Annotated in this window: 47 protein-coding genes, 1 tRNA gene and 6 pseudogenes (1 of these 54 running past the window's edge); 23 read left to right on the top strand and 31 right to left on the bottom strand. The window is 63.7% G+C overall.

The window, feature by feature from the left end; genetic code table 11:
* Both EJ069_RS00265 and gltB read right to left on the bottom strand, forming a co-directional pair.
* Window positions 1-242, bottom strand: partial view of a glutamate synthase subunit beta gene (locus EJ069_RS00265; protein ID WP_126059557.1) — the beginning only. It extends 1,213 nt beyond the left edge of the window; 242 of the gene's 1,455 nt are visible here — the first part of the coding sequence; its start codon is at window positions 240-242; its stop codon lies beyond the left edge, outside the window.
* 191 nt (window positions 243-433) lie between these two features.
* Window positions 434-5,170: a glutamate synthase large subunit gene (gene gltB, locus EJ069_RS00260; protein WP_126059556.1), complete on the bottom strand. Its 4,737-nt coding sequence runs from the start codon at window positions 5,168-5,170 to the stop codon at window positions 434-436.
* A gap of 490 nt (window positions 5,171-5,660) precedes the next feature.
* On the opposite strand from gltB, the gene EJ069_RS00255 reads away from it, so the two are divergent.
* Window positions 5,661-6,710: a low specificity L-threonine aldolase gene (locus tag EJ069_RS00255; protein WP_126059555.1), complete on the top strand. Its 1,050-nt coding sequence runs from the start codon at window positions 5,661-5,663 to the stop codon at window positions 6,708-6,710.
* Window positions 6,711-6,893: 183 nt separating this feature from the next.
* On the opposite strand, the gene EJ069_RS00250 is transcribed toward EJ069_RS00255, so the two are convergent.
* The gene (locus EJ069_RS00250) at window positions 6,894-7,361 is read right to left on the bottom strand and encodes an Hsp20 family protein (protein WP_126059554.1); all 468 of its coding nucleotides are present in this window, start codon (window positions 7,359-7,361) and stop codon (window positions 6,894-6,896) included.
* 515 nt (window positions 7,362-7,876) lie between these two features.
* Here EJ069_RS00250 and EJ069_RS00245 point away from each other — a divergent pair.
* The gene (locus tag EJ069_RS00245; RefSeq protein WP_126059553.1) at window positions 7,877-8,833 is read left to right on the top strand and encodes an alpha/beta hydrolase; all 957 of its coding nucleotides are present in this window, start codon (window positions 7,877-7,879) and stop codon (window positions 8,831-8,833) included.
* A gap of 33 nt (window positions 8,834-8,866) precedes the next feature.
* Here the strand turns inward: EJ069_RS00245 and hisN are convergent, their stop codons facing one another.
* Window positions 8,867-9,640 carry a histidinol-phosphatase gene (gene hisN, locus EJ069_RS00240; RefSeq protein WP_126059552.1) on the bottom strand — a complete coding sequence of 258 codons (774 nt, stop codon included), beginning with the start codon at window positions 9,638-9,640 and terminating at the stop codon, window positions 8,867-8,869.
* A 349-nt stretch (window positions 9,641-9,989) separates the two neighbouring features.
* The gene (locus EJ069_RS00235; RefSeq protein WP_189341577.1) at window positions 9,990-10,883 is read right to left on the bottom strand and encodes an N-formylglutamate amidohydrolase; all 894 of its coding nucleotides are present in this window, start codon (window positions 10,881-10,883) and stop codon (window positions 9,990-9,992) included.
* Between the two features lie 213 nt (window positions 10,884-11,096).
* On the opposite strand from EJ069_RS00235, the gene EJ069_RS00230 reads away from it, so the two are divergent.
* Window positions 11,097-11,459, top strand: coding sequence for a response regulator (locus EJ069_RS00230; RefSeq protein WP_006199474.1), 363 nt, complete (start codon window positions 11,097-11,099; stop codon window positions 11,457-11,459).
* 118 nt (window positions 11,460-11,577) lie between these two features.
* Window positions 11,578-11,652 (top strand) — tRNA-Val (locus tag EJ069_RS00225).
* Window positions 11,653-12,310: 658 nt separating this feature from the next.
* On the opposite strand, the gene EJ069_RS00220 is transcribed toward EJ069_RS00225, so the two are convergent.
* On the bottom strand, window positions 12,311-12,487 hold the full coding sequence (locus EJ069_RS00220) for a Flp family type IVb pilin (RefSeq protein ID WP_126059551.1): 177 nt from the start codon (window positions 12,485-12,487) through the stop codon (window positions 12,311-12,313).
* A 450-nt stretch (window positions 12,488-12,937) separates the two neighbouring features.
* Between EJ069_RS00220 and EJ069_RS00215 the strand changes: the two genes are divergently transcribed.
* Window positions 12,938-13,153 (top strand): hypothetical protein, encoded by a 216-nt coding sequence (locus EJ069_RS00215; protein WP_126059550.1) that lies wholly within the window; start codon window positions 12,938-12,940, stop codon window positions 13,151-13,153.
* 619 nt (window positions 13,154-13,772) lie between these two features.
* On the opposite strand, the gene EJ069_RS00210 is transcribed toward EJ069_RS00215, so the two are convergent.
* The 3 genes from EJ069_RS00210 to EJ069_RS00200 all read right to left on the bottom strand — a co-directional run bounded on the left by EJ069_RS00210 (window position 13,773) and on the right by EJ069_RS00200 (window position 16,107).
* Window positions 13,773-14,066, bottom strand: a complete 294-nt coding sequence (locus EJ069_RS00210) for a DUF1330 domain-containing protein (RefSeq protein ID WP_126059549.1) — start codon at window positions 14,064-14,066, stop codon at window positions 13,773-13,775.
* Window positions 14,067-14,095: 29 nt separating this feature from the next.
* Entirely contained in the window at window positions 14,096-14,872 is a 777-nt protein-coding gene (locus tag EJ069_RS00205; protein WP_189476118.1) for an SDR family NAD(P)-dependent oxidoreductase, read from the bottom strand.
* 80 nt (window positions 14,873-14,952) lie between these two features.
* The gene (locus EJ069_RS00200; protein ID WP_126059547.1) at window positions 14,953-16,107 is read right to left on the bottom strand and encodes a dihydrodipicolinate synthase family protein; all 1,155 of its coding nucleotides are present in this window, start codon (window positions 16,105-16,107) and stop codon (window positions 14,953-14,955) included.
* A 241-nt stretch (window positions 16,108-16,348) separates the two neighbouring features.
* Between EJ069_RS00200 and EJ069_RS00195 the strand changes: the two genes are divergently transcribed.
* From EJ069_RS00195 to EJ069_RS00125, 14 genes are all read left to right on the top strand, one after another.
* A complete protein-coding gene (locus EJ069_RS00195) occupies window positions 16,349-17,392 on the top strand; it encodes a LacI family DNA-binding transcriptional regulator (protein WP_126059546.1) in 1,044 nt (347 codons plus the stop codon).
* Window positions 17,389-18,405, top strand: a complete 1,017-nt coding sequence (locus tag EJ069_RS00190) for a Gfo/Idh/MocA family oxidoreductase (protein WP_126059545.1) — start codon at window positions 17,389-17,391, stop codon at window positions 18,403-18,405. Before EJ069_RS00195 ends, EJ069_RS00190 begins: the two co-directional genes overlap by 4 nt.
* Window positions 18,402-20,003, top strand: coding sequence for an acyl CoA:acetate/3-ketoacid CoA transferase (locus tag EJ069_RS00185; RefSeq protein ID WP_126059544.1), 1,602 nt, complete (start codon window positions 18,402-18,404; stop codon window positions 20,001-20,003). Before EJ069_RS00190 ends, EJ069_RS00185 begins: the two co-directional genes overlap by 4 nt.
* On the top strand, window positions 19,996-20,769 hold the full coding sequence (locus tag EJ069_RS00180) for an enoyl-CoA hydratase/isomerase family protein (protein WP_126059543.1): 774 nt from the start codon (window positions 19,996-19,998) through the stop codon (window positions 20,767-20,769). Before EJ069_RS00185 ends, EJ069_RS00180 begins: the two co-directional genes overlap by 8 nt.
* A gap of 10 nt (window positions 20,770-20,779) precedes the next feature.
* The gene (locus EJ069_RS00175; protein ID WP_126064590.1) at window positions 20,780-22,291 is read left to right on the top strand and encodes an aldehyde dehydrogenase family protein; all 1,512 of its coding nucleotides are present in this window, start codon (window positions 20,780-20,782) and stop codon (window positions 22,289-22,291) included.
* Between the two features lie 58 nt (window positions 22,292-22,349).
* Complete coding sequence (locus EJ069_RS00170) at window positions 22,350-23,603, top strand: ABC transporter substrate-binding protein (protein ID WP_126059542.1); 1,254 nt, start codon at window positions 22,350-22,352, stop codon at window positions 23,601-23,603.
* 126 nt (window positions 23,604-23,729) lie between these two features.
* The gene (locus tag EJ069_RS00165; RefSeq protein ID WP_126059541.1) at window positions 23,730-24,689 is read left to right on the top strand and encodes a sugar ABC transporter permease; all 960 of its coding nucleotides are present in this window, start codon (window positions 23,730-23,732) and stop codon (window positions 24,687-24,689) included.
* A complete protein-coding gene (locus tag EJ069_RS00160) occupies window positions 24,686-25,630 on the top strand; it encodes a carbohydrate ABC transporter permease (RefSeq protein ID WP_126059540.1) in 945 nt (314 codons plus the stop codon). The genes EJ069_RS00165 and EJ069_RS00160 overlap by 4 nt, the downstream gene beginning before the upstream one ends.
* 21 nt (window positions 25,631-25,651) lie before the next feature.
* Window positions 25,652-26,767, top strand: coding sequence for an ABC transporter ATP-binding protein (locus EJ069_RS00155; RefSeq protein ID WP_126059539.1), 1,116 nt, complete (start codon window positions 25,652-25,654; stop codon window positions 26,765-26,767).
* Between the two features lie 61 nt (window positions 26,768-26,828).
* Window positions 26,829-28,331: a GMC family oxidoreductase gene (locus EJ069_RS00150; protein WP_126059538.1), complete on the top strand. Its 1,503-nt coding sequence runs from the start codon at window positions 26,829-26,831 to the stop codon at window positions 28,329-28,331.
* Between the two features lie 208 nt (window positions 28,332-28,539).
* The gene (locus EJ069_RS00140) at window positions 28,540-29,301 is read left to right on the top strand and encodes a 3-ketoacyl-ACP reductase (RefSeq protein ID WP_126059537.1); all 762 of its coding nucleotides are present in this window, start codon (window positions 28,540-28,542) and stop codon (window positions 29,299-29,301) included.
* Between the two features lie 6 nt (window positions 29,302-29,307).
* On the top strand, window positions 29,308-30,936 hold the full coding sequence (locus EJ069_RS00135) for a GMC family oxidoreductase N-terminal domain-containing protein (RefSeq protein WP_126059536.1): 1,629 nt from the start codon (window positions 29,308-29,310) through the stop codon (window positions 30,934-30,936).
* Between the two features lie 10 nt (window positions 30,937-30,946).
* Window positions 30,947-31,264, top strand: a complete 318-nt coding sequence (locus EJ069_RS00130) for a Dabb family protein (protein ID WP_126059535.1) — start codon at window positions 30,947-30,949, stop codon at window positions 31,262-31,264.
* Between the two features lie 93 nt (window positions 31,265-31,357).
* Complete coding sequence (locus tag EJ069_RS00125; RefSeq protein ID WP_126059534.1) at window positions 31,358-32,575, top strand: MFS transporter; 1,218 nt, start codon at window positions 31,358-31,360, stop codon at window positions 32,573-32,575.
* Window positions 32,576-32,582: 7 nt separating this feature from the next.
* On the opposite strand, the gene EJ069_RS00120 is transcribed toward EJ069_RS00125, so the two are convergent.
* The 14 genes and pseudogenes from EJ069_RS00120 to EJ069_RS00060 all read right to left on the bottom strand — a co-directional run bounded on the left by EJ069_RS00120 (window position 32,583) and on the right by EJ069_RS00060 (window position 47,768).
* Window positions 32,583-33,428, bottom strand: a complete 846-nt coding sequence (locus EJ069_RS00120) for an EamA family transporter (protein ID WP_126059533.1) — start codon at window positions 33,426-33,428, stop codon at window positions 32,583-32,585.
* A gap of 7 nt (window positions 33,429-33,435) precedes the next feature.
* Window positions 33,436-34,352 (bottom strand): annotated as a pseudogene (locus tag EJ069_RS00115) (endonuclease/exonuclease/phosphatase family protein).
* 105 nt (window positions 34,353-34,457) lie between these two features.
* Window positions 34,458-36,008, bottom strand: a complete 1,551-nt coding sequence (locus EJ069_RS00110; protein WP_126059532.1) for a sodium:proton antiporter — start codon at window positions 36,006-36,008, stop codon at window positions 34,458-34,460.
* Between the two features lie 145 nt (window positions 36,009-36,153).
* Window positions 36,154-37,217: pseudogene (locus EJ069_RS00105) on the bottom strand (ABC transporter ATP-binding protein).
* Window positions 37,218-37,232: 15 nt separating this feature from the next.
* Window positions 37,233-38,024 (bottom strand): ABC transporter permease, encoded by a 792-nt coding sequence (locus tag EJ069_RS00100; protein WP_126059531.1) that lies wholly within the window; start codon window positions 38,022-38,024, stop codon window positions 37,233-37,235.
* Window positions 38,021-38,938: an ABC transporter permease subunit gene (locus tag EJ069_RS00095; RefSeq protein WP_126059530.1), complete on the bottom strand. Its 918-nt coding sequence runs from the start codon at window positions 38,936-38,938 to the stop codon at window positions 38,021-38,023. The genes EJ069_RS00100 and EJ069_RS00095 overlap by 4 nt, the downstream gene beginning before the upstream one ends.
* Before the next feature lie 64 nt (window positions 38,939-39,002).
* The gene (locus EJ069_RS00090) at window positions 39,003-40,109 is read right to left on the bottom strand and encodes an ABC transporter substrate-binding protein (protein WP_126059529.1); all 1,107 of its coding nucleotides are present in this window, start codon (window positions 40,107-40,109) and stop codon (window positions 39,003-39,005) included.
* 243 nt (window positions 40,110-40,352) lie between these two features.
* Window positions 40,353-41,525, bottom strand: a complete 1,173-nt coding sequence (locus EJ069_RS00085) for an iron-containing alcohol dehydrogenase (protein ID WP_126059528.1) — start codon at window positions 41,523-41,525, stop codon at window positions 40,353-40,355.
* An 18-nt stretch (window positions 41,526-41,543) separates the two neighbouring features.
* Complete coding sequence (locus EJ069_RS00080) at window positions 41,544-42,983, bottom strand: aldehyde dehydrogenase family protein (protein ID WP_126059527.1); 1,440 nt, start codon at window positions 42,981-42,983, stop codon at window positions 41,544-41,546.
* A complete protein-coding gene (locus tag EJ069_RS00075) occupies window positions 42,961-43,377 on the bottom strand; it encodes a type II toxin-antitoxin system VapC family toxin (RefSeq protein WP_095817064.1) in 417 nt (138 codons plus the stop codon). The genes EJ069_RS00080 and EJ069_RS00075 overlap by 23 nt, the downstream gene beginning before the upstream one ends.
* Window positions 43,271-43,849, bottom strand: a complete 579-nt coding sequence (locus EJ069_RS32620; protein ID WP_189476587.1) for a hypothetical protein — start codon at window positions 43,847-43,849, stop codon at window positions 43,271-43,273. Before EJ069_RS32620 ends, EJ069_RS00075 begins: the two co-directional genes overlap by 107 nt.
* A 60-nt stretch (window positions 43,850-43,909) precedes the next feature.
* Entirely contained in the window at window positions 43,910-45,280 is a 1,371-nt protein-coding gene (locus tag EJ069_RS00070; RefSeq protein ID WP_126059526.1) for a glutamine synthetase family protein, read from the bottom strand.
* An 87-nt stretch (window positions 45,281-45,367) separates the two neighbouring features.
* Window positions 45,368-46,930 (bottom strand): amino acid permease, encoded by a 1,563-nt coding sequence (locus EJ069_RS00065; RefSeq protein ID WP_126059525.1) that lies wholly within the window; start codon window positions 46,928-46,930, stop codon window positions 45,368-45,370.
* Between the two features lie 19 nt (window positions 46,931-46,949).
* Entirely contained in the window at window positions 46,950-47,768 is an 819-nt protein-coding gene (locus EJ069_RS00060) for an N-formylglutamate amidohydrolase (RefSeq protein ID WP_126059524.1), read from the bottom strand.
* A gap of 146 nt (window positions 47,769-47,914) precedes the next feature.
* Between EJ069_RS00060 and EJ069_RS00055 the strand changes: the two genes are divergently transcribed.
* Window positions 47,915-48,739, top strand: a complete 825-nt coding sequence (locus tag EJ069_RS00055; protein WP_126059523.1) for a MurR/RpiR family transcriptional regulator — start codon at window positions 47,915-47,917, stop codon at window positions 48,737-48,739.
* A 208-nt stretch (window positions 48,740-48,947) separates the two neighbouring features.
* Here the strand turns inward: EJ069_RS00055 and EJ069_RS00050 are convergent, their stop codons facing one another.
* The 7 genes and pseudogenes from EJ069_RS00050 to EJ069_RS00025 form a co-directional block, all read right to left on the bottom strand.
* Complete coding sequence (locus EJ069_RS00050) at window positions 48,948-49,358, bottom strand: GtrA family protein (RefSeq protein WP_126059522.1); 411 nt, start codon at window positions 49,356-49,358, stop codon at window positions 48,948-48,950.
* Window positions 49,355-50,158: a ChbG/HpnK family deacetylase gene (locus tag EJ069_RS00045; protein ID WP_348639353.1), complete on the bottom strand. Its 804-nt coding sequence runs from the start codon at window positions 50,156-50,158 to the stop codon at window positions 49,355-49,357. The genes EJ069_RS00050 and EJ069_RS00045 overlap by 4 nt, the downstream gene beginning before the upstream one ends.
* A gap of 14 nt (window positions 50,159-50,172) precedes the next feature.
* On the bottom strand, window positions 50,173-51,141 hold the full coding sequence (locus EJ069_RS00040) for a glycosyltransferase family 2 protein (RefSeq protein ID WP_126059520.1): 969 nt from the start codon (window positions 51,139-51,141) through the stop codon (window positions 50,173-50,175).
* On the bottom strand, window positions 51,134-51,829 hold the full coding sequence (locus EJ069_RS33090; RefSeq protein ID WP_245456404.1) for a hypothetical protein: 696 nt from the start codon (window positions 51,827-51,829) through the stop codon (window positions 51,134-51,136). Before EJ069_RS33090 ends, EJ069_RS00040 begins: the two co-directional genes overlap by 8 nt.
* On the bottom strand, window positions 51,742-52,299 hold the full coding sequence (locus EJ069_RS33085; protein WP_245456403.1) for a glycosyltransferase 87 family protein: 558 nt from the start codon (window positions 52,297-52,299) through the stop codon (window positions 51,742-51,744). Before EJ069_RS33085 ends, EJ069_RS33090 begins: the two co-directional genes overlap by 88 nt.
* A gap of 198 nt (window positions 52,300-52,497) precedes the next feature.
* Complete coding sequence (locus tag EJ069_RS00030; RefSeq protein ID WP_126059519.1) at window positions 52,498-53,535, bottom strand: zinc-binding dehydrogenase; 1,038 nt, start codon at window positions 53,533-53,535, stop codon at window positions 52,498-52,500.
* Window positions 53,536-53,540: 5 nt separating this feature from the next.
* A pseudogene (locus EJ069_RS00025) lies at window positions 53,541-54,780 on the bottom strand (acyl-CoA dehydrogenase family protein).
* A gap of 114 nt (window positions 54,781-54,894) precedes the next feature.
* Here EJ069_RS00025 and EJ069_RS00020 point away from each other — a divergent pair.
* Window positions 54,895-55,075 (top strand): annotated as a pseudogene (locus tag EJ069_RS00020) (SDR family NAD(P)-dependent oxidoreductase); the annotation flags it as partial.
* Here EJ069_RS00020 and EJ069_RS33080 read toward each other — a convergent pair.
* Window positions 55,070-55,174 (bottom strand): annotated as a pseudogene (locus tag EJ069_RS33080) (3-oxoacyl-ACP reductase); the annotation flags it as partial. The pseudogenes EJ069_RS00020 and EJ069_RS33080 sit on opposite strands and share 6 nt — an antisense overlap.
* Before the next feature lie 115 nt (window positions 55,175-55,289).
* On the opposite strand from EJ069_RS33080, the gene EJ069_RS00010 reads away from it, so the two are divergent.
* Complete coding sequence (locus EJ069_RS00010) at window positions 55,290-56,531, top strand: acyl-CoA dehydrogenase family protein (protein WP_126059518.1); 1,242 nt, start codon at window positions 55,290-55,292, stop codon at window positions 56,529-56,531.
* A 5-nt stretch (window positions 56,532-56,536) separates the two neighbouring features.
* Window positions 56,537-57,572 (top strand): annotated as a pseudogene (locus tag EJ069_RS00005) (zinc-binding dehydrogenase).
* The last annotated feature ends 99 nt before the right edge of the window (window positions 57,573-57,671 follow it).

The following is a 57,671-nucleotide window of genomic DNA, read 5'->3' as shown; positions in this document are numbered from 1 at the left end:
GCGCTGTCCCAGTCGCCATTGTAGACGAGATCGTTCCAGTCCGGGATCTGGTTGTGGATCGGGCAGCCGGTCGGCCCGTGGCAGAACGGAATGCCGCAATCCATGCAGCGCGCGGCCTGTTTCTCGACCTCCTTGTCGGACATCGGCAGCGTGAATTCGCGGAAATGCCGGATGCGGTCGGAGGCCGGCTGGTACTTGTGCACCTGCCGGTCGATCTCGAGGAAGCCTGTTACCTTGCCCATAGTCCAGTCCCTGCTGTCCGAAGGCACGCTTTTGTCGCGCACCCGTTAACCCCATAAGGCCGCCATGGCAACCGCACCTTGCTGGAGCATGACCTTCGCCGAGTTCCCGCTTTGCGGGGTCATGCTCTCGGGGTCAGGATTGTTGGTGAGGATGCCGGCCGGAAAGTCGTCTTTCCGGCCATGCCCGATACCTATTCCGCCGCCACGCTCATGCGCATGCGTTCCATCTCGATCAGAGCGCGGCGATACTCCACCGGCATGATCTTGCGGAATTTCGGCCGGAAGTTCTGCCAGTTCTCGAGGATCTCGCGGCCGCGCACCGAGCCGGTGTAATGCACGTGGTTAGAGATCAGCTGGTAGAGCCGTTCCTCGTCATGGCTGGTCATGTCGCCCGACACGTCGACGCGGCCCTTATGGTCGAGGTCACCGCCGTGATGGAGGAGCTTCTCCATCAGATCGTCCTCTTCCGGGACCGGCTCGAGCTCGACCATCGCCATGTTGCAGCGCTCGGCGAAATCGCCCTTCTCGTCCAGCACATAGGCGACGCCGCCCGACATGCCGGCCGCGAAGTTGCGCCCGGTCTTGCCGAGCACGACGACGATGCCGCCGGTCATGTATTCGCAGCCATGGTCGCCGACGCCCTCGACGACAGCCGCTACGCCCGAATTGCGCACGGCGAAGCGCTCGCCGGCGACACCGGCGAAGTAAGCCTCGCCCTCGGTTGCGCCGTAGAGCACTGTGTTGCCGACGATGATCGAGTCCGCCGCGACGATCTTGGCCTCTTCCGGCGGGCGGATAACGATGCGGCCGCCCGACAGGCCCTTGCCGACATAGTCATTGCCGGCGCCGACCAGCTCGAACGACACGCCGCGCGCGAGAAACGCGCCGAAGGACTGGCCGGCCGTGCCGGTGAGCTTCACCTGGATCGTGTCCTCGCGCAGGCCCTTGTGCTTGAAGCGCTTGGCCACCTCGCCCGACAGCATCGCGCCGGCGGAGCGGTCGACGTTGCGGATCGGCAGCTCGATGGTCACGGGCTGCCTGGCTTCGAGCGCCGGCTTCGCCAGTTCGATCAGCTTGCGGTCGAGCACGTCGTCGATCGGATGCTTCTGCCGCTCGGTCCAATGCAGCGCCTCATGCGGCGCGTCGGGCTTGAAGAACATCTTCGAGAAGTCGAGCCCGCGCGCCTTCCAGTGCTGGATCACGTCGCGCTTTTCCAGGAGGTCACTGTCGCCGATGATCTGGTCGAGATGGGTGAAGCCCATCTCGGCGAGCAATGCCCGCACCTCTTCCGCCACGTAGAAGAAGAAGTTGATGACATGCTCCGGCGTGCCCTTGAAGCGCTTGCGCAGCACCGGATCCTGCGTCGCCACGCCGACCGGGCAGGTGTTGAGATGGCACTTGCGCATCATGATGCAGCCGGCCGCGATCAGCGGCGCGGTCGAGAAGCCGAACTCGTCGGCGCCGAGCAGCGCGCCGATGATGACGTCGCGCCCGGTGCGCAAGCCGCCGTCGACCTGCAGCGCGACTCTGCTGCGCAAGCCGTTGAGCACCAGCGTCTGATGGGTTTCGGCAAGGCCCATTTCCCACGGGCTGCCGGCATGCTTGAGCGAGGTCAGCGGCGAAGCGCCGGTGCCGCCGTCATAGCCGGAGATGGTGATGTGGTCGGCGCGCGCCTTGGCGACGCCCGCCGCGACCGTGCCGACGCCGACTTCCGACACCAGCTTGACCGAGACGTCGGCCGCCGGGTTGACGTTCTTCAGGTCGTAGATCAGCTGCGCCAGATCCTCGATCGAATAGATGTCGTGATGCGGCGGCGGCGAGATAAGGCCGACGCCGGGCGTCGAGTGCCTGACCTTGGCGATGGTGGCGTCAACCTTGTGACCAGGCAGCTGGCCGCCCTCGCCGGGCTTGGCGCCCTGCGCGACCTTGATCTGCATGACGTCGGAATTGACCAGATACTCCGCCGTGACGCCGAACCGTCCCGAGGCGACCTGCTTGATCGCCGAGCGTTCCGGGTTCTTGCCGCCGCCGGGCAGCGGCAGATAGCGGTCGGCCTCTTCGCCGCCCTCGCCGGTGTTCGACTTGCCGCCGATCTGGTTCATGGCGCGCGCCAGCGTGGTGTGCGCTTCCCTGGAGATCGAGCCGAAGGACATCGCCCCGGTCGAGAAGCGCTTGACGATTTCGGCCGCCGGCATGACGTCCTCGATCGCGACCTTCTTGCGGCCGGTTTCTTCGGCCAGCTTGATCTTGAACAGTCCGCGGATGGTTTGCGCCCGCGCAGTCGCGCTGTCGATCTGCGCCGAATACTCCTTGAACGTGTCCCAGGAGCCCTGGCGCACGGCATGCTGCAAGGTAGCGACCGCATCCGGCGACCACATATGCGCCTCGCCGCGCATGCGGAACATGTATTCGCCGCCGACCTCGAGGCTGTTGCGCAGCACCGGATCGCTGCCGAAGGCGTCCGCATGGCGGCTGAGCGTCTCGGCGGCGACCTCGTCCAGGCCGACGCCTTCGATCAGCGTCGCGGTGCCGGTGAAATACTTCTCGACGAAATCGGACTTCAGCCCGATCGCGTCGAAGATCTGCGCGCCGCAATAAGACTGGTAGGTCGAGATGCCCATCTTGGACATCACCTTGAGGATGCCCTTGCCGATCGACTTGATGTAGCGCGAGACCACCTCGTATTCGTCGACCTCAGCCGGCAGTTCGCCGCGCTTGTGCATGTCGAGCAGCGTGTCGAACGCAAGATAAGGGTTGATCGCCTCCGCGCCATAGCCGGCGAGGCAGCAGAAATGATGCACCTCGCGCGGCTCGCCGGATTCGACGACAAGGCCGACCGACGTGCGCAACCCCTTGCGGATCAGGTGGTGGTGAACCGCCGCCGTGGCCAGTAGGGCTGGAATGGCGATGCGGTCGGGCCCGACCTGGCGGTCCGACAGGATGATGATGTTGTAGCCGCCCGCGACCGCCGCCTCGGCTCGCTCGCAAAGCCTATCGACGGCGCCGTGCATCCCGGCGGCGCCCTCGTTCGAGCCATAGGTGATGTCGAGCGTCTTGGTGTCGAAACGGTCCTCGGTATGGCCGATGGAGCGGATCTTTTCGAGATCGCCATTGGTCAGGATCGGCTGGCGTACCTCGAGCCGCTTGCGGCGCGACGTGCCGACCAGGTCGAAGATGTTCGGCCGCGGCCCGATGAAGGACACCAGGCTCATCACCAGTTCCTCGCGGATCGGGTCGATCGGCGGGTTGGTGACCTGCGCGAAATTCTGCTTGAAATAGGTGTAGAGCAGCTTCGACTTGTCCGACATGGCCGAGATCGGCGTGTCGGTGCCCATCGAGCCCACAGCTTCCTGGCCGGTGGTAGCCATCGGCGCCATCAGAAGCTTGGTGTCTTCCTGCGTGTAGCCGAAGGACTGCTGGCGATCGAGCAGGCTGACATCCTTGCGCAGCGCGCGCGGCTCGACCGGCTTGAGGTCTTCCAGGATCAACTGCGTGTTGGCGAGCCAGGTCTTGTAGGGATGCCTGGTCGCGATCTCCGACTTGATCTCCTCGTCGGAAACGATGCGGCCCTTGGCGAGGTCGATCAGCAGCATGCGGCCGGGCTGCAGCCGCCACTTCTGCACGATCTTTTCCTCCGGCACCGGCAGCGCGCCGGCTTCCGACGCCATGATGACGCGGTCGTCGTCGGTGACGATGTAGCGCGCCGGGCGCAGGCCGTTGCGATCAAGCGTGGCGCCGATCTGGCGACCGTCGGTGAACACCACCGCCGCCGGACCATCCCACGGCTCCATCAGCGCCGCATGGTACTCGTAGAAAGCCTTGCGGTCGGCATCCATGAGCTTGTTGCCGGCCCAGGCTTCCGGGATCAGCATCATCATGGCGTGGGTGAGCGAATAGCCGCCCTGGAACAGGAACTCCAGCGCGTTGTCGAAGCACGCCGTGTCCGACTGGCCCTCATAGGAGATCGGCCAGAGCTTCGAGATGTTGTTGCCGAACAGCTCGGAATCGACCGAGGCCTGGCGCGCCGCCATCCAGTTGTTGTTGCCGCGCACGGTGTTGATCTCGCCATTATGCGCGACCATGCGGTAGGGATGCGCCAGCTTCCACGACGGGAATGTGTTGGTCGAGAAGCGCTGGTGAACGAGGATCAGCGCCGTTTCGAAGCGCGGATCCTTGAGGTCCTTGTAATAGGCGCCGACCTGATAGGCCAGGAACATGCCCTTGTAGACGATGGTGCGCGCCGACAGCGACACGCAATAGGCGCCGATGTCCTTGTTGTCGTTCTCGGCATAGATGCGGCCCGAGATCACCTTGCGCAGCAAATAGAGCCGAGCCTCATATTCCTCGTCATCCGGGATGTCGGCCGTACGGCCGATGAACACCTGCCGGTGGAACGGCTCCGAGGCCACGATATCGGGCGCCTTCGACAACGATGAATTGTCGACCGGCACGTCGCGGAAGCCGATCAGCGGCAGCCCTTCCGACTGCGCCGATTCGGCGATGATCTCCTCGATATGGGCGCGAAGCGCTGCGTCCTGCGGCATGAACCAATGGCCGACGCCATACTGGCCGGCCGGAGGCAGTTCGACGCCCTTGGCCGCCATTTCCTCACGGAAGAAGGCGTCCGGGATCTGCACCAGCACGCCGGCGCCGTCGCCGACCAGCGGGTCGGCGCCGACGGCGCCGCGATGGGTGAGGTTTTCCAGCATCGCCAGACCGTCCTCGACGATCCGGTGCGACTTCACGCCCTTCATGTTGGCGATGAAGCCGACGCCGCAGGCGTCATGCTCGTTGCGCGGATCGTAGAGGCCCTGGGCGGCCGGACCGCCGGAAGTTCGCAGGGCTTGGGTCCGGACGGTATTTTTAACGGCTGCCGCTTTCGTCTGCGCGGCCTGGCCGTAGATCGCAGATGGCGTCAGTTCCGTCATCGTCCTATCCTCCGTTCTCCACCTTGGCCCCGACTGTCTCAGGGCGCTGGTTTGCCTTGGGAAGCACAAGGCTTCCCCTTGATCCTTGCTGCACGTCTCGCGAAATCCATCGAACCATACGGCTATACGCCCGGTTCGCATCCGGTATCGTACAGGCCAGAGCCGGGCCGTCTACCCGCCGCTCGCGACAATGGCCGGAATGGCAGCAATGATACGCCAGTCCAGCCTGCTTTGTGCGACAAAATAAGACAGCACTACTGTCCTAAATTTTTTATGGCAGAAATCAGGGACCTATACAAGACCGATTCACAAAAAACTTGGGCGCAACGCGACACAAAATTTCGTGACCAACACTGGAAACGCAAGCTTTGGTCCGGGCTTTCGAGGCGATGCGCTGGCTTCACCGCTTTGCCGGCGATTGGCCCTTGCGCTTCTCCCGCCGAAGCGGTCAAGTCCCGCCGCTTTTGCCAATCACCATACGGACCTCCCGATGTTCTTTGCTTCCGACAACTGGGCGGGCGTCCATCCCGACATTTCGGCCAACCTGGCGCGCCACGCCGACGGCGTTGCGACCGCCTATGGCGACGGCGATCTGGACCGGGCCGTCTATCGACGCTTCAACGAGATTTTCGAGCGTGAGGTGGAGGTCTTCTTCGCCGCGACCGGCACCGCGGCGAACGCGCTTTCGATGGCCGCGTTGAACCGTATCGGCGGCATCGCGCTTTGCCACTCCGAAGCGCATATGAATGTCGACGAGTTCGGCGCGATGGGTTTCTACACGGGCGGCGCGCGCATGGCGCCGGTTCCCGGGCCGTTGGGGCGCATCAATCCCGAAGCTCTCGACCGGGCTATCAAGCGGTATTCGCAGAATCTGGCTCCCGCCGGCCAGCCCATGGCGGTCACCATCACCCAGGCGACCGAGGTCGGCACGGTCTACAGCGTCGACGACGTCAAGGCGATCGCCGAGGTCAGCCGCCGCCATAAGCTGCCGCTGCACATGGACGGCGCGCGCTTCGCCAATGCGATTGCCGCGACCGGCGTCAGCCCGGCCGAAATGACCTGGAAGAGCGGCGTCGACCTCATCTCCTTCGGCGCCACCAAGAATGGCTGCTGGATGGCCGACGCGGTGGTGATCCTCAATCCGGATGTCGCTAAGGACCTGCGCCTGCAGCGTCAGCGCGCCGGGCAGACCTTCTCCAAGGCGCGATTCATCTCGGCCCAGTTCGAAGCCTATCTCACCGACGACCTGTGGCTGAGGATGGCCGGGCACGCCAATCAAATGGCAGCGCATCTGGCCGAGACGATCGAGGATGCACCGGCGGGCAGGCTCGCCTGGTTGCCGCAAGCCAACGAGGTCTTCGCGATCCTGGACCGCGCCACGGCTGAAAGGCTGCGGGCGGCCGGCGCCAAATTCCATGAATGGGGCGTGCCTTCAGGATTCGAGGGCCATCTCGGCGACAATGAAGCGATCTACCGCTTCGTCGCCAGCTTCGCGACCACGACCGAGGAGATCGACCGCCTCGGCCAGTTGCTCGGCTGAGCGTCCTGCCATGACCAAGCCGCCGCTCGGCTCGACGATGCGGCTGGTCAACCAGGAGGGTTCCTTCACGCTCCGCCGCAGCTTCAAAAGAAAGGCCGGTAGCCGGGAGCACCAATAAAAAGCGGCGCCTCGCGGCGCCGCTTTCGTCTCGGGAGGGAGACGTCGTCTGGAAAAGTCCGCGGATTACGCGGCCGCTTTCGCCTCGATCTGCTTGGCCTTGTCCGAGGACTGGGTAATCGCGATCTTGCGCGGCTTCAGCTCCTCGGGGATGTTGCGCTTGAGGTCGACGAAGAGCAGGCCGTTCTTCAGCGTGGCGCCCTCGACCTCGACATGGTCGGCGAGCTGGAAGCGGCGCTCGAAAGCGCGCGAGGCAATGCCGCGATAGAGCAGCTCAGAACCCTCGCCATTACCCTCTTCCTTACGCTCACCCTTGACGGTCAGCACGTTGCGGTGGGCTTCGATCGAGATCTCGTTTTCCGAGAAGCCGGCAACGGCCATCGAGATGCGATAGGCGTTCTCGCCGGTGCGCTCGATGTTATAGGGCGGATAGGTCTGCGCGGTCTCGGGCTGGCCGAGCGAATCGAGCATGGTGAACAGCCGGTCGAAGCCGACGGTCGAACGATAAAGCGGGGAAAAATCAACGTGACGCATGAGGTGTTCTCCTGTTGAGCAACATGGTTTGCGTGTGACCCGGTGCGAAACCCTCGAAAGGCGTTCCGGATAGGCCAGCGACCCCGACAATCGGCGGCCGCAACCTTCATTTGGGAAGCTCAAAAACCCATTTCAAGGTTTTTTCAGCGCCGCAATGCGGCCAAGTTGATGAACGGTGGATGAACCGCAGTTTCGGCATCCGTTCAGCCGCTCGGCGCTAGCTTTGGTCAAGTTGGACCAATTCCAAGAGAAGCGCGAGGCGCTTTCCGACCGGAATTGCGTCAAGACAAAGAGACAAGCGGTGCCTTGATCCCGGCGCCGCCGAGGCCGAACCGGGTGCAACGTCCCTTCCTCCCGGATCGACAGAGGCCGGAAGTGCGCCGCAGGCACTTCCGGCCTTCCCATTCAAGGCGGTTGCGTAAATCCTCGCGGCGCCTTTGCTTTTGCCGCCCGTCCGTCTATCACCATGCCGACGTCTTGCCCGCTCGGGCAAAGAACAACCAGCGACTCGCCGAATGACGGATCTTTTCCATCTGACCGAGGACAATCCCGCGCCGCGGAACGCCGCGGGCGGCTTCTTCACAACGCCCGACGGCAAAAAGATCCGCTACGGCGTCTTTGCCGCCGTCGCCCGCCCGCTGCTGGGCACGGTGGTTCTGCTGACCGGGCGCAACGAGTGCATCGAGAAATATTTCGAGACCATCCGCGATCTCGCCGATCGCGGCTTCGGCGTCGCCATCCTCGATTGGCGCGGCCAGGGCGATTCCAGCCGCCTGCTGCGCGACCGCCAGCGCGGCCATGTCCGCAGCTTCCGCGACTATGCGCGCGACCTCGAGCAATTCTTCGAGGAGATCGTGCTGCCCGACTGCCGCGGCCCCTATTACATCCTCGCCCATTCAACCGGGGCGGTGATTGCGCTGCTTGCCTCGCCGTCCATGGTCAACCGGGTGCGGCGCATGGTGCTGCTGGCGCCTTTTCTGGAGGTGCCGGACATGCCGGTCTCGATCGCCACGGTGCGGCGCGTGTGTGCGATCTTCTGCGCGCTTGGCCTCGGCTGGCTCTATGCGGCGATCGGTCCGAGGCCGAAAGTGCCGCCGGCTTTCGAGGTGAACAAGGTGACCTCCGACCCGGCGCGTTACCGCCGCAATGTCGGGATCTACGAGGCCTGGCCGCAGCTCGCGCTCGGCGGCCCGACCATCCGCTGGCTGAAGGCCGCAGCCGCGGCCGCGGAAGCCGTCAGCGATCCGGATTTCATGGCAAGGGTCAAGGTGCCGATGCTGATCGTGGCCGCCGGCGCCGACCGGGTGGTCTCGACCAAGGCCGTGGAAGCCTATGCCAGGAAATTGCGCGTCGGCTCGCTGTTGATGATCGACGGCGCCGAGCACGAGATCCTGCAGGAGAGGGATATCTACCGCGAGCAGCTGCTCGCCGCCTTTGATGCCTTCATTCCAGGCACCGGCGACGCTCCCTGATCGCAGTCGAAACCAGGCCGCGGCCGAGATGGATCAGCCGCGCAGCGCCGCCATTGCCGCCGCGTGCAACTCCGGCGTCGCCGCAGCCAATATATCGCCGCCCTTCTCGGCCGGGCCGCCTTCGAAAGTGGTGACGACGCCGCCGGCCTTCTCGATGATCGGGATCAGCGCGACGATGTCGTAGGGCTTCAAGCCCGGATCGACGACGATGTCGACGCAGCCCGCGGCCACCATGGCGAAGGCGTAGCAGTCGGTTCCGTAGCGGGCGAGTTGGACCTTTGTCTCGAACTGGTCGTAGCGCTTGCGCGCTTCGCCCTTGAACAGGGCGGGCGTGGTCGTGAACAGTGTCGCTTGCGCAAGGTCGGTCGTCTTGCGCGTCGAGAGCCTGCGCGGGCCGCCCGGTCCTTCGTAGTGCGAGCCGGACGCGTTGGCATAGAACAGCTCGCCGGTGAAGGGTTGCGACATCATGCCGGCCACCGCGTCGCCGTCGGCGGTCAACCCGACCAGCGTTCCCCAGACCGGAAGGCCGGAAATGAAGGCGCGGGTGCCGTCGATCGGGTCGATCACCCATACATGCCGGCTGGTGATGTTCTGGCTGCCATGTTCTTCGCCGAGAATGCCGTGCTCGGGATATTCGGCGGAGATCAGCGCCCGGATCGAGCGCTCTGCTTCACGATCGGCCTCCGTTACCGGGTCGAAGCTTCCCGCCTCCTTGTTGGCGACGGCGCCCTGGCTGCGGAAGCGCGGCAAGGTTTCCGCTGCGGCGGCATGCGCTATGCGCCGCATGAAATCGGTGCTGATATCCAAGTCGCTCTCCCCATCGCGGCTCTTGCCAGCCGCTCTTTCTCGCAGAACAGGCGCGCTGAAGACCGGTCAGGCGCCCGCTTTCTGTTGCCGTAATGCCACAACTGAACCGCCGAAGCGGAATTTCCACATCATATTGAATTAAAAAACCCAGCTGTCGATTGACATTTGTGCGCCGCACAATAATTTTGTCATCGGACAGGTTTTCCTGTCCATGCCCTCCTTGGGCGTTTCCTCCCTAGACTTCGACCGTGTCGTGAAAACGATGCGGTCTTTTTTTCGAGCAACTCCAGGAAAAGCGTGAGGCGGGTTTCCGTCCGGAATTGCGTTTATTAAGAACTCGGGCGCGCCGTCATTCCGCCGCAAGCGGCAAATCGACGAAATGATGGTCGGGCATCGACATCAGATCGGCCGAGAAGCGGGTCAGGTCGCAAGCCAGGGCGTCGAAGCCGGCCGACTTCTGGAACGTCCGCTCGTCCATGTAAAGCCCGCGATTGACCTCGATTTGCAGCGCATGCAGATGCCGCGCCGGTCGGCCGTAATGCTCGGTGATGAACCCGCCGGCATAGGGCTTGTTGTGCGCGACCGTGTAGCCCATGCCGACAAGCAGGCTGATCGCCATCTCGGTGAGCGCCGGCGAGGCCGAGATGCCGAACCGGTCGCCGATGATGAAGTCGGGCCGAACGCCATTGTCGCCGACGCGGATCGAGGCCGGCATCGAATGGCAGTCGATCAGCACGGCATAGCCGAACCTGGCATGCGTCCTGGTCAAAAGCCGCTTCAGCGTCTCGTGATAAGGCTTGTACACCGCTTCGATGCGCGCCACGGCTTCGGCCAAAGGCAGCCGGCCGGGATAGATGTCGAGCCCCTCGCCGACCAGTTTCGGCACGGTGCCCAGCCCGCCGGCGACACGCGCCGAACGGATATTGCAGAAGGACGGCACCGGCTCCGCGAACATGCGCGGATCGAGTTCCCAGGGCTCGCGGTTTACGTCGAGATAAGCGCGCGGAAAGTTCGCCGCCAGCAGCGGCGCGCCGAGCGGCACGGCGCCGCCGAACAGCTCCTCGACATAGCAGTCCTCCGACCGGCGGATGGCGTTGCGGTCGAGCCGCGCCATGGCCAGGAACCGCTCCGGATAGTGGCGGCCGCTATGCGGCGAGTTGAACAGGAAAGGGACGCGCTGCTCGGCGCCCGATCGGATTTCGAAGGGTGGAACGACCGAAAAATCCTCGGCTGCCGTCTTCAATTTTTATGAACCAGGATGAAGCACTGCGTCATGAGGCAAAACTTGCCACCTTGCGTGCGGCATGTCCAGCATTTCAGGCGGCAAAACCGCGCCTCGAACCGCATCTGGCATGCCCTTCATTCACTTGATGTTTACCGGCTCCATCTCATATACAGGATGGTTAACGGCCTAGCCCGGCGGCAGGCTTGGGGCGGGTGATTCGGACGGGACATGATGGCACGCATTCTGCTGGCGGAAGACGATGACGATATGCGCCGCTTCCTCGTCAAGGCGCTGGAACGCGCCGGCTACCAGGTAAGCGATTTCGACAATGGCGCCAGCGCCTATGAGCGGCTGCGCGAGGAACCTTTCTCGCTGCTGCTGACCGACATTGTCATGCCGGAGATGGACGGCATCGAGCTTGCCCGCCGCGCCACCGAGATCGACCCCGACCTCAAGGTGATGTTCATCACCGGCTTCGCCGCCGTCGCGCTTAATCCCGATTCCAAGGCGCCCAAGGACGCCAAGGTGCTGTCGAAGCCCTTCCACCTGCGCGATCTCGTCAACGAGGTCGAGAAGATGCTGCAGGCCGCATGAGGCCTGCATCGATCCTCGCGTCGGCAGGCGCTTCGCCGATGCGACAAACGGAAGCCGTCTTTCCACATTCCCGCTATTGACGTGCCGGATCAAAAGTGGTGTATGCGCGGCGTCGGATGGGCGTGTAGCTCAGCGGGAGAGCACTGCATTGACATTGCAGGGGTCACAAGTTCAATCCTTGTCACGCCCACCATCCTTTCAATAGCTTAGCTAAGCCCTTGTGCCGCGTGGCACAGAAATGGCACAGAAACCTCCCGACGGGTGTAAAAAAGCGCGCCGCCGGCACGACAGCGGTGCGCACCGGGGTTTGGGGATGTGCTGTACCGGCCATGCGGGTTGGCTAGGTGGCAACCGTTTCCTCCCGCTCACGCAATCTTGAAGGGTATTAGCAATCGCTCAATTAGGCTGAGCGACCGCAGGCACCTGGGCCTAAGGCTCAATCACTTCGACTTGGCCCCAAATCAACGGATCCTAAGAAATTTCCTAGAGCAGGGCACTCAAGGAGCGATTCTCCAGATAGATAGCCACCCGGGTGGGCGACCTCGTTGGAAATCACCATGGGCAAGGAGTATCCGTTTTCAGAAGCCACGCTGGGCGGCAAACTGGCGCCGGCACGGGCTTGTCGTCCACCGCTTCGGCTGCCAGCGCCGCGCGGTTCTTGACGTCGCCGCGCTGGCCAGGCTGTTCGGCCCGGACCAGCCCTGTCTGCACTGAGATCTGCTGAAAATCATCTACTGCCACGAGTGCCGCGCCGCCGGCCGAGACCATCGGAACCTGCAGTTCACGAACCACGCCGTGACACTGGAACACCGGAATGGCTGGACGCCCTGTCCGTAAAGCCTAGGGCACCCTCACGGTGAGCCGGCGCCGTTAAGCGTCGTGGCAATCGACACAAACTCGGCATTTAGCGCGCCGCCCAGTGAGGTTGCCCCAACCATGATTCCCAAGGCGATAAGCGCTGCAATCAAACCATACTCGATGGCCGTTGCTCCGGAATCGTCACGTAGAAAACTCGCTACCCGTTGCATCTTTCACAAGCCCTGACTTCCGATCACGCAAATATGAGGGCTATCTAATTTAGATAGGGTGAACGGACGTCCCAAATTTTTATCCATCGAGAAATTAGTCGAGGCGCCAGCTTAATGAGTGCCAGTTTCCCCTGGTGCCCAAGGGCCAGCTCCGTCGCCGCTGGTACATCCGCAGTCGGCGACGGAGGCCGGGAGCGGCCCGGCAGGCTGACGGGGTAGGCCAGCAATCACACCGGGCCTGACCAGTGAGGGCTCGGACTCAAAACAACTCACCGGCTAACGAAGATATACGGCCGTGCTGAACTGCATGGCATGTATCCATAAGGAGGAAGATGGGAGTAGGCTTGTGAGTTTCTGCAGTCTGCGGGCTATTGCCTTGCTCCATTTTGGGACCGAAGTGGTGGCATCCGTCTTGCACCCGGTATCCTGCAACAGCAGAGGATGTCCTAAATGCGGCTATCAACTCAGCCCGCGCGAAGGCAAGGATCAGCGAAATGCATATACTCGGCGCCGCTGCGGCTCGACGATGTGCAGATTAGCGACAACGGCGATGTGACCGTCTCGATTATTGCTGACGACATCTACTCGAACAGATCCAAACAGCGCTATCAGATCACACTGGCCGAAGCCGAAATCGGCATTCTGTTCCGTGGCGCCAGCGGCTAATCTTCCAGCACCCATCTTCTGATGCCGGTTCCCTCGCAAGGGGTGCACCTAACTGTGCGCCTCGAGCAACCTTGCTGGTGAGTGCCGGCCGGGCAGCAGGTTCCGCCCGTCGTCTTCCACCGGCTGCATGCAAACACCCTCCCGCCGCCCTGGCAGACCGGGCATGTCAGTTTTCTGAAGTCCACCGGCCCGGCGAGCCTTGTTAGAGGCCGGTGAAGTCGATCGATATGCTAGCGCCTATCACGGCGAGGCCGATCATGAAGACCATAAATGCCTCAAAACCATTGCCGCGGTTACCGATTCTGTCCATTGCGCGCTCCCCCCGACGATCAGCCGGGTTCTAACGTGCTTCGCGAAAGAAGGTTGCGCTTGATTGACTCAGGCTATTTCCCCTCGAATTGCGCTAGGAGTTTGCCACCACCGTGTCGCGGCACAGATATGTTCGAATGTTTTTGCTCGGTTCACGTTCTTTTGCGGCGGATTCTGCAATGAAATCCGAGAACGCACTGCATTGACATAGCCGCGGTCACAAGTTCAATCATTGTCACGCCACCATCCTTCTCATAAACTCAGGACGCTGCCGGCACATATCCCCTGCCTTTGGCGCCTGGCGGCACCTCTATCTTAGATCCCCCTCGAACATCACAAGCGTGCGATTCGACGCCTTCAGCGCGAAGCGCGTGGCTTCCGCATAGGCCGGATCCGCATAGCAGGCCTTGGCAATGTCCAGCGACGGAAATTCCACAAGCACCATGCGCTTGGCGTCACGCGCCTCGACGAGCAGCGGCGGCTGTTTCGTCGTGTTGGTGCGTGCCTGATATTTTTCGCCGATCGGCTTCCAGAGCCGGGCATATTCGGCCTGCGCTTCCTGGTCCGAAATCTCGGTTCCGACGATGAGCCAGTATCCCTTCACGCCGACGCGCTCCCTTGCCGATTGCGGTCCTACACCATGAACTCGCCGCCGTTGACGTGCAACAAATGCCCGGTGACGAACTTGCCCATGTCCGATGCCAGATAGAGGCAGGCATTGGCGACGTCCCCGGCGGTCCCCAATGTCCTGAGCGGCACCGTGGCTCTCACATGCTCGTAGGTTGCCGCGAGATCGGGATACCACGCCGCGTTCCGGTCCGTATCCAGCCACCCAGGCGCGATGCTGTTGGCGGTCACCCCGTCCGGCCCACACTCCACCGCCACGGCCTTCGCCAGGCCATGCATGCCGTGCTTCGCGGCGACGACATGCGCCCTGTTTGCCAGCGGGAAAAGGGCGTCCGTGCCCGCCATGTAAAGCAGGCGGCCATACTTCCTCCTGCGCATGTGCGGAAGCACCGCCTGGGTCAGGATGAAAGCCGATCCGAGATTGGTGTTCATCACCTTCTGCCAGTCCTGAAGGGTGATCTCCGCGATCGGCTGATGCGGTCTTATCCCGACGCAGGATACCGCGATGTCGACGCCGCCGAGTTCCGCGACCGCCCTTTCGATCAAGGCGTTCATGGCAGTCTCGTCGGTGCCGTCGCAGATCGACGCCATCGCCTCGACGCCTAAGGATCGCGCCTCATCCGCCACGGCCTCGATCTTGGCCAGGTCGTTACCGCCGGTAATCACGATGTGCGCCCCCGCTCGAGCGAACGCCAGGGCGACGGCCTTGCCGATGTTCTGGCCGGCCGCGGTAATGACCGCCACCCGCCCCCTCAAGCCGGGAACTTCCATCTGCTCACCCATAGTCCGCCTTGGTGCAACGCGATTTTGGCAAGCGAATACAGGTTTGCCGGCGGAACGCAAATCGCCGCGGGGCGATCGATTCACATGCCGGCCGTCGCCAGCAGGCTCTTCATCCTGGCGGAGGCAAGGTCGGGATCGGCCAGCAGGCCGGCCTGGTCGGAGAGGCGGAACACGTCCGCATAATGGCATATGCCGCGCGCCGACTGCATGCCGCCGACCATGGTGAAATGGTCCTGATGCCCGTTCAGCCAGGCCATGAAGACGATGCCGGCCTTATAGTATTCGGTCGGCGCTTCGAAGATTTTTCGCGACAGCGGCACGGTCGGCGCCATCAGCGCGTCGTAACCGGCCTTGTCGCCTTGCGCAAGCTTCGCCAGCGCGGCGTTGGCGACCGGCGCGATGGCGTCGAAGATGCCGAGCAGCGCATGCGAATGCCGCCTGCCGTCGCCGGCGATCAGCTCCGGGTAGTTGAAATCGTCGCCGGTGAACATCACGACGCCTTCGGGCAGCCGGTCGCGCAACTGCACTTCCTTGCCGGCATCGAGCAGCGATATCTTGATGCCCTCGACCTTGTCCGCATGGCGCTCGATGATGGCCACGACCGTATCCAGCGCCGCGTCGAAATCACTGCTGCCCCAATAACCCCTGAGCGCCGGGTCGAACATGTCGCCCAGCCAGTGCAGGATGACCTTGCCGGAGGCCTGCGACAGGATGCGGTCGTAGACGCGGACATAATCCTCCGGCCCCCTTGCCACCGCCGCCAGCGCGCGGCTCGCCATCATGATCGCCTTGCCGCCCTTGCCTTCGATGAAGCCGAACTGCTCCTCATAGGCGCCGATGACGTCGTCGAGCGTTTTGGCCGCCGCCGGCGCCAGGTAATCGGTCCCCGCCCCTGAAGCGAGATCGGCGCCGGGCACCGTCTTGGCCTCCGCAATCGAGCGGCGGATCAGCTCCTTGGCGCTCGCCCAGTCGAAACCCATGCCGCGCTGAGACGTGTCCATGGCCTCGGCGATGCGGAAGCCGAGCCGCCACAGATGATGACGGAACGCCATGGTCTTGTCCCAGTCGACCGCTGGCCGCGACCACGGATTGGTCATGGCGATGGGGTCGGCGACGACATGGGCGGCGGCATAGGCGATGCGCGAAAAATGCGCGTTCTTGCTCGGCTCGACCGGCTTGCCGACAAGCCGGTAGCTGGTCCGGTCGCCGTTTGCCGCAGGCAAGATGATGTCCATGGAACTCTCCCGTTGCGGCTCCTATAAATGGAACGTTCCAATAGATCAAGAAGCTTTATGATCTTGGGATTCGAGCCGGCAAGGCATGGTTCCGCCGTGGAGAAACGCTTGCATTGACGGGAGTTCTGAGCCGCATCGATCAATTTTTCAAATCTCGCAGGAATCACGATTGACTCTGATTTGGAACGGTGATTAGAACGTTCCAATAAATTTACTCAGAACCGTGGAGGACGGAACGAGGATGGCCAGCCGGGCCAAGGCGACGATCCTGGACATTGCCCGCGAGGCCGGCGTGTCCAAATCGACGGTGTCGCTCGTGCTGCAGGGCAGCGGGCTGATCCGGCCTGAAACCGCGACCAAGGTGCGCAAGGCGATCGAGGATGTCGGCTATGTCTACAACCGCGGCGCCGCCAATCTGCGCAAGGCCCATTCCAACGTCATCGGCATGGTGATCAACGATCTCACCAATCCCTTCTTCGCCGAGCTTGCGGTCGGCATGGAGCGCGTCTTCCAGGCGGCCGGCGTCGTCCCCTTTATCGCCAACACGGCGGAGAATCCGGTGCGACAGGAAGAGGTGCTGAAGTCGATGATGGAGCAGGGCGTCGCCGGCCTGATCGTCTCGCCGGCGCGCGGCACGACGCCTGGGGCTTTCCGGCGCATCGAAGCGGCGGGCGTGCCCGTGGTGTTCGCCATGCGCAGGCTGCCCGAAAGCCGCATCCCGGCGATCGCGCCCGACAATCGTCGCGGCGCCTGCCTTGCCACCGAGCACCTGATCCGCAAGGGCCATCGCCGCCTCGCCTTCTTCGGCGGCTCGTCCGACCTCGTCGTCTATCAGGAGCGTCTGGGCGGGTTCCTCGAAGCCTGCGAGGCGTTCACCATTCCGGTTTCCGATCGGACGATCGTCGAGGGCGAGACCAGCCGCAAGGGCGGCATGGCCTGCCTGGAGACGGCGCTGGCCATGCCCGATCCGCCGACGGCGGCCCTTTGCTTCAACGACGCGGTTGCCTTCGGTGTCATTCTGGCGCTGCGCAAGCACGGCCTCGAGGCGGGAGCGGACTTCGCCGTCGTCGGCTTCGACGACGTCGCCGAGGCCGAGCATTACAGCCCGGCGCTGACCAGCGTTGCCGTCGATACCGCGGGGCTCGGCGAGCGCGCCGCCCATGTCGTGCTGAAGATGATCCAGTCGCGCACCACGCGCGCCGAGGACCATATCGGCGCCGTCAGCCTCGTCGTGCGGGAAAGCAGCGGTCCGGACCGCACCAGCCAGGTGGGAGACGCGGCATGAGCGTGCGATGGGGATTGATCGGCGCCAGCACGATCGCCAAGCAGTTCATGATCAACGCCATCCGCGCGCAGGCCGATGGCGAGGTCGCGGTTGTGATGAGTTCGAACGCGGAGCGCGCGGAGACCTATGCCCGCGAGAACGGCATTCCTGCCGCTGTCTCGACTGTCGACGCTCTGCTCAACTCGGACATCGACGCCGTTTACATCTCCACCACCAACGAGTTGCATCTCGAACAGGGCATGGCCGCGATCAAGGCCGGCAAGCATGTGCTGTGCGAGAAACCTCTGGCGCTGACCAGCGCCGATGCGCGCAAGATGGTCGCGGCGGCCAAAGAAGCCGGCATCGTCTTCGGCACCAATCACCATCTGCGCAATGCCGGCGCGCACCGGGCGATGCGCGAGGCGATCGCCGCCGGCCGCATCGGCAAGCCGGTCGCGGCGCGCGTCTTCCACTCGGTCTTTCTGCCGGAAAACCTGCAAGGCTGGCGTATCACCAGGCCAGAGGCCGGCGGCGGCGTGGTGCTCGACATCACCGTGCACGATGCCGACACGCTGCGCTTCGTGCTCGGCGACGATCCGGTCGAGGTTTCGGCCTTCACGCAATCGGCCGGCATGGCTGGAAGCGGGCTGGAGGACGGCGCCATGTGCATCTGGCGCTTCAAGTCCGGCGTCATCGCCCAATCGCACGAAGGTTTCACGACAAAATATGCCGGCACTGGCTTCGAGGTGCACGGGACGGAAGGCTCGCTCATCGCCGCCAATGTGATGACGCAGAAGCCGATCGGCTCGGTGCTGCTGCGCACGGCCAAGGGCGAAGAAGAACTGAGCTTCGACCGCGAGGACCTCTACACGCGCTCGGTCCGCCAGTTCCACGCCGCGATCCGCGGCGAAGGCCAGCCTGCCGCCACCGGCGAGGACGGCATCTGGTCGCTGGCTTCGGCCGAGGCCGCGCTGCAATCGTCGAAGACCGGCAAGGCCGTGACCATCGACCCCCAACTTGGGAGCCTCGATTGAGCAAGCTCGTCTCGGCGGCTTATGCCGCCAGCCTGATCAAGGACGGCATGACCGTCTCGGTGTCGTCGTCGAGCGGCCTTGGCTGCCCCGACGCCGTGCTTGCCGCGATCGGCGAGCGCTTCGACGCGGAAGGCCACCCGAAGAATATCACGACGCTGCACCCGATCGCCGCCGGCGACATGTATGGAATCAAGGGCATCGACCATCTCGCAAAGCCCGGCCTGTTGAAGCGGACTCTGTGCGGCTCCTACCCGTCCGGCCCCTCCTCCGCCGAGCCACCGCAGATCTGGAAGATGATCGGCGACAATTCGGTCGCCGCCTACAATGTGCCGTCGGGCATCCTGTTCGATATGCATCGCGAAGCCGCCGCCAAGCGGCCCGGCGTGCTGACCAAGGTCGGCCTCGACACCTTCGCCGACCCGCGCCATCAGGGCTGCGCCATGAACGGGGCGGCCAGCGAGCCGATCGTTTCGGTTGAGCAGTTCGACGGCGAGGAATGGCTCTATTTCCGCGCGATCGTGCCCAACATCTCGATCATCCGCGCCACCTCCGCCGACGAGCGCGGCAACCTCACCTACGAGCATGAAGGCGCCTATCTCGGCGGGCTGGAGCAGGCGCTGGCTGCCCGCAACAATGGCGGCATTGTCATTGCGCAGGTGAAGCGCGTCGTCGAGAACGGCACGCTGAAGCCGCATGACGTGCGCGTTCCCGGCGTGCTGGTCGACCATATCGTGGTTGCGCCCGACCAGTTGCAGACGACGCAGACGCTTTACGACCCGGCGATCTCGGGCGAAATCTTCCGGCCGCTGTCGAGTTTCCGCACGCCGGAGATGAACATCCAGAAGGTCATCGCGCGCCGCGTCGCCATGGAATTGCGCGACGGCATGGCCGTCAACATCGGCTTCGGCATCTCCGCCAACGTGCCGCGCATCCTCTTGGAGGAAGGCCAGCACGGCAAGGTCACCTGGGTGATCGAGCAGGGCGCGGTCGGCGGCGTGCCGCTGCTCGACTTCAAGTTCGGCTGCGCGTCCAACGCCGAGGCAATCATGCCCTCGCCGCACCAGTTCATCTATTTCCAGGCCGGCGGCTTCGACGCCTCGCTACTCTCATTCCTGCAGATCGACCGCCATGGCTCGGTCAACGTCTCGAAGCTTTCGGCCCGCCCGCATGTCACGGCCGGCGCCGGCGGCTTCGTCGACATCACGTCGCGGGCGAAGAAGATCGTCTTCTCCGGCTTCTTCAATGCCGGCGCCAAGCTTTCGCTGGCCAACGGGGGCATCCGCATCGACCAGGAAGGCAAGGTCAAGAAGATCGTCGAGGAGGTCGAGCACATCTCCTTCTCGGGAAAACGCGCGGTCGCTCAAGGGCAGGACATCACCTATGTCACCGAGCGCTGCGTCATGAAGCTGACGCCGGACGGTTTGATGGTCACGGAACTGGCTCCGGGTGTGGACCTCGAACGCGATGTGCTGGCGCAGGCCGAGATCCCGCTTGGCGTCGCCAATGACCTCAAGGTCACGCCGGCGGCGCTCTATCAGGACCGGCCGGTCGGCCTGTCGCTGAACGGCGGTGCCTCGGTCGGAGGCGCGCATGGCTGAGCTTGTCACCTTCGAGCAGGATGGCGCCATCGGCATCGTCACGCTGCGCCGTCCGGAAAAATTCAACGCGCTCGACATCCCGATGCTGCGTGCGCTGGAAGCGGCACTCGACGAGGCCGAACTGGCCGAGGGCGTCCGCGTCGTGCTCATCCGTGGTGAAGGCAAGGGCTTTTGCGCCGGCGGCGACGTCGAAGCCTGGGGCGCGATGAGCGCCGCCGATTTCCAGGTGCAATGGGTGCGCTATGGCCACCGCGTCTTCGACCGGCTGGCGCGGCTGCGGCAACCGACCATTGCGGTTCTGTCCGGCCATGCGCTGGGCGGCGGGCTGGAACTGGCCGCGGCCTGCGATTTCCGCGTCGCTGAGGCGCAGATAAAACTCGGCTTCCCGGAAACCTCGATCGGCGTCGTTCCCGGATGGTCGGGCACGCAGCGCGCCGTGCGCCGTTTCGGCGCACAGGTCGTGCGTCGGATGGCGATTGGCGGCGAGGTTTTCATGGCGGCCGACGCGCTCGCGCACGGCATCGTCGACCGGCTGGTCGAAACCGGCAAGGCTTTCGACGAGGCCAGAACCTGGGCCGAAAAGATCGCCGAGCGCGGCCCGCTGGCGATCGAAGCCGCCAAGCTGATGATCGGCGTTGCCGAGGGCGAGGAAGACGCAGCCGCGACCGAGGCGCTGGCCAGCGGCTTCATTGCGCTGACAAGTGACCTCAAAGCCGGCGTCGGCGCCTTCAAGGCCAAGCAGAAGCCGGCCTTTTCGAGATCCTAGAGAAGACATGATGAACGCACCGCTCAACATTGCCATGCCGAAAGAGGCGTCCCAGGCGCCGAAGGCCTACAAGCTTCTGATCGACGGCAAGCATGTCGAAGCCCGTGACGGCCGCAGCATCGAGCGCGCCAGCCCCGGCCACGGTTTTATCGTCTCGCGCTACGCGCAGGCAGGCGCAGCGGAGGTCGAGGCGGCGGTCCAGGCCGCGCACAAGGCGTTCGAGACCGGCCCCTGGCCGCGCATGAAAGCGTCGGAACGCGCCGCCGTTCTGCTCAAGGCTGCCGACCTTATTGAAAGCAGCCTGGAACAGATCGCCCGACTCGATGCGCTGGAATCCGGCAAGCCGATCGCCCAGGCGCGCGGCGAGATCGGCGGCGCGATCGACATCTGGCGCTATGCCGCTTCGCTCGCCCGCACGCTGCATGGCGAGAGCTATGCCAATCTCGGCGACGATATGTTGGGCGTAGTGCTGCGCGAACCGATCGGCGTCGTCTCGATCATCACGCCGTGGAACTTCCCCTTCCTGATCATCAGCCAAAAGCTGCCCTTCGCGCTCGCCGCCGGCTGCACGGCGGTGGTGAAGCCGAGCGAGATGACGTCGGCCTCGACTTTCGTGCTCGGCGACATCCTGCTCGAAGCCGGTCTGCCGGCCGGCGTCGTCAACATCCTCGCCGGCTACGGCGCCGATGTCGGCGCGCCGATGGTCAGCCATCCGCTGGTCGAGATGGTCTCCTTCACCGGCTCGACCCGCGTCGGCAAGATGACCATGGCCGCTGCCTCGAACTCCTTGAAGAAGGTTTCGATGGAGCTCGGCGGCAAGAACGGCCAGATCGTCTTCCCCGATGCCGATCTCGAAGCGGCGGCCGATGCCGCGGTGTTCGGCGGCTTCTTCAACGCCGGCGAGTGCTGCAATGCCGGCAGCCGCCTGATCGTGCATGCGGCGATCGCCGACGACTTTCTCGGCGCCGTCAAGGCGCTGGCCGAGCAGGTGAAAGTCGGCGATCCGCTCGACGGCCGCACCAAGGTCGGCGCCATGATCTCGGCCGACCATATGGAAAAGGTAGCCGGCTATGTAACGGCGGCGCAAACCGGCGGCGGCAGCGTTTTCAGCGGCGGCACTCGGCTTCAATCCAACGCCGGCCAATATCTCGATCCGACCATCGTCCGTAACGTCACGGAAGATATGGTGATCGCGCGCGAGGAAGTGTTCGGTCCGGTGCTGTCCGTGCTCACTTTTGAAACGATTGAAAAGGCATTGCACATTGCCAACAACACGCCCTATGGTTTGTCCGCAGGGGTGTGGAGCGCCAGCATCGACACATGCATGTCGGTGGCGCGCGGTGTGCGTTCGGGGACGGTCTGGGTGAACACGTTCATGGAAGGTTACCCAGAGCTGCCTTTCGGGGGTTACAAGCAGTCCGGTCTGGGACGCGAACTCGGCAAACGAGCTGTCGAGGATTATACCGAGGAAAAGACCATCCAGTTTCATCGCGGCCAGCGCACCGGTTGGTGGGTCGGCTGAGTTGGGAGACCCCGGCGGACACCCGCCGGTTATGTGAATGCAACAAGGGAGGTAGTACATGTTGCGCAAACTGCTTATCGGAACGGCTCTTGCGACGAGCTTTGCGTTCTCGGCGCATGCCGCGGACGTCAAGGAAGTGCAGATGCTGCATTGGTGGACGTCGGGCGGCGAAGCGGCTGCCCTGAACGTGCTGAAGCAGGATCTGGCCAAGGAAGGCTATGCCTGGAAGGACGTGCCGGTGGCCGGCGGCGGCGGCGACGCCGCCATGACCGCGCTGAAGGCGATGGTCGCGGCCGGCAACTATCCGACCGCCTCGCAGATGCTCGGCTACACCGTGCTCGACTATGCCGCCGCCGGCGTCATGGGCGACCTGACCGAGACCGCCAAGAAAGAAGGCTGGGACAAGTCGGTTCCGGCCGCCCTGCAGAAGTTCTCCGTCTATGACGGCAAGTGGGTTGCCGCACCGGTCAACGTCCACTCCGTCAACTGGCTATGGATCAACAAGGCGGTGATGGACAAGATCGGCGGCACCGAGCCGAAAACCTTCGACGACTTCGTGGCTCTGCTCGACAAGGCCAAGGCTGCCGGCGTCATCCCGCTCGCGCTGGGCGGCCAGAACTGGCAGGAAGCCACCATGTTCGACTCCGTCGTGCTGTCGACCGGCGGGCCGGAGTTCTACAAGAAGGCGATGAACGACCTCGATGAGGACTCGCTCAAGTCCGACACGATGAAGAAGTCGTTCGACAACCTCGCCAAGCTCGTCAAATATGTCGACCCAAACTTCTCGGGCCGCGACTGGAACCTCGCCACCGCCATGGTCATCAAGGGCGACGCGCTGGTTCAGGTGATGGGCGACTGGGCCAAGGGCGAGTTCCACGCCGCCAACAAGACCCCGGGCACCGACTTCCTCTGCTACCGCTTCCCGGGCACCGACGGCTCGGTGATCTACAACTCCGACATGTTCGGCATGTTCAACGTCCCGGAGGATCGCAAGGCCGCCCAGGTCGCGCTGGCCACCGCCACTTTGTCGAAGAGCTTCCAGTCGGCCTTCAACGTGGTGAAGGGTTCGGTCCCGGCCCGCACCGACGTGCCGGACACCGATTTCGACGCTTGCGGCAAGAAGGGCATCGCCGACCTGAAGAAGGCCAATGAAGGCGGCACGCTGTTCGGCTCGCTGGCGCAGGGCTATGGCGCTCCGCCGGCCGTCGCCAACGCCTACAAGGACGTCGTGTCGAAATTCGTCCATGGTCAGATCAAGAGCTCCGACGAGGCCGTGACCGAGCTGGTCAAGGCGATCGACGACGCGAAGTAAGCTTCGCTTGAACTCAGGTCTCCCCCGCTTCGGCGGGGGAGGTCTTCCTGTCGACGAAAGGTGTGGGACAACCCTGGTGCGTTTTCGCGCCGGGCGGTTTCCGACCAACCGGAACTGGACAAGCCGATGAGCACAGTTGCCGAAACCCAGATCAAGCTGACACCGGAGCACGACGCCCGTCCCGGCGCGTCGGTCCGTTCGCGGCTGCAGGATCTGTTGCCGAAGATCGTTCTGGCGCCGAGCTTCGCGGCGACGATCGTCTTCGTCTACGGCTTCATCCTGTGGACGATCTATCTGTCCTTCACCAATTCCAAGACCTTCCCGTCCTATGCCATCACTGGCCCCCGCGCCTATCAGCGGCTGTGGCGATGGACCTTCGAGAGCGACCCGCCGTCGAGCTGGTACACCTCGATCACCAATATGGGCATTTTCGGCTTCCTCTATATCCTCATCTGCCTGGCGCTCGGCCTGTTCCTGGCCATCCTGCTCGACCAGAAGATCCGCGGCGAAGGCGTCCTGCGCCCGATCTATCTCTACCCGATGGCGCTCTCCTTCATCGTCACCGGCGTCGCCTGGAAATGGTTCCTCGACCCCGGCCTCGGGCTGGAGCAGACGCTGCATCAATGGGGCTGGACGAGCTTCCACTTCGACTGGATCAAGAACAAGGATTTCGTCATCTACACGGTCGTCATCGCCGGCGTCTGGCAGGCTTCCGGCTTCATCATGGCGATGTTCCTGGCCGGCCTGCGCGGCATCGACGGCGAGATCATGAAGGCGGCGCAGATCGACGGCGCTTCCACCTTCCAGCTTTACCGCCGCATCGTCATTCCGCTGCTGCGGCCGGTGTTCCTCTCGGCCTTCATCGTGCTCGCGCATCTGGCCATCAAGTCCTATGACCTGGTCGTGGCGCTGACCAGCGGCGGCCCCGGCGGCTCGGCCTGGCTGCCGTCGAACTTCATGTATGAGTTCACTTTCAAGCGCAACGAGATGGCCGTCGGCTCGGCCAGCGCCGTGATCATGCTGATGACCATCACGGCCATCATTGTTCCGTATCTCTATTCCGAGCTCAGGGAGAAGTCGCGATGAGCGCCGTCACTTCACCCGCCCGCCAGGCTTCGAGCGGCATGAGCGCCAGGACGATCAACCGCATCGTCATCTACGGCTTGCTCGCGCTTTTCGCGATCTCCTACCTGATGCCGCTGTTCGTCATGCTGGTCACCTCGTTCAAAACCATGGACGAGATCCAGAACGGCAACATGCTGGCGCTGCCGCATGCGCCGACTTTCGCACCATGGATAAAGGCGTGGAGCGAAGTTTGCTCGGGTCTGACCTGCGTCGGCATGAAGGGCTATTTCTGGAACTCTATCAAGATGGTCGTGCCGGCGGTGCTGATCTCGACGCTGCTTGGCGCGCTTAACGGCTACGTGTTGACCAAATGGCGCTTCCGTGGCCACACGCTGGTCTTCGCGATGATGCTGTTCGCCTGCTTCATCCCGTTCCAGTCGGTGCTGTTGCCGATGGCGACCATTCTCGGCAGCCTCGGACGCTTCGGCGTCACCTTGCAGAACGCCACCGGCTTCAATTTTGGCCTTGGCAATTCGACCGTCAATCTCGTCTTCGTTCACGTGGTCTACGGCCTTGGCTTCACCACGCTTTTCTTCCGCAACTATTACGAAGCCTTCCCGACCGAGTTGATCAAGGCGGCGCAGGTCGACGGAGCATCCTTCTTCCAGATCTTCCGCCGCATCATGCTGCCCAATTCGCTGCCGATCATCGTTGTGACGGTGATCTACCAGTTCACCAACATCTGGAACGACTTCCTGTTCGCCTCCGCCTATGCCGGCTCCGGCGACGTGATGCCGATGACGGTGGCGCTGAACAATGTCGTCAACACCTCGACCGGCGTCGTCGAGTACAATGTCAACATGGCCGCGGCGATGATCGCCGCGCTCCCCACCCTGATCGTCTACGTCGTCGCCGGCCGCTATTTCGTGCGCGGGCTGATGGCCGGCGCGGTCAAGGGCTGACCCCATTCGGAAGGAACGACCATGGCTTTTCTGGAAATTGATGGGCTGAAGAAGCGCTTCGGGAGCGTCGAGATCCTGAAGGGCATCAATGTCGAGCTCGAAAAGGGCGGCTTCCTGGTGCTGGTCGGTCCGTCCGGCTGCGGCAAGTCCACGCTGCTCAACACCATCGCCGGCCTGGAGCAGATCACCGAGGGCGAGATCCGCGTCGATGGCCGCGCCATCAACGATCTGCACCCTTCGAAGCGCGACATCGCCATGGTGTTCCAGAGCTACGCGCTCTACCCCAACATGACGGTTGCCGGAAACATCGCCTTCGGGATGGAGATGCGCGGCGTGCCGGCCGCCGAGCGCCAGGCGGCGATCGACAAGGTCGCCAAGATCCTGCAGATCGGCCACCTGCTCAACCGCAAGCCCAGCCAGCTTTCCGGCGGCCAGCGCCAGCGCGTCGCCATGGGCCGGGCGCTGGTGCGCGACCCGAAGCTCTTCCTGTTCGACGAGCCGCTCTCCAACCTCGACGCCAAGCTGCGTGTCGACATGCGCATCGAGATCAAGCGCCTGCATGCCACGACCGGCACGACGATCGTCTATGTCACGCACGACCAGATCGAGGCGATGACCTTGGCGACCAAGATCGCGGTGATGCGCGACGGCGAAGTGCAGCAATTCGGCACGCCGGCCGAGATCTACAACAACCCGACCAACATCTTCGTCGCCGACTTCATGGGCTCGCCGGCGATGAACCTGATCCCGGCCAAGATCGACGGCAATGGCGCCGGCCTTTCGGTGGTGCTGGGCCGCGAGTCGCGCCAGCCGATCGTGCTGCCGATGCCCGGCGCGCCCGCCGGTCTGTCGGCCTTCAAGGACAAGCAGGTCATCTTCGGTGTCCGTCCCGAAGCGCTGACCGATCCGGAAGGCGCCGAACGCAACGGGTCCGCCATCGCTACCGCCGACTGCCACATCGAGGTGGTTGAGCCGGCCGGCTCCGACACCTTCGCGGTCACCAATCTCGGCGGCAAGGGCGTGGTGGCGCGGCTGCGAGCCGATGCCAGGATCCAGCCCGGCACCAGCACGCCCTTGGCCTTCAACCTCAGCAAGGCGGTGTTCTTCGACCCGGCGACCGAGAAGCGCATCCTCTAATGCATGTCGCCCAAAGGTGGGTCCGGTTTTGGGGCAACGACATGCATCAAAACAAAGAACCATGACAAACCCGGATATCGTCATCATCGGCTCCGGCATCGGCGGCGCCACGATCGCCTCCGGCTTGGCCGGCAGCGGCGCCTCGATCCTGATCCTGGAGCGCGGCGAGCCGCTGCCCGCGACGCCACACGCGCGCTCGACGCGATCGATCTTCCTCGACGAGTATTATCGTCCGAAGGAGATGTGGCGCGAGGCTGGCGGGGCCGCCTTCAACCCCGGCAATTACTACTATGTCGGCGGCAATTCGAAATTCTTCGGCGCAGTGCTGATCCGCTACCGCAAGGAGGATTTCTCCGAGCTCGAGCATTTCGGCGGCGTGTCGCCGGCCTGGCCGTTTTGCTATGACGAATTCGAGCCTTGGTACTCGAAGGCCGAGCAGCTCTTTCGCGTGCGCGGCACGCTGGGCGAGGACCCGACCGAGCCGCTCCATTCGATCCCCTATCCCTTCAAGCCGGTGCCGGACGAGCCGGCGATTGCCCGCGCCCGCGCCGAGTTGAAGAGCCTCGGTCTACACCCCGCTTCGCTGCCGCTCGGCGTCGACATCGAGACCTGGCTGAAGGACGGCAAGACCGGCTGGGACGCGTTCCCCAACACCGGCCAGGGCAAGATCGACGCGCAGACCGGGCCCCTGACGGAAGCGCTGAAGGACCCGAGCATTCGACTGGAAACCGGCGCCCATGTCGACTGGCTCGAAACCGCGCCGGACGGCAAGACGATCGCCGCCATCCACTACACGCAAGATGGCGCGCAAAAGACGCTGTCGCCGAAGCTGGTCATCCTCTCGGCGGGCGCGATCAACTCGGCCGCCATCCTGCTGCGCTCACCCTCGGCGAAAGGCAAAGGCCTCGCCAACAGCTCCGACCAGGTCGGGCGCAATTTCATGAACCACAATTCGAGCGCCATGCTGGCGATCGATCCGCGTCGCCGCAACGACAGCGTCTACCAGAAGACGCTGATGCTCAACGATTACTATCTGTCGGACGGCAAGGGCGGCAAGCCGCTTGGCAATGTGCAGCTGCTCGGCAAGATCGACGGCAACATGCTCAAGGCCAATGTGAAGACGATGCCGAAATTCGTGCTCGACTTCATGGCCGGCCACGCCGTCGACTGGTACCTGATGTGCGAGGACCTGCCCGACCCCGAAAGCCGCATCATGGTCGACGGCAAGGAGATCGTCATGCAGTGGCGGCGCTCGAACATGCAGTCGCTCGAAGGCCTGACCAAGGTCATGCGCGAGAACCTGCGCGCCTGCGGCTATCCGATCGTGCTGTCGCGCCCCTTCGACAAGCGCACGCCCTCGCACCAATGCGGCACGGTGAAGATGGGCAACGACCCGGCCACCTCCCCGCTCGACACCTTCTGCCGCGCTTGGGATCACCGGAACCTGTTCGTCGTCGACGGCGGCTTCCTGCCGACCTCGGCCGCGGTCAATCCGGCGCTGTCGATCGCGGCGCAGGCGCTGCGGGTTGCTGACTATCTCCGCAAGACGGAGCTTTCCTCATGATCCGTCGGCGCCGCCCCTCATCCGCCTGCCGGCACCTTCTCCCCGTGAACGGGGAGAAGAACGCTGGCCGCGCCGCCGACACCCATTCTGCCACGCTGGCGATTGGCGGAGGAGCGGACGACAGCGTCCTTCTCCCCGTCTCTATACGGGGAGAAGTGCCCGGCAGGGCGATGAGGGGCAGCACTGACCTCCCCAGGGTCAGTCTCCCATGACCCGCCCGGCAGCCATCGTCACGGGCGGCGCGCGCGGCATAGGGCTGGCCTGCGCCGAGGCATTGGCGGATGCTGGCTTCGACATTCTGGTGGCCGATCTTGCCGAGAGACCTGCCGACGGCCTTGCCGACACGATCATGGGGCGGGGCGCGAAATTCACTTACGCACATTGCGACATCGCCGATCTCGCGGGCCACGCCGCGCTCGTTGAAGCGGCCATGGACGTCTTCGGTCGCATCGATTGCCTGGTCAACAATGCCGGCATCGGCGCTGTTGTGCGCGGCGACCTGCTGGAGCTGAAGCCCGAGAATTTCGACCGCGCCTTGAACATCAATTTGCGCGGGACGGTGTTCCTCAGCCAGGCCGTCGCCAAGGCTATGCTGGCGACACCCGCAACCGCTGCCAGATCGATCATCACCATCACTTCGGTCAGCGCCAACATGGCTTCGCCGGAACGAGCCGACTACTGCATTTCCAAAGCCGGCCTTTCAATGTGGGTGAAGAATCTGGCTCTGCGGCTCGCGCCCGAGAACATCGGCGTGTTCGAGGTACGGCCGGGCATCATCCGCACCGATATGACCGCGGGCGTCTCCGCCAAATATGACGCGCTGATCGAGGACGGCCTGGTGCCGGCAAGACGCTGGGGCGAAGCCGCCGACATCGGCGCCGTGGTGGCCGCGCTAGCCTCCGGCAAATTCGGCTTTTCGACCGGATCGGTCATCGATGTCGACGGCGCGCTCTCGGTGCCACGCTTGTGAGGAACAATGGCTGACTACATCATTGTTGGCGCCGGCCCGGCCGGCTGCGTTCTCGCCAACCGGCTGAGCGAGGATCCGGGCAATTCCGTCCTGCTTCTGGAAGCCGGCGGCAAGGACTGGCATCCGCTGATCCACATGCCGGCGGGCTTCGCCAAGATGACCAAGGGCATCGCCTCCTGGGGCTGGTCGACCGTGCCGCAGAAGAACATGAAGGATCGTGTCTTCTGGTACACGCAGGCCAAGGTGGTCGGCGGCGGCTCGTCGATCAACGCCCAGATCTACACGCGCGGCAACGCCCGCGACTACGACGCCTGGGAGAAGGAAGAGGGGCTCGCCGGCTGGGGCTATCGCGACGTGCTGCCCTATTTCAAGCGCGCCGAGAACAACCAACGCTTCGCCAACGATTTTCATGGTGACCAGGGTCCGCTCGGCGTCTCCAATCCGATCTCGCCGCTGCCGATCTGCGAGGCCTATTTCCGCGCCGGCCAGGAAATGGGCATACCCTTCAACCCGGACTTCAATGGCGCTGCCCAAGAAGGCGTCGGCTACTACCAGCTGACCCAAAAGAATGCGCGGCGCTCGTCCGCCTCCGTCGCCTATCTGAAGCCGATCGGCGCCCGCAAGAACCTGACGGTGCGGACGGACGTTCTCGTCACCCGCGTCGTCATCGAGAAAGGCCGCGCTATCGGGGTCGAGGTCGTCGACAGGCCAGGTGGCGAAAAGACCATCCTGCGCGCCGAACGCGAGGTAATCGTCTCGTCGGGCGCGGTCGGCTCGCCCAAGCTCCTGATGCAGTCGGGCATCGGCCCCGCCGATCATCTGAAGTCGGTGGGCGTGATGCCGGTGCATGACCTGCCCGGCGTCGGCTCCAACATGCAGGATCATCTCGACCTGTTCGTGATCGCCGAATGCACCGGCGACCACACCTACGACAACTACGCCAAGCTGCACCGCACCCTATGGGCCGGGCTGCAGTACCTCTTGCTCAAGAAGGGTCCGGTCGCCTCGAGCCTGTTTGAGACCGGCGGCTTCTGGTACGCCGACCCGACGGCCGCCTCGCCCGACATCCAGTTCCATCTCGGCCTCGGCTCTGGCATCGAGGCCGGCGTCGAGAAGCTGAGGAACCCGGGCGTGACGCTGAACTCCGCCTTCCTGCGTCCCCGCTCGCGCGGCACGGTGCGGCTGAAGAGCGCCGACCCGGCCGACCACCCGCTGATCGATCCGAACTACTGGTCCGACCCGTATGACCGCGACATGTCGATCAAGGGCCTCAGGCTGGCGCGCGAGATCATGCGGCAGAAGGCGCTACAGACCTATGTGTTGCGCGAGGTGCTTCCGGGTTCGAACCTGCAGAGCGACGCAGACCTTTTCGATTATGCCTGCCGCACCTCCAAGACCGATCATCATCCTGTCGGCACCTGCCGCATGGGCCATGACGCGATGGCGGTCGTGACGCCCGATCTCAGGCTGCGCGGCATCGAGGGCTTGCGCGTCTGCGACGCCTCGGTGATGCCGCGAGTCCCCTCTTCCAACACCAATGCGCCGACCATCATGGTCGGCGAAAAGGGTGCCGACCTCATCCTAGGCCGCGAGCCGTTGCCGCCGGCCGTGTTCAATGGCAATCAGGCGGCTTGAGGAGAAAACAGTGATCCGCCATTGCGTCTTTGTCCGCTTCCGCGAGGATATTCCCACGGCCGAGCGCGCGGCGATCCATGCCGATCTCGAAGCGCTGCGCGCCGTCATCGACGGCATGGGCAAGGTGCATTTCAGCGCCAATGTCAGCCCGGAGCCGTTCGCGCGCGGCTTCACGCATGGCTTCACCATCGACTTCCGCGATGCCGCCGCCCGTGACGCCTATCTTGTGCACGAGGCGCATCAGCGCGCCGGCGCGCGCCTTGTCGCGGCCCTGCAAGGCGGCACCGAGGGGTTGATGGTCATCGATCTCGAGGTGACGCAAATGTGACCGCTCGCCGGCTTAAAACCGGCAGCTGTCCCGTTCTCTTTTGACCGCCGTGGAACATATCGCTCCTTTTGGGGACACAAAAGGAGCACCGCCTTGAACCTCACCAGCGAGCAGAAGAAAACCGTAGTCGCGTCCTTTCTGGGCTGGACGCTCGACGCATTTGATTTCTTCCTTCTGACTTTCCTGCTCACCGATATTGCCGCTGAATTCCAGACTGACGTCCCGGCCGTCTCCAAGGCGCTGTTCTTGACCTTGGCCACGCGCTTCATCGGTGCGTTCTTCTTCGGCATGCTTGCCGACAAATACGGCCGCAAGCCAATCCTGATGCTGAATATCGTCAGCTATTCAGTGATCGGCGCCTTGGCAGCGTTCTCGCCCAATCTCGGCATATTCCTTGCGCTGCGCGCCCTGTTCGGCATCGCGATGGGCGGCGAATGGGGCCTGGGCAGCTCGCTTGCCATGGAGTCCATCCCACCTGGCGCGCGAGGCATGGTCTCGGGTATCCTGCAATGCGGCTATCCGGCTGGCTATTTGCTGGCCGCCGTTGCTTACGGGCTGCTCTACGGGCAAAGGATCGGCGACTTCAACATCGGCTGGCGCGCCATGTTCCTCTTGAGCTTCGTGCCGGCGCTGATCGTGCTGTTCATCCGTTCTCATGTGCCGGAATCGCCTGCTTTCGTCGAAGGCCGTTCGCAGGCGCGGCCCGGTCTTCTCGAAACGCTGCGGAAGCACTGGGGCATCGCCCTCTATGCCGTGGTGCTGATGACGTTCTTCAACTTCTTCAGCCATGGTACGCAGGACCTCTACCCGACCTTCCTGAAGAAGCAGCACGGTTTCGACCCGCACACGGTGAGTTGGATCACCATCGTCGCCAATATCGGCGCCATTGTCGGCGGCTTGGCCTTCGGCGCGCTGTCGGAGAAGATCGGCCGCATCAACGCCATCACGCTGGCCTGCGTGATCGCCCTGCCAGCGATCCCGCTCTGGGCCTATACGACCACGCCTTTCATGCTGGCGATCGGCGCCTTCATCATGCAGGTGGCCGTGCAAGGCGCCTGGGGCGTCATCCCCGTGCATCTCAACGAATTGTCGCCGGGCTCCGTGCGGGCGACCCTGCCGGGTTTCATCTATCAGGCCGGCAATCTGGCTGCTTCCTATGGCGGCCCATACCAGGCCGGCATCGCCGAAGCGCCGGGAGGCAGCTACGGTTATGCGCTGGCGCTGTTTGCCGGCGTGGTTGCGGTCTGCATCATCGTCGTCATCCGCTTCAGCCCCGAGAAGCGCGGCCAGGTGATGACCGTGTTCGGGTGAATGGCAGTCAACCCATTCTCAGCGCGACGACACCGGCGACGATGCCGAGCGCGGCCGTGGCGCGCCAGGCCGTCATCTTCTCGCCCAGCGCCAGCACCGAGATCAGCATGGCGAACAGGATCGAGGTTTCGCGCAGCGACGCGACAGAGGCGATGGGCGCCTTGGTCATCGCCCACATGACGATCCAGTAGGCCGCGCCGCTGAGCACGCCGGTGAACAGTCCGGCTTTCCAGTCGCGAGCCAGCACCGGAAGCGATTGCGGTCCGCGAAAGGCAATGCACAGCACCAGCGCCCACGTCGCATCGCAGACGAACAGCCAGGCGGCATAGCTCGTCGCGGTCGCCGCCAGCCGCGCGCCGCTGCCGTCGGAAAGCGTGTAGCTGGCGATGAAGATCGACGTGCCGAGCGCGAAGCCGACGGCGCGCAGATTGAGCTTCTCCAGATGCGCGCCGCCGCGAAACGACATGACCAGCGTGCCGATCGACAACAGCACGATGCCGAGGATGGCAAGCGGCGCAGGCACCTCCCCGACCAGCACGATGCCGCCCAGCGCCGAAAGCAGCGGCGCGGTGCCGCGCGCCAGCGGATAGGTCTGGGCGAAATCGCCGGCTTTGTAGGCGCCGATCAGGAATGTCCGGTAGCCCATGTGGAAGAAAACCGAGGCGAGGATGAACGGCCAGACCTCGGCCTTCGGCACCTCGACGAAGGGCAGCACCACGAGCGCCGCGGCGCCCATGCCGAGCGTCATCAGCGTGATCGACAGGAAGCGGTCGAGATGCACCTTGACCAGCGCGTTCCAGATCGCGTGCATGGCCGCCGCCGAGAGCACAGCCAGGAAGACGAACAGCGTCATGCCCGCCTCACCTGCCCGCCAAACTTGAGCCGATGCCCGGCGTTTCCAGGTCGATATCGACCCTCAGCGGAAAATGGTCGGAAGCCACTTCGCCGATATCGGCGCTGACCGAACGCACGCGCCCGGCCAGCATGCCCCGACGAAGCAATGGTCGAGCCGGCGTTTTGCGAACCTGCCGTCGATGATCTTTTCATGCGTGTGGAAATCCGGCCCAGGCTCGCTGGCGACGGCGGCGGCATCGACGAACCCGTCGATATAAGCAGCGCTGGGATGGTAGGGCGTATTGCCGACGATGCGCCGGTATTCGGCGCTGCCCGGCTCCATGTTGAAATCGCCAAGCCAGATCGCCGCCTGAGGGTTTTCGGGTTCCGCCTGGCCGTTCGACCAGTTGCGCTGTGGCTCGTCGTCGGCGCCGCTCCACGGGCCGCCATCGGATGGCGCGCGACGATGCTCGGCCAGCAGATAGTCGATCTGCTCCAGCCGCTCCTCGGCCGCAATATGCGCCAGATGGAGGGAAAGCACCCGCACCGGTCCGGCCGGCGTGCGGATCATGCATTCCAGCGCCGCGTTGCGGGTGTTGAGCGGTCTCAGCGTTCGGCGCATCGGCAGCGCATGCAGCCGCGACCAGACGATCGGCAGCTTCGACAGCACCATCGTGCCGAACTGCCGCCGGCGGTTGACGACGCGACCGTCGCGCTTGTCGCTGGCGTCCATGTCGAAGGCGGGGCCGTAGGCCCAGTAATAGCCGGGCAACAGCCTGGACAGGATCTCGGGCTGGTCGTCCTCATTGGTGCGCAGCCAATGCCGCTCGACCTCCTGCAGCGCGATGATATCGGCGCCGTCCACAAGCCTGGCGGCGCGGGAAAGATCATAGCGCCCGTCGCTGCCGTAGCCGTACTGGATGTTGTAGCTGATCAGCTTCATTGATTAAGCGGCTCACTTCTGAGGATCGCAGTAGCGTGCCACCTGTGGCGTTGCAATGTGCCGCGTAGGCAGGCGAATGATCCAGCCGACGGTCTGCGAGCCGCTCTAATTGGTCGTCAGCGGCTGGTAGCTTCCCGCAGGTGACGCCGCCAGTTCCGACCAGTCGATCTCTTCTTCCAGCCGGTGATAGGCCTCGTCCCCGATCGTGCCGTTGCGGCGCAATTCCTCCAGCGTGTCGCGCTGCCGGTTGATCGCATAAAGGCGCAGCCGGTCGTATTCGGTCGCCGCCTCAGCATTTTCCGGATTCTCCGCGATCTGACGCTGCGCTTCATATTGCTCGCGCACCACGGCAGCCGCGGCCGACGTCTTGCGGCTCAGCACGTCGAGCGCGGCCTGCATAATGGCGACGCGTGCCTGGGCGACTTCCCGGTCTATCGTCGTGTCGCGATCGAAGTTGAGCCAGCGCAGCAGCGGTTTCAGGGTGATGCCTTGCAGCACCAGCGTGCCGAGAACGACCGCGAAGGCGGCCAGCACGATCGGGTCGCGGCCGGGAAAACCGGCCGGCAGGGCAATGGCTGCAACCAACGTCACCAGCCCGCGCATGCCACACCAGCCGACAAGCACGGCGCCGCGAAACGTCGGCGCATCCCGCTTTCGGTATTCGCTTTTGAAGCGGGACCGCCGCATGATCGCGACGTAACCCTGCACCCAGACGATGCGCGCCACGATGACGACGGCCAGCACCGTCGCGGCGAACAGAAAGGCTTCGCCTTGCCCGCCGCCGGAGAGCCGACCCACGATCGACCGCGCCTGCAAGCCCATCAGCACGAAGGCCAGCACGTTGAGCACGAACACCGCCGATTCCCAGACCGAATAGGTGCTGACGCGGCGCCTCGCCGAAATGTGGCGAGGCGCGGTGCGCGCGATGGTGATGGCATAGACGACGATGGTGATGATGGCCGAGAGGCCGAGCTTGTCGGCAATGATCCAGACCGCGAAGGTTCCGGCGAACTGCACCACGGTGCTGCTTGCCGCATCCTCGATACGCGTCAGCGCGAGCAGCGACACTCGGCCGAACACATAGCCGGCGACGACGCTGCCGACCGTTGCAAGCAGTATGACGGGCACCGCGTCCTTGAGCATGACCGAGCCGATGGCCGCCGAGACCGATATCCGGTAGATCAGCAGCGCGGTGGCATCGTTGAGCAGGCTCTCGCCTTGAAGGATGGCTGTGATGCGGTGCGGCACCTTGAACTGGCCGAGCACGGCGCTTGCCGCGACCGCGTCGGGTGGGGCGACGATGGCGCCGAGCGCGATCGCCGCTGCGACCGGCAGCCCAGCCATCTTCCAGCCGACGAAGGCAACCACCACCGTGGTGAAGACGACGGCGCCGAGCGCCAAAAGCAGCAGCGACAGCCGATAGCGCTTCAGGTCGCGCAGCGAGGTGTCATAGGCGGCGTCGAGCAGCACCGGCGCGATGAACAGCGCCAGCGCCAGTTCCGGATCGATCTCGATCGTTGGTGCGCCCGGCACGAAGGCCAGCGCAACGCCTGCAAGCGCCAGCAGCGACGGATAGGGAACCTCGAGCCGGCGCGACAGCGCCGTCAGCGCGACGGCGATCAGAAGCAGGACAAGGGTGAGCTCAAACAGGGCCATGGTTCATCGTAGCGATGGAACCAGGCGTTTGGCACTGCAAAAATGAATGGTGAATAGTAAATGGTGAATGGTCATCATCGGAAGATTTCGAGCACGTAAAGTGCCGATCGCCATTCACCATTTACTATTCACCATTCACTCTTCCCTAATGCAGGACCAGCATATCGCCGGATGAAAACGAGATATCCGCCTTGTCGCCGACGACCGGCGGCGGCGTCGTGGAATTGTTGAAGGTGTCGAGCGACACCGTGTTGCCGCCGATGCCGACGCGCACGCGGATGACCGAGCCGAGGAAGTGCACTTCGGCGATCTCCCCGACAGGCTGGCGTCATGGCCGGGCTGCCGGCCCAGCGAGATTGCTTCCGGCCGCAGCGCGAGCGACAGCGTGTCACCGGACTTGGAGCCGTTGAGCTTGCCTTTGAGCGAGACTTCCTGGCTGTTGACCTGCACCTTGCCCGAGGCGGCGTCCGTGACCTTGCCCTCCAGCACGTTGAGCGTGCCGACGAAATTGGCGACGAACTTGGTTGCCGGCCGGTTGTAGATCTCGAACGGCGTGCCGACCTGTTCGGCCCTGCCGCCATACATCACCGCGATGCGGTCTGAGATCGACAGCGCCTCTTCCTGGTCATGTGTGACGAAGATGGTGGTGATGCCGAGCTTCTTCTGGATCGAACGGATTTCCTCGCGCAGCGACACACGCACCTTGGCGTCGAGCGCCGACAGCGGCTCGTCGAGCAGCAGCAACTTCGGCTTCGGCGCGATGGCGCGGGCCAATGCGATGCGCTGCTGCTGGCCGCCTGAAAGCTGGTAGGGATAGCGGTCGGCCATCTGCGGCAGCTTGATCATGTCGAGCATCTCGGCGACGCGCTTGTCTGCGTCCGGCTTCGACATGCCGGCCACCTTCAGGCCGAAGGCGATGTTCTGCGCCACCGTCAGGTTCGGGAACAACGCATAGGCCTGGAACACCATGCCGACATTGCGCTGATTGGGCTTCAGCCTTGTGATGTCCTTGCCGCCGACGACGATCTTGCCAGCCGAGGGCTCCTCGAAGCCGGCGACCATGCGCAGCACCGTCGTCTTGCCGCAGCCGGACGGCCCGAGGAAGGAAACGAATTCGCCGGGTTCGACGTCGAGGCTGAAATCCTGCACCACGGTGTTGGCGCCGTAGGACTTTCGCACATGCTGGATGGACAGGAATGGCTCGGCCATGGCTTTTCTCTCAGCTCAATTCGGTCGGTTCGCCGATTTCGGCGCGAAACGGGACAGGATCTGGATCAGCGACATGCAGCCCCAGGTGATGGCGAAGGCGATGATGGCAAGTGCCGCCGGCTCGTAGGCGCGGTTGGCGCCGATGTTCTGCAGATACGGCCCGAACGCCGGCCGGTTGAGCAGGCTGGCCATCGTGAACTCGCCGATAACGATCGCGAAGGTCAGGAAGGCGCCCGACAGCACCGCGATCAGCACATTGGGCAGAATAACCCGTGTGATGATCGTGGTCCAGCCGGCGCCGAGGATCTGCGCCGCTTCGGTCAGCGTCCTGACATCGATGGTGCGCAGGCCCGTATCGACGGCGCGGTACATGTAAGGCAGCGCCAGCGTCGCATAGCCGATCACCAGCAGGGCGCTGGCGCCCAGATCGCTGGACAAGAATGGCAGCGGCGAGTTCGAGCCGTACATCCTGATGTAGCCGAAGACGATGACGATGGCCGGGATAACCAGCGGCAACAGCGTGATGAACTCCACGATCGGCCTGAGCTGCGGCAGGCGCAGCCGGATCCAGTAGGCCGCCGGCACCACGATCAGCACGCCGAGTATGATCGTGCAGATCGCCGCCACCACCGAATACAGGAAGGTCGCCTGAAAGCGTGGATCGCCGAGCACGACCTGATAGGCGTCGAAGGAATGGACACCGCGCCGCATGCGCATCGAAAACTCGAATGTCGCCAGCAGCGGAATGAAGAAATAGGCGGTGCCGATTGCGAAGACGACCCAGGCCCAGAACTTGCCCGACTTCATTTCAGCCACCTCTCGGAGCGGGTCCGGAACCAGATGTAGAAGACGTTCGCCAGCCCGGTGATGACGATCATGCCGAAGGCGATCGCATAGCCGAGTTGCGGGTTGTGCAGCACATCGCCATTGATCTGCGAGTAGAGCTTGATCGGAACGATGTTGAGCTGCGGGCCGGAGAAGGCATAAGCGGTCGCGATGGCGCCGAAGGCGTTGGCGAACAGAAGGATAACGGTGCCAAGGAAGCTCGGAAACAGCACCGGGATCACCACCATGCGCCAGTACTGCCACTGCGTGGCGCCAAGCGTTGCAGCGGCTTCGTTCCATTCCTTCTTCAAACCGTCGATCGCCGGCACGATGATCACGATCATCAGCGGGATCTGGAAGAACAGATAGACCACGATCAGGCCCCACGTGGTCAGGAAATTGAAGCCCATCGCATAGATGTTCAGATTGAATATGTCGCGCAGCAGCACGGTTACGATGCCGACGCGGCCCAGTGTCGCGATGAAGGCGAAGGCCAGCGGCAAGCCGGCAAAATTCGAGGCGACGCCCGAGAAGGTCAGGGTCGCGGAACGGACCCAGCTGGGCAATCCGCCGCGCACGATGGCGATGGCGATGGCCAGCCCGGCGAACGCGCCGATGATGGCCGACCAGAAGCTGATCTTGATTGATACCCAGTAGGAGTTGCTGATCGACGGATCGCTCACCAGTTGCAGGATGTTGTCGAGGGTGAATTGACCGTCGCCTGTCTGGAACGCGCCGATCACGAGATAGATCGTCGGCAGGATCAGGAACATCAGGACGAAGACGAAGAAGGGTGCGACACCCACCCACTGCATCGGAAAGCGAAAGGCGGTCGCCGCGGCTGGCGGTAGCGGTTTGCTGGCAATCGACTGATTTGAAAGCGAGAGATCGGTCATGCGCCCGGCACCGTCTTCGAGAGAACGCCGGGCGGCCGCTTGGCCGCCCGGTGCATTTCAAGTCTTACTTCACGTTGGCGCCGACGGTGGCGTCCCAGTTCTTGCTGATGACTTCCTTGGCCTTGGCCTGCTCATCGAGCGTCGGGAACACGGCCGCGGCATAGGACTCGGCCGGCGGCAGCTTGGCCAACACATCCGCCGGGATCTTGCCGTTCTTGGCGAGATCGTTGAAGCGGATAGGATGGCAGTAGCCCTTCAGCCAGCCGATCTGGCCTTCGTCGGAGTAGAGATACTCCAGCCACAGCTTGGCGGCGTTCGGATGCGGCGCAAAGGCGCTGATCGCCTGCACGTAGACGCCGGCGACGACGCCAGTCTTCGGCACGATGACGTCGACGGGCGGGTTGCCCTTCAGCGTGTCGCGGCCGGCAAGCGCGTTGTAGTCCCAGGTGATCAGGATGGGCGTCTGGCCCTGGGCCAGCGTCGCGGACTTACCGACGACCGGAACGAAATTGCCGGCGGCGTTGAGCTTCTTGAAGAAGTCGAGACCGGCGGTGCCGGCGGCTTCGCCAGCGGCCGCACCCGTCGAGAGGCCGGCGGCATAGACGCCCTGGATCGCTTGGTTCGAAGCACGCGGATCACCGGCGAGCGCGACCGTGTTGGCGAATTCCGCCTTCTGCAGGTCGGCCCAATCGGCTGGCGATTCCTTGACCAGATCCTTGTTCACCTCGAAGGAAAGCACGCCGTAGTAGTCGCCAGTCCAGGCGCCATCGGCGTCCTTGGCGCTATCCGGGATCGAGTCCCAGGTCGATACCTTGTAGGGCATCAGAAGGCCGTCTTTCTTGGCGGTCGGACCGAAGGACAGGCCGACGTCGATGACGTCAGGCGCCTGCGGGCCTTTATTGTCTTTGTTGGCCTTGATCGCCTCGACCTCGTCGCCCGAGCCGGCGTCCGGGTTGAGTTCGTTGATGGTGATTTCCGGATACTTAGCCTTGAAAGCGTCGATCACTGCCCCATAGCCGCACCAGTCATGCGGAAGCGCGATGACAGTGAGCTGGCCTTCCGCCTTCGCGGCCTTGACGAGATCGTCCAGCGAATCCGCGGACGAAATCATCGTCGACGCAAAGAGCGCCGCGGCCGAGAGGGAAAGCACTTTCCCCGTGAACTTGAACATGTGTTCTCTCCGTTGAACTGGCGCGGTTAAGCGCCTGCGATGCGGGTATCGTTTTCGTGTGACAGCCAGATGAAGGCTTTTTGAAACCGGAGCCCCACAGCGAAAAAAGTTAACTCTTTTTAACGGACTGTAGCAATTAGCCCGCGCTTAATTTTCCGGCTAATGGTTAGCTGCCTTGATTTTGCCCCTCCTCCCTTTCCTCGAGTGTTCCCTTATTCAAATCCTCGGCATCGAGGCCGGCTCTCAGACGGAGCCGGCGATGGCGTTTTCGAGCAGCGTCAGCGCTGCTTTCTTGGTGAGCTTCACGGGGTTGCCGCCGGCGGTCGGATCGACCACCGCCATGTCGGCGATCAGGGTCTTGCGCTTCTTATCCATGTCGAGCCCCTTGATCAGGCCGGGGAGCGCGTGCGGCACCTTGAGCTCCTTGCGCAGCTTGATGATGGCCTTGGCGAAGCCGTCGAAGCCGCCCTTGATGCCGCAATAGGCGGCGAGCCGCGCGATGCGCTCCTCGATCGCCTCGCGGTTGAAGGCCAGCACATAGGGCATGAACACCGCATTGGTCATGCCGTGATGGGTGTCGTAGAGCGCGCCGATCGGATGTGACAGCGAATGGATGGCCCCCAACCCCTTCTGGAAAGCGGTGGCGCCCATGGCCGCCGCGCTCATCATATGGGCGCGCGCGACCAGATCCTTGCCGTTGGCGAAGGCCTTCGGCAGGTTCTCGAACACCAGTCGGATGCCTTCCACGGCGATGCCGTCTGCCATCGGATGATAGCCCGGCGCGCAATAGGCCTCCAGGCAGTGCGCCAGCGCGTCCATGCCGGTGCCGGCGGTGATGAAGGGCGGCATGCCGACCGACAGTTCCGGATCGGCAATGACGATCGCCGGCAGAAGCTTCGGATGGAAGATGACCTTCTTGGTGTGGGTCTCCTCATTGGTGATGACGCCGGCGCGGCCGACCTCGGATCCCGTGCCCGCCGTGGTCGGCACCGCGATGATCGGCGCAATCACGTCCGAATTGGCCCGGGTCCACCAGTCGCCGACATCCTCGAAATCCCAAACGGGCCGTGTCTGCCCGGCCTGGAAGGCGATGAGCTTGCCGAGGTCGAGCGCGGAGCCGCCGCCGAAGGCGATGACGCCGTCATGCTTGCCCTTCTTGAACACCGCGATGCCGGCGGTGAGATTGGACTCGACCGGGTTGGGCCTCACCTCCGAGAAGACGCCGTACGGGATCTTGGCATCGTCGAGGATCTTCAGCGTCGAGGCGACGACGGGCAGCTTCGCAAGGCCCGGATCGGTGACGAAGAGCGGCCGCTTGATGCCCGTCGCATTGAGCACATCAGGCAATTCCTTGATGCGCCCGGCGCCGAAACGGACGGTGGTGGGGTAGTTCCATTTGGAGATCAGCTTGGACATTTTTTGTCTTTCGAAAGGTCAGATCGCTTCGCGCAGGTGATAGGATTTCGGCCGGGTCAGATTGTCGTAGCCGATGGCCGAGAGCGCCGCGCCTTTGCCGGTGTCCTTGACGCCGGTCCAGACCAGCGCCGGGTCCAGATAGTCGCAGCGGTTCATGAACACGGTGCCGGTCTCGACGCGGTCGCCGATGGCGATCGCGCGCTCGGTGTCGCGTGTCCAGATCGAGGCGGTCAGCCCATAGGGGCTGTCGTTCATCAGCGCGATCGCCTCCTCGTCGTTGCGCACCTTCATGATGCCGACGATCGGCCCAAAACTTTCCTCGCGCATGACGCTCATCTGGTGGTCGACCTCGGTCAGCACTTCCGGCGCCAGGTAGGGCGAGCCCGGCTTGTCGTTCTCGACCTTCATGTTGATATGCGCCTTGGCGCCCTTGCGGAGCGCCTCAGCCTTCTGCTCGCGAATCAGGTCGGCGAAGCGCGCCTGCGCCATCGGACCCAGGGTCGTCGCCTGCTCCAGCGGATTGCCCACGACATAGTTCTTCGTCTCGGCAACGAAACCTTCGACGAACTCGTCATAGACCTTCTCGTGCACATAGACGCGCTCGATGCCGCAGCAGCACTGGCCGGAATTGTAGAAGGCGCCGTCGACAAGGTTGGCGACCGCATGGTCCAGCTTGGCGTCGGGCAGCACATAGGCCGGATCCTTGCCGCCGAGCTCGAGGCCGAGCGTCATGAAGGTGCCGGCCGCCGCCCTTTCTATAGCGCGGCCGCCGCCGACCGATCCGGTAAAGTTGACGTGGTCGATCTTGCCTGAGCCGAGCAGTTTTTCGGTCTGGGCATGGTTCATGACGAGGTTCTGGAACAGGCCCTTGGGCAGCCCGGCCTTGTCGAAAGCCTGCTGGAAGCGCTCGCCGACCAGCAGCGTCTGCGCCGCGTGCTTGAGGATGACGGCGCTTCCCGCCATCAGCGCCGGCACGATTGTGTTGACCGCCGTGAGATAGGGGTAGTTCCACGGTGCGATCACCAGCACGACGCCGAGCGGCACCTTCTTCACATAGCGCCGAAAACCGTCCTTCGGATTGGAGGCCATGACCGGCTTCAGCGCGGCTTCGGCGATCTCCACCATATAGTTGGCGCGTTCCTTGACGCCGCCGAACTCGCCGCCATAGCGCACCGGCCGCCCCATCTGCCAGGCGATCTCGGGCACGATCTCATCGGTCATGGCGACCAGCGCCTCGAGCATCGCCAGCATGTATTTGCCGCGCTCGACGATCGGCGTCTCCGCCCATTTCTCCTGCGCCGCCCTGGCGCGCTCGACCGCCGCGTTGATCGCCTGGTCGGTCGCGACCGGCCGCTCGGCATAGATCGAGCCGTCGATAGGGGATTTGAGTTTTACGGTTTCCAAAGAGACGTCTCCAGCTATCGAAAGGTAGGCATCAGCAGGCAAGGGCACGAACATGCCCCACCCTTGCATAATCCAGTATCGACTGATCGCGCGTCACGAGCGTCAAATCGAACGCCCGCGCGGTCGCAATCAATATACGATCCGCAGGATCGCCGTGCAGCGATCCCGGCAGGAAAGATGATTCAATCAATAATTCCGGCGAAAGAGCCTCGACCCTGATGCCCGGCGTGGCGATCACTTCCCCAAAAATGCTTGCCGGCGACTTTGCGGCCGCCAGTCGGCCCTTGGCGCTCAGCAGTCCCAATTCCCAAGCCGAAATGGGGGAAACCCGGATTTTCTCGTCAGCGGCCCCTGCGGTATTGATGGCAGTCCTGGCTTCCGGCCTGATCGGTTCGTTCAACGCAATCCATATGATCGCGCAAGTGTCGAGCAGCAGCCTGTGTGTCACGGCAGTGCGTCCGGCTCCAAAGCCGGTTTGGTGTAATCATACCCTGGCGAAGCGTAACCTTGCCTGTCCATATGCCGAAGAGCGGATGATCCACATCCCCTGGCGCATGTGATGGCTTCCCTTCCTGCGGATGTTCGTAGCTTGCCTGCGTCGATTCCGCCATTCCCGGGCGGCCCTTGTCCGCAGTGGCCATATTCGGCTTTCGATAGCCCTCGGGCCATCCCTCCAGATTGAAGTCCACCCGTTCGTTCGCGAGATCGATGCGAGACGCCCGATAATTTGCGCGCAGCCAGGCGCGCGCCTGGCTGTGGCCGCTCGGGCTGTTCGCCCACCATTCCTCGCGCTGTCGCGCCGACGGCGGCAAGCTGCCACCTATTATTTGCTCGATCTCGTCGAAGCTCATCGACAAATGTCCTTGGCCCGAGAACAGCAGATGCTCGAACAGCGGATGATATTTGGTTCCTTCGGTCATCTCATGAATCTAGTTCGGTTCACATTTTCGGTCAAGTTAGCTATAGTATATTACTATCTTCTAGTACCTCTCGAATCCTCTGTGCAGTTCCCAATCCGTAATGCGGCGGTCGTATTCGAACTGCTCCCAGCGGGCGGTGTGCACATAGTGCTCGATCACCTCTTCGCCGAAGGCCTGCTTCAGCATCTTCGACTTGGCCAGCGTCTCGGTCGCGTCGCGCAGCGTCTTCGGGATCTCAGGCAGGCGCGACGCCTGGTAGGCGTCGCCGACGAAAGGCTTCTGCAGCTCCAGCTTCTCGTCGATGCCGGCTAGGCCCGACGCGATCAGCGCCGCGAAGGCGAGATAGGGATTGAGGTCGGCGCCGCCGATGCGGCATTCCATGCGGATGCCTTTGGTGCCCTCGCCGCAGAGCCGGAAGCCGGCGGTGCGGTTGTCCTCGCTCCACATGATCTTGGTCGGCGCGAAGGTGCCGGCCTGGAAGCGCTTGTAGGAGTTGATGTAGGGCGCCAGGAACCAGGTGAACTCCTTGGCGTATTTGAGCTGGCCGGCCGCCCATTGCTGGCCGAGGCTCGACAGCGTCCACTCGGCCTTCTTGTCGAAGAATAGCGGCGTCTTGCCGTCGGCGCTCCACAGCGAATTGTGGATGTGGCTGGAATTGCCGGCGAGCCCGTAATTGTACTTGGCCATGAAGGAGATGGCCTTGCCTTCGGAATCGGCGATCTCCTTGGCGCCGTTCTTCAGGATGACGTGGCGGTCGGCCATCTCGAGCGCCTCGGCATAGCGCACATTGATCTCTTCCTGGCCGGGGCCCCACTCGCCCTTGGAGTTCTCGATGGGGATGCCGGCGGCCTCCATCTCGTTGCGAAGCCGGCGCATGACGCCTTCTTCCTTGGTGGTGATGCCGATCTGGTAGTCGCCGATATAGGGCGAAGCGCTGTCGAGCCCCTGCCAGTGCTTTTTGCGGGCGGACTCGTAGGTCTCGCTGAACAGGTAGAATTCGAGCTCGGAGGCGAAATAGCCGATATAGCCGCGCTCCTGCAGGCGCTTGACCTGCTTCTTCAGGATCGCGCGGGGTGAGTGCCCAAGATCCTCATGCGTGTGATGGTCGAGCACGTCGCAGATGACCAGCGCCGTTTTCTCCAGCCACGGAATGCGCCGCAGCGTCGACAGGTCCGGCTTCATGACGAAGTCGCCATAGCCCTTCGACCAGCTCGCCGCCTTGTAGCCCGGCACCGGCTCCATATCGATGTCGCAGGCGAGCAGATAGTTGCAGCCATGCGTCTCGCCATGCGCGGAATCGACGAAATACTGAGCCAGGAAGCGTTTTCCCGCGAGCCGGCCCTGCATATCGACGATGCAGGCCAGCACCGTGTCGATCTCGCCGTCCGAGACCGCCTTCTTCAACTGATCGAACGAGAAATTCCCGGCCATTCCTTTGGCGCTCCAGTGCTGTCGATTTGAAAGGGAAAAAACGAGACCATGGCCGGCACTGCGCCGGCCATGGTCATGAAGCGAAGGTCAGTTGCCGGTCTCGCCGACCGCCTGCTCGGCCGCCTTGATCGCCGCCTGGCGCGCCGCGATCTGCTCACCGATCGGCGGACCCTGGAAGCGGCGGTTCTCGAAGCCGAACCAGAGCACGGCGGTCAAGATGATGAAGCCGATGGTGATGTAGAGCACCTTGTCGTTTGGCGGTTGAACCGCGATGTAGAAGATGATCGCCATGCCGACGACCGACAGGATGCAAAACAGCTTGAAGAGGCCACCGCCGAGATTCCACGGGCCGGGTTTTGGCCATTTCGCCGTCCCGAAGGCGAGCATGCCGAGCACGATCGGAATGGTGAAAGAAAGGAACAGGAAGACCAGCGTCGAATTGACGACGATGGTGTAGATGTTCGTGCCGCCGATCGAGATGAACTGGGCGAGGAAGACGTAGATGATTTCGAGGATCGCCGCGGTCCAGATCGCGTTCACCGGCGTGCGCCAGCTTGGGCTGACCTTGGCGAGCCCGGCCGACCCGACCGGCATGCCGCCGTCACGCGAGAAGGCGAACAACATGCGCGAGGCCGAGGTCACCGTGGCGAGGCCGCAGAGGAATTGCGAGATCAGGATTGCCAGATAGAGAAGCTCCTTGAGCCATACGGGCAGGATCGCGTCCATGGTCGAGAAGAAGACGCTCCAGCCCTGCTTGGCGCCGGCAGCCAGGTCCGGGATCGCCAAAGTGATCGCGCAGACCATCGCCCAACCGATAAGCGACGACCAAAGCACCGACGAAATGATTGCCCTTGGCACGGAATGCGCTGCCTTCAGCGTTTCTTCCGAAGTATGCGCCGACGCGTCATAGCCGGTGATGGTATAGACCGGCAGCAGCAGGCAGAGCAGGAACAGATAGGTCATGGAATCCGACTGCGGGAAAACCCCGCCACCCGCGTCGCCCGAATAATTGGTGAACGTCCAGAGCCTGGTGACGTCGATTGCCGGGGCGAACACCAGGCAGGCGACGATCAGCACCGCCGTTGCGCCGAGGATCAGGAAGCCGGAAGCGTCGGTCAGCATGGCGGTCAGCTTGATGCCGAAATGATTGCAGAGCGCCTGGATGACCGTGATGATGGCGACAAATCCGACGACCTCGCCTGCCGTGCCGGTCAGCCCGAACCAGCTACCGAACGTTCCGACGAAGAAGAAGGCGGTGCCGATGTTGATGGCGCCCAGCACGGTGATCAGGCCGAGCAGGTTGAGCCAGGCGGTGAGCCAGCCGGTGAACCGGTTGCCGAGGATAGAGGCCCAATGATAGAGGCCGCCCGCTGTCGGGAACGCCGAGGCGATCTGCGCCATGGCGAGGGCGAAGAACCCGGAAACGGCACAGCCGACGATCCAGCCTATGCCCGCGCCGGCGCCGCCTATCGAAGACGTCGCCTGGGCGAAGGAGTTGATGCCGCCTGAAAGGATGCAGATGATGGAGAAAGAGATCGCGAAGTTCGAGAAGCGGCTCATGCTTCGCGACAATTCCTGGGCATAGCCCATTCCGTGGAGGACCTTTAAGTCCTCGTGCTTGTCGTGTTCCGTATAGTCTTGCGCTGACATTTTAGTCCCCTGTTGGTTCTTAGCTGGCCGACTGTACTGACTTTCTCATTGCGCGTTGTCGGGAGCCCCTGGCCTCCTCGGGCTCCAGATTCGAGAATATGCCTGTGAGCAGATCCGCCCATCTCCGCTGCCCGGTGTCGCCGGCGATTTCGTCGTTGCGGATTTCGATCATCGCGCAGGCAAGGCCGCGCGGGCGCGCATGCCGCTCCAGCGTGAAGTAGACGCGGTCGGCCGGCGAATAGGGTTCGTTGACGCCGACGGTGACGCCCGAAAGCCGCTGCAGCGCCGATATCAGCGGCGCCGCCAGCCTGCGGTCGTCATCATGGATGATGCCGATATGCCAGGGGCGGCTCTTGCCCTTGTAGACCGGCGTGAAGGAGTGCACCGAGACCAGCCGCGTTTCCTGGCCACGCGCCAGCCGCGCATCGATAATCCGCGCGATCGTGTCGTGGAACGGGCGCCAGGCAAGGTCGACCCGCGCGGCGCACTGCTTATCGGACAGGCCGGAATTTCCCGGAATGATTGTCGTCTCGCTGACCGGCGGCACGAGGTCGGGCGCGTCGAGCGGCCGGTTGCAGTCGATGACGAGGCGCGACACACGGGTCTCGACCAGGGTGGCGTCGAGCGCCTCGGCCATGCGGCTGGCGACAGGCAGCGCGCCCGGATCCCAGGCGATGTGGCGGGAAAGGTCTTCGATGGGCAGCCCCAGCGTGCCGAATTCGGCGGGCAGGAAGTTCGAGGCGTGGTCGCAGGTGAAGACGAAGGGGCTCGAGCCGCCAGGGTTGGTCACCCTTACGGTCTCCGACGGTGCAAGGCTGGCGGGCCGTGCTTTCTCCATACTGCCGTCCCCTCGGGAGCGCTGTATCTTATGTTACGTATTTTGCCTCATTGCGTCCCGGTGAATGATTTCATACAGTTTGGCCGGCTTTGTCAAACGCGAATTCGGGAAAACGGCGGCGGCGGGTCAACGGGTGGGGGAAAACCATGATTTCCAGCATTGCCGAACTGATCTCCGACCGCATCGGCGCGATGCCGGCCGGCGAGCGCCGCGCCGCCCAGACGCTGATTGCCAACTATCCTTTGACCGGGCTGAAGACCGTCGCCGAATTCTCGGCCGCGGCCGGCGTGTCCTCGCCGACGATCCTGCGTTTCGTCGCCAGGCTCGGCTTCCAGAACTACCCCGAATTCCAGTCGGCATTGCAGGATGAGCTGGCCGCGCAATTGCAGTCGCCTGCCTCGCGCACGCTCAATCCGGGCTCGGCCGGCGGCGCCGTCTCGCCGATGCTGGAGGCGACGCTCGACAATTTGCGCGAGACTTTCCGCCACCTCACCGACAAACAGCTGGCCGACATCGCGGCGCGGCTTGCCGAGCGGCGCGGCAAGACCTTCCTCATCGGCGGCCGCTTCACCGATCCGCTGGCGCGCTACATGGCCGCCCATCTCGCCATCATCCAGCCGGATGTCTATCACCTCGCCGGCCAGGAGAGCATCTGGCGCGACCGCCTGATCGACATGGGCAAGCGCGACGTCCTGGTGATCTTCGACATCCGCCGCTACCAGGAAAGCCTCGTCCGCTTTGCCGAGAAGGCGCATCACCGCGGCGTGCAGATCATCCTCTTTACCGACCAATGGCTGTCGCCGATCGCCCGCTTCGCCCGCCATGTGATCGCCGGACGCACTGCCGTGCCTTCGGCCTGGGATTCGTCCGCCGCTTTGTTCGTGGTCGCCGAAACCCTGATCGGCGCCGTGACGAGGCAATTGGAAGCCGCCGGCGCCAAGCGCATCCGCGATCTGGAGAGCTTGCGCTAGCGCGTCGGGCCTGAACGGCCTCAGTGCTTCAGCTTGTTGTTTCTATGCATGTCGTGGTGCATGTCGTGGTCCAAAACCGCTACGCACTTTTGGGCGACATGCATTAGGCCTTCACGAAAGTGCGGCAGGGATCGGAACCGCGTCGGCGCGAGCAGATTATGGATCAGGTCCTGATATCGAGCCGGCCGAATAACGAAACTGCCTCGGCTTATCTCAACAGCCGGCCCTCGATCGACCAGCGCGCCGCCAAAAAGTTCAGCACGGCCGCCACCACGACGCCGATGATCTTGGCCGGCCACACGCCGATGGCTCCTGCCAGCGCCGCGATCGAGAGACTGGAAACACCAAGCGAAATCAGTGCGCCCAGCGAGACGAAGCGCAGGAAGGAATGGTGCAGTTGGATGTCCGGGTCCCGCTCGAACGACCAGAACCGGTTCGCCACGAAGGAAAAGAGGACCGCCACGAACCAGGCGCCGACATTGGCGGCCAAAGCCGGCGCCGCGAGCTTGAGCAGCAGGTAGAATGCGCTGAGGTCGATGCCGGTGTTGACCAGTCCGACAAGAGCGAAGCGGACGATCTTGTTGCCGGTCGAACGCTGCGGCTGGCCGGCATTGCTCATGCGCCGCCATCCATGACGCGGGTTCCGGCCTTGTCGAGGGTGGCGCCGAAATCCTGCGAGGAAAGGACCGCGTACTCAACCTCGCGCACGGCCTGCATCGGGTCTCGCGCGCGCAAAATGTCATCGACATGGCCCGGATGGCACATGAACACCCCTTGTTCGGGCAAGGTCTTGATCGCGGCGCGCAGCGTTGAAGCGAACCTCTCCGGCTGCCGCCAATCATAGATCCCGGAAAGCGGCGTCAAGACGCTGAAGCCGGCCCGGCGCATCGCTCCGTTGAACCCTGCGGCCAGAGCGGCGACCGCCGCGATCTTCGCCGCCGCAGCATCCATGCCCGCAAGTCCCGGCGCCCCTCGCAGCGCCGGCTTGTGCGCGCTTGCCCCGAACCGCGCGAGCAGCCAATTCCGCACCACGGGAAGAAAATGCACATGCTGGTGTCCGTCGATATAGTCGGGTGGGCCGTCCAGCGCTTCGACGAAGCGGTCGTACTGGGCGTCGAGCTCGGCATGAACGTCCGGCTCGTCGATACGCCCGCGCCGCACCGGCAGCGCGAGGGAGGCGAGCCCGGGAAGCTTCCCTTCCGGCGCCAGGCTGGACGGGCCGGTCGCGGCGACCTGATCGGTGAGGGTCAGATGCAGCCCAACGGCAGCCCGACGGCGGAACGGCCGGATGCGCGCCGCCGCCTCTTCCCATTCGGGAAAACCGGTCATGCATCCTGTTCCGGTCAGGCGGCCGCGCTCGATCAGGTCGAGGATCGCGCTCGAGACTCCCGGCGCCAGCCCGTAATCGTCGGCGATCAAGCGGATCGACCTGGTCATCTGTCGGGAGCAACCTGCTCGGCGGCATTGCCATGCAGCACGTCGCGCACGATGTAGACGGGCCGGTCCTTGCTTTCGCTGAGCGTGACCCAGACATATTCGCCGATCAGGCCGAGCAGCGCCAGGTTGAGGCCGCCCAGCAACACGACGGCGACCATGATGCTTGGATAGCCGGGCACGGCGATGCCGTAAAACAGCACCTCGAAGAGCACTTTCACGCCATAGGCGAGACCGGCAAATGCCGCCAGCAATCCGATAAGGCTGATGATGCGCAGCGGGATCACGGAAAACGAGGTGAACCCCTCGAGCGAGAACGCGATCAGGTTGAACCGGCTCCATTTCGATGTGCCGCTGGCGCGGCTTTCCGGCGAATAAAGCACCGCCTTCTGGCGAAAGCCCGCCCAGGCGAACAGGCCCTTGTTGAAACGACGCTTGTCGCGCACGCTGGTCAGGGCGCGCGCCACGGCGCCGCGCATGACGCGGAAGTCCCCGGCATTTTCGGGGATATCGAAGCGCTGGCTGCTGTTGATCAGCTTGTAGAAAAGCCGCGCCAGCTGGCTGCGCCGCCAACTGCCCTCCCGCCGGTCGTTCTGCGCAAAGACGACATCGATCTCCGGGTTGTCGACCAGCTCGCCGATCATTTTCAGGCTGATGTCCATGGAATGTTGCAGGTCGGAGTCCATGATCAGGACCATGTCGGCGCGGGAATGGTCGAGCCCGGCGAGCACCGCGGCTTCCTTGCCGAAATTGCGGCTGAGCCGCACGATCTCCCAGGAACCGGACAGCGCCGCCGCGAATGTTTCGGCGCTGCCGTCATGGCTGCCGTCATCGACGAGGATCTTGCGCACCGTCATGCCGAAGCGCTCCGCCACGGCCGCCTCGAGTCTGTCGAGCAGCCCGACGAAGGCAATCGCGGATTCGGCCTCATTGAAGAACGGCGCGATGACGTCGAGCCTCTCAGCCATGCGCGATGGCTCCCGCGGCTGGCGCCTTCTGTCTGTCTTGCGTCCAGAGCCAGCCGATGAGCACGCAGGCAATTATGCTGACGCTGAGCGGTCGGAACCACAGATGGAAAAGGTCGTGCAGTCGCAGATCGACACTGGTCAGCCCCGTGACGAAGAGGAGCGTTGCCAGGAACCAGCGTATGGCACCGGCTCCCTTTTCCCGCCAAAGCAAGGCGATGGAGAGACCGGCGGGCACTGCCACCATGGCATAGGTGTTCTGCTCGACACGCGGATTGAAGACGCACATGTAGAATGCCGCGGCGAGGAAGATGGCGAGTCCGCTGAGGTTGGAGTCCAGCCTGCGATCGAACTGGAGCACCAGCCAAAGTGTAAGCAAACCGGCGACGACGCGCACGATCGTCGCCACCGATTCAGGGATCGGCATCCCAAACCGCGTGAAAGGCGCCGTGAAGTCCGCCGGGACGAAGGGCCCGGTCGGGTCGACCGTCATCGAAGTCAGCAGCCGGAAGAAATCGTGATATTGCGCGTTGATATAGTCGGTCGACGCAAAGCCATAGGGGATGACGAGCACGACGAGGACTGCCAGCGCCAGCGCCGGTATCAGCCTGGGACGCAGCGCTCCCCCAGCAGCAGCATGATGATCGCGGTCGGCTTGGCGATGATCGCAAGCATGGCCCAGAAGAAGCATTCGGCGCGGCGCCCCTCGAGTTCCGAAAGCGTCAGAAACCAGCAGGCCCCGGTAAGCAGGATCGTCGCCTGGCCATTGCGAAGCGCTGCCAGCGAAACCGGCAGGGCGAGGAAGAGACCGAAAGACAGGAGCCATGTCTGCTCCTCGCCGCCCACCTTGCGGACCTGGCGCATCGCGGCAAAGGTAAGCACCCCGAAGCCCAGCATGTGCCACAAAACATTGCCCAGATACGGCCCGAGCTTCAGCAGCGGAACATAGAGGACGGCGAAGGCGGGAGCATATAGGTACCCCATGGCGACTTCGACCTGATACAGCGGTTCTCCGGCGAGAAAAGCTTCACTGCCGTGTCTATAGATATGGACCACCGAACGCGCGTCGGGCGACCACAGCGCCAGGCCAAGCACAATCAGAAACGACCCGACCCAAAGCCAAAACCCCAAACGGTCGAAAACCGGCTTGGTTACCATCATAGCGCACCCCGCATTCCGACCAGAACGGCTTTCCCATCGGCGTTTGGCCTCAAGCGCCGGCCAGATATCACATCGAAATGAAATAGAACATCCGAGCGTGACCGTTGCCAGCGCGTGGCAACGGAAGGCGAAACAGCGGCGGTTTTCCGCCGCTCTCTTGCCGATCACAGCTTTGTGTTCAAATCGGCGCCCGGCAGTTCAGGGCCTGATGAACACCTTTCCGTTGGGCTTGGCGAGCTCGGCCGGCAGCCGTGCCATCGCCTCGTCCAGCGGCACGACCGCCGTGACGTCGGTCGACCAGCGTCCGTCGGAAAAGCGGTTTTGCGCCTCCAGCACCGCCGGACCCAGCCTGTCGCGGAACTGGCGCATCCATTCGGCCAGCCAGAAACCCTCGACGCGTTTGTGCTGGAAGATCAGTTGCCCCGGCTCGCGGATAACCGTCGGCTCGGCGTCGAGCCGGCCATAGACGATCCAGCGCGCGCGTTTCGGCATGGCATTGAAGATAGTCGAAGCCAGCGGGCCAGTGACCGCGTCGAGGAAGATGCGCGGCTGCTCGGCCTTCATGGTTTCGCGCAGCACAGCCTCGAAATCCGCCGCCTTCTCATTGAGCACATGGGCGGCGCCGAGGTCCTTCAGCAGTTGGATCTGCTCGCCACGGCGCACGGTGACGATCGGCCGGAAACCCGCCTCTTTCGCCAGCCCGATGATCAGCTTGCAGAGCTGGCTAGCGCCTGCGGTCATGACGAAGGCCTTTTCGCCCTCCTCCCTGACGATGTCAAACATGGCCAGAGCGGTCAGCGGATTGACGATCATCGCGGCGCCATCCTCGTCGCGCACCGTGTCGATGAGCGGGACGCAGGACGCGGCCTCGGCAACCGCATAGTCCGCCCACGCTCCCCAGTTCGACACGCCGGTGGCGAAGGCGACCCGCTTGCCCGCCAGGCTTTTTGCGTACGGGTCGTCGCCGGTGGCGACGACCATGCCAACGCCCTCGAAACCTGCCGGACGACCCTTGACCCGCGGCTGGCCGTACTGGCCCTTGATGAAGGCGATGTCGGAGGGGTTGATCGAGGCGAGGCTGACCTTGATCATCGCCTGTGTCGGCCCCGGCTCCGGCACGGCTATGCTGCCAGGCTTAAGGTAAGGCTCCATCGCTTCCAGCGCGGCCGCCGAAGGCGTTCTGGTGTAACCGTCGCCGACAAGCAGCAAGCCTCGCATTTGCGATGGAAGCGTCATGGCTGTCAGACCTTTTCCTGCGTGTATTTCTTCAGTTCCGTGCGCGCCACCTGGCGCCGGTGCACGGCGTCCGGCCCGTCCGCCAGCCGCAGCGTCCGCAGATGCGTCCACGAGCGGGCGAGCGGCGTGTCCTGGCTGATGCCTTGCGCGCCGAACATCTGCACCGCCTCGTCCGTGACCTTCAGCGCGACGCGGGGCGCCACCACCTTGATCTGGCTGATCCAGGGGCGGCCGCGCGCGCGTCTCCCTGGTCGATCATCCACGCCGCCTTCAGGCACAAGAGCCGCGCCATCTCGATCTCCATGCGGCATTCGGCGATGATGTCGAAATTGGCGCCGAGCTTGGCCAGCGACTGGCCGAAGGCCTCGCGCCGCACCGAGCGCTGGCACAGCATCTCCAGCGCCATCTCGGCCTGGCCGATGGCGCGCATGCAGTGATGGATGCGGCCCGGCCCCAGCCGCCCCTGCGCGATCTCGAAGCCCCTGCCCTCGCCGAGGATCAGGTTCGCCGCCGGCACTCGCACATTCTCGAATCTCAGATGCATATGGCCGTGCGGGGCGTCATCGTCGCCATAGACCTGCATCGGCCGCAATTTGGTGACGCCCTTGCTGTCGGAAGGCACCAGGATCATCGAATGCCGGCGGTGCTGCGGCTCCTCGTCCGATCCGGTCCTGACCATGACGATATAGATGGCGCAGCGCGGATCACCGGCGCCGGACGCCCACCATTTCTCGCCGTTCAGCACATAGTCGCCGCCCTGGCGCTCGCAGCGCATCGAGATGTTGGTCGCGTCCGAGGAGGCAACATCCGGCTCGGTCATCAGATAGGCCGAGCGTATCCTGCCCTCCAGCAGCGGCTCCAGCCAGTTGCGCTTGTGCGCCTCCGAGCCGTAGCGCTCCAGCACCTCCATGTTGCCGGTGTCGGGCGCCGAGCAGTTGAAGGTCTCGGCGCCGAGATGCGCCTTGCCCATCTCCTCAGCCAGATAGGCGTATTCGACGGTGGAAAGACCGTAGCCCGTTTGGAATCGGTCAGCCAGAAGTTCCACAACCCGCGCTCCCGCGCCGTCTTCTTCAAGCCTTCGAGGATCTCGGTCTGTCTGGCGGTGTAGGCCCAGCGGTCGCCCTCCTTGCCGATTTCGGCGAGAAACTCCTCCCCGAGTGGCGCGATCTCGTCGCGAACCATAGCCGCCACACGCTGGTGGATCGGCTTCAGCCGCTCGGTCATGCCGAGATTCATGTCCGCCATCGCTTCCGGTCCTTTCGCAGATAAATCTTTACCCGTGGCAAGGATGACCGTACTTCGGCTAGCCTTGTCAACGCGAGTCCCTCGCCGGTTTGATCGAGGGTGCGGAGGAATGCAATGAGCTATCTGGACAAGCTGTTCTCGGTCGCCGGCAAGACTGCGCTGGTGACGGGCGCAGCGACCGGCATTGGCCGCATGGTGGCGACCGGCCTGGTCCGCGCCGGCGCCATGTGATGATCGCCTCGCGCAAAGGTGAGGATTGCGCCAGGTCGCCAACGAATTGAACGCGCTCGGCGCGGACCAGGCCGGTCGCCACCATGCGGCCAATGCCGGTCGCTGCGCCCGTCACCAGCGCAGTCTTGCCGGCGACCGAGAACAGCTTGTCCAGATAGCTCATTGCATTCCTCCGCACCCTCGATCAAACCGGCGAGGGACTCGCGTTGACAAGGCTAGCCGAAGTACGGTCATCCTTGCCACGGGTAAAGATTTATCTGCGAAAGGGACCGGAAGCGATGGCGGACATGAATCTCGGCATGACCGAGCGGCTGAAGCCGATCCACCAGCGTGTGGCGGCTATGGTTCGCGACGAGATCGCGCCACTCGGGGAGGAGTTTCTCGCCGAAATCGGCAAGGAGGGCGACCGCTGGGCCTACACCGCCAGACAGACCGAGATCCTCGAAGGCTTGAAGAAGACGGCGCGGGAGCGCGGGTTGTGGAACTTCTGGCTGACCGATTCCAAACGGGGCTACGGTCTTTCCACCGTCGAATACGCCTATCTGGCTGAGGAGATGGGCAAGGCGCATCTCGGCGCCGAGACCTTCAACTGCTCGGCGCCCGACACCGGCAACATGGAGGTGCTGGAGCGCTACGGCTCGGAGGCGCACAAGCGCAACTGGCTGGAGCCGCTGCTGGAGGGCAGGATACGCTCGGCCTATCTGATGACCGAGCCGGATGTTGCCTCCTCGGACGCGACCAACATCTCGATGCGCTGCGAGCGCCAGGGCGGCGACTATGTGCTGAACGGCGAGAAATGGTGGGCGTCCGGCGCCGGTGATCCGCGCTGCGCCATCTATATCGTCATGGTCAGGACCGGATCGGACGAGGAGCCGCAGCACCGCCGGCATTCGATGATCCTGGTGCCTTCCGACAGCAAGGGCGTCACCAAATTGCGGCCGATGCAGGTCTATGGCGACGATGACGCCCCGCACGGCCATATGCATCTGAGATTCGAGAATGTGCGAGTGCCGGCGGCGAACCTGATCCTCGGCGAGGGCAGGGGCTTCGAGATCGCGCAGGGGCGGCTGGGGCCGGGCCGCATCCATCACTGCATGCGCGCCATCGGCCAGGCCGAGATGGCGCTGGAGATGCTGTGCCAGCGCTCGGTGCGGCGCGAGGCCTTCGGCCAGTCGCTGGCCAAGCTCGGCGCCAATTTCGACATCATCGCCGAATGCCGCATGGAGATCGAGATGGCGCGGCTCTTGTGCCTGAAGGCGGCGTGGATGATCGACCAGGGAGACGCGCGCGCGGCCGCCCCCTGGATCAGCCAGATCAAGGTGGTGGCGCCCCGCGTCGCGCTGAAGGTCACGGACGAGGCGGTGCAGATGTTCGGCGCGCAAGGCATCAGCCAGGACACGCCGCTCGCCCGCTCGTGGACGCATCTGCGGACGCTGCGGCTGGCGGACGGGCCGGACGCCGTGCACCGGCGCCAGGTGGCGCGCACGGAACTGAAGAAATACACGCAGGAAAAGGTCTGACAGCCATGACGCTTCCATCGCAAATGCGAGGCTTGCTGCTTGTCGGCGACGGTTACACCAGAACGCCTTCGGCGGCCGCGCTGGAAGCGATGGAGCCTTACCTTAAGCCTGGCAGCATAGCCGTGCCGGAGCCGGGCCGACACAGGCGATGATCAAGGTCAGCCTCGCCTCGATCAACCCCTCCGACATCGCCTTCATCAAGGGCCAGTACGGCCAGCCGCGGGTCAAGGGTCGTCCGGCAGGTTTCGAGGGCGTTGGCATGGTCGTCGCCACCGGCGACGACCCGTACGCAAAAAGCCTGGCGGGCAAGCGGGTCGCCTTCGCCACCGGCGTGTCGAACTGGGGAGCGTGGGCGGACTATGCGGTTGCCGAGGCCGCGTCCTGCGTCCCGCTCATCGACACGGTGCGCGACGAGGATGGCGCCGCGATGATCGTCAATCCGCTGACCGCTCTGGCCATGTTTGACATCGTCAGGGAGGAGGGCGAAAAGGCCTTCGTCATGACCGCAGGCGCTAGCCAGCTCTGCAAGCTGATCATCGGGCTGGCGAAAGAGGCGGGTTTCCGGCCGATCGTCACCGTGCGCCGTGGCGAGCAGATCCAACTGCTGAAGGACCTCGGCGCCGCCCATGTGCTCAATGAGAAGGCGGCGGATTTCGAGGCTGTGCTGCGCGAAACCATGAAGGCCGAGCAGCCGCGCATCTTCCTCGACGCGGTCACTGGCCCGCTGGCTTCGACTATCTTCAATGCCATGCCGAAACGCGCGCGCTGGATCGTCTATGGCCGGCTCGACGCCGAGCCGACGGTTATCCGCGAGCCGGGGCAACTGATCTTCCAGCACAAACGCGTCGAGGGTTTCTGGCTGGCCGAATGGATGCGCCAGTTCCGCGACAGGCTGGGTCCGGCGGTTGCTGGAGGCGCAAAACCGCTTTTTCCGACGGACGCTGGTCGACCGACGTCACGGCGGTCGTGCCGCTGGACGAGGCGATGGCACGGCTGCCGGCCGAGCTCGCCAAGCCAACGGAAAGGTGTCATCAGCCCTGAACTGCCGGCGCCGATTTGAACACAAAGCTGTGATCGGCAAGAGAGCGGCGGAAAACCGCCGCTGTTTCGCCTTCCGTTGCCACGCGCTGGCAACGGTCA

Source organism: Mesorhizobium sp. M2A.F.Ca.ET.043.05.1.1, from assembly GCF_003952445.1.
Classification (GTDB): domain Bacteria; phylum Pseudomonadota; class Alphaproteobacteria; order Rhizobiales; family Rhizobiaceae; genus Mesorhizobium.
Note: the sequence above shows the minus strand (reverse complement) of the source record. Positions and strands in the feature narration are given on the sequence as shown.

Coding starts and splice junctions, on each gene's coding strand:
- EJ069_RS00070 (WP_126059526.1), bottom strand. CDS start 45,280: ATGGCCGGGAATTTCTCGTTCGATCAGTTGAAGAAGGCGGTCTCGGAC.
- EJ069_RS00100 (WP_126059531.1), bottom strand. CDS start 38,024: ATGAAGTCGGGCAAGTTCTGGGCCTGGGTCGTCTTCGCAATCGGCACC.
- EJ069_RS00230 (WP_006199474.1), top strand. CDS start 11,097: ATGGCACGCATTCTGCTGGCGGAAGACGATGACGATATGCGCCGCTTC.
- EJ069_RS33090 (WP_245456404.1), bottom strand. CDS start 51,829: ATGCTTCTTCTGGGCCATGCTTGCGATCATCGCCAAGCCGACCGCGAT.
- EJ069_RS00205 (WP_189476118.1), bottom strand. CDS start 14,872: ATGGGTGAGCAGATGGAAGTTCCCGGCTTGAGGGGGCGGGTGGCGGTC.
- EJ069_RS00150 (WP_126059538.1), top strand. CDS start 26,829: ATGACAAACCCGGATATCGTCATCATCGGCTCCGGCATCGGCGGCGCC.
- EJ069_RS00085 (WP_126059528.1), bottom strand. CDS start 41,525: ATGTCCAAGCTGATCTCCAAATGGAACTACCCCACCACCGTCCGTTTC.
- EJ069_RS00090 (WP_126059529.1), bottom strand. CDS start 40,109: ATGTTCAAGTTCACGGGGAAAGTGCTTTCCCTCTCGGCCGCGGCGCTC.
- EJ069_RS00175 (WP_126064590.1), top strand. CDS start 20,780: ATGAACGCACCGCTCAACATTGCCATGCCGAAAGAGGCGTCCCAGGCG.
- EJ069_RS00250 (WP_126059554.1), bottom strand. CDS start 7,361: ATGCGTCACGTTGATTTTTCCCCGCTTTATCGTTCGACCGTCGGCTTC.
- EJ069_RS32620 (WP_189476587.1), bottom strand. CDS start 43,849: ATGACCGAAGGAACCAAATATCATCCGCTGTTCGAGCATCTGCTGTTC.
- EJ069_RS00055 (WP_126059523.1), top strand. CDS start 47,915: ATGATTTCCAGCATTGCCGAACTGATCTCCGACCGCATCGGCGCGATG.
- EJ069_RS00190 (WP_126059545.1), top strand. CDS start 17,389: ATGAGCGTGCGATGGGGATTGATCGGCGCCAGCACGATCGCCAAGCAG.
- EJ069_RS00200 (WP_126059547.1), bottom strand. CDS start 16,107: ATGGACATCATCTTGCCTGCGGCAAACGGCGACCGGACCAGCTACCGG.
- EJ069_RS00135 (WP_126059536.1), top strand. CDS start 29,308: ATGGCTGACTACATCATTGTTGGCGCCGGCCCGGCCGGCTGCGTTCTC.
- EJ069_RS33085 (WP_245456403.1), bottom strand. CDS start 52,299: ATGATGGTAACCAAGCCGGTTTTCGACCGTTTGGGGTTTTGGCTTTGG.
- EJ069_RS00160 (WP_126059540.1), top strand. CDS start 24,686: ATGAGCGCCGTCACTTCACCCGCCCGCCAGGCTTCGAGCGGCATGAGC.
- EJ069_RS00170 (WP_126059542.1), top strand. CDS start 22,350: ATGTTGCGCAAACTGCTTATCGGAACGGCTCTTGCGACGAGCTTTGCG.
- EJ069_RS00255 (WP_126059555.1), top strand. CDS start 5,661: ATGTTCTTTGCTTCCGACAACTGGGCGGGCGTCCATCCCGACATTTCG.
- EJ069_RS00060 (WP_126059524.1), bottom strand. CDS start 47,768: ATGGAGAAAGCACGGCCCGCCAGCCTTGCACCGTCGGAGACCGTAAGG.
- EJ069_RS00215 (WP_126059550.1), top strand. CDS start 12,938: ATGCGGCTATCAACTCAGCCCGCGCGAAGGCAAGGATCAGCGAAATGC.
- EJ069_RS00065 (WP_126059525.1), bottom strand. CDS start 46,930: ATGTCAGCGCAAGACTATACGGAACACGACAAGCACGAGGACTTAAAG.
- EJ069_RS00030 (WP_126059519.1), bottom strand. CDS start 53,535: ATGACGCTTCCATCGCAAATGCGAGGCTTGCTGCTTGTCGGCGACGGT.
- EJ069_RS00140 (WP_126059537.1), top strand. CDS start 28,540: ATGACCCGCCCGGCAGCCATCGTCACGGGCGGCGCGCGCGGCATAGGG.
- EJ069_RS00120 (WP_126059533.1), bottom strand. CDS start 33,428: ATGACGCTGTTCGTCTTCCTGGCTGTGCTCTCGGCGGCGGCCATGCAC.
- EJ069_RS00180 (WP_126059543.1), top strand. CDS start 19,996: ATGGCTGAGCTTGTCACCTTCGAGCAGGATGGCGCCATCGGCATCGTC.
- EJ069_RS00110 (WP_126059532.1), bottom strand. CDS start 36,008: ATGGCCCTGTTTGAGCTCACCCTTGTCCTGCTTCTGATCGCCGTCGCG.
- gltB (WP_126059556.1), bottom strand. CDS start 5,170: ATGACGGAACTGACGCCATCTGCGATCTACGGCCAGGCCGCGCAGACG.
- EJ069_RS00095 (WP_126059530.1), bottom strand. CDS start 38,938: ATGACCGATCTCTCGCTTTCAAATCAGTCGATTGCCAGCAAACCGCTA.
- EJ069_RS00220 (WP_126059551.1), bottom strand. CDS start 12,487: ATGCAACGGGTAGCGAGTTTTCTACGTGACGATTCCGGAGCAACGGCC.
- EJ069_RS00010 (WP_126059518.1), top strand. CDS start 55,290: ATGGCGGACATGAATCTCGGCATGACCGAGCGGCTGAAGCCGATCCAC.
- EJ069_RS00080 (WP_126059527.1), bottom strand. CDS start 42,983: ATGTTCGTGCCCTTGCCTGCTGATGCCTACCTTTCGATAGCTGGAGAC.
- EJ069_RS00195 (WP_126059546.1), top strand. CDS start 16,349: ATGGCCAGCCGGGCCAAGGCGACGATCCTGGACATTGCCCGCGAGGCC.
- EJ069_RS00040 (WP_126059520.1), bottom strand. CDS start 51,141: ATGGCTGAGAGGCTCGACGTCATCGCGCCGTTCTTCAATGAGGCCGAA.
- EJ069_RS00165 (WP_126059541.1), top strand. CDS start 23,730: ATGAGCACAGTTGCCGAAACCCAGATCAAGCTGACACCGGAGCACGAC.
- EJ069_RS00155 (WP_126059539.1), top strand. CDS start 25,652: ATGGCTTTTCTGGAAATTGATGGGCTGAAGAAGCGCTTCGGGAGCGTC.
- EJ069_RS00050 (WP_126059522.1), bottom strand. CDS start 49,358: ATGAGCAATGCCGGCCAGCCGCAGCGTTCGACCGGCAACAAGATCGTC.
- EJ069_RS00245 (WP_126059553.1), top strand. CDS start 7,877: ATGACGGATCTTTTCCATCTGACCGAGGACAATCCCGCGCCGCGGAAC.